Raw genomic sequence first — 56626 nt, forward strand, 5'->3', positions numbered from 1 at the left:
CAACGGCGTAGTGGTGGCCGACAACCGGCCCAGCTTCAGCCTGAGCATGACCCGCGAACGCTCCGGCGACTGGCAGCAAGTGCTCGACGTGATCGTCGAAGTGCTGGAGCTGACGCCCGAGGACCGGGTGATCTTCGAGAAACGCATGCGCCAGGGGCGCCGACCGTTCGAGCCGGTGCCGATCCTGTTCGAGCTGACTGAAGAGCAGATCGCCCGCATCGCGGTGAACCAGTTCCGTCTGCCCGGTGTGGAAGTGGTCGCGCAACTGGTACGGCATTACCCGCAGGGCGCGCACTTTGCGCACTCGGTGGGATATATGGGGCGGATCAACGAGAAAGAGCTCAAGTCTCTGGACCCGGTGAGTTACAGCGGCACCCATCAAATTGGCAAAACCGGCATCGAGCGCTTCTACGAGCCCGAATTGCACGGCCAGGTCGGTTACGAAGAAGTCGAGACCAACGCCCGTGGCCGCGTGCTGCGGGTACTCAAACGTACCGAACCGATTTCCGGCAAGGACATCGTCCTGAGCCTGGACATCAAATTGCAGGAAGCCGCCGAAGCCGCGCTGGGCGGTCGCCGTGGCGCGGTGGTGGCGCTGGACCCGAAGACTGGCGAAGTGCTGGCGATGGTCAGCCAGCCGAGTTTCGACCCGAACCTGTTCGTCACGGGCATCAGTTTCAAGGCCTATTCCGAGCTGCGTGACTCCATCGACCGGCCACTGTTCAACCGCGTGCTGCGCGGTCTGTACCCGCCGGGTTCGACCATCAAGCCGGCGGTGGCGATTGCCGGTCTGGACGCGGGCGTGGTCACGGCGTCGAGCCGTGTGTTCGACCCGGGCTACTACATGCTGCCCAACTACGATCACAAGTACCGCAACTGGAACCGTACCGGTGACGGCTTTGTCGATCTGGACACGGCGATCATGCGTTCCAACGACACCTACTTCTATGATCTGGCGCACAAGCTGGGGATCGATCGGTTGTCGGCCTACATGAGCAAATTCGGCATCGGCCAGAAGGTCTCCCTGGACATGTTCGAAGAGTCGCCGGGGCTGATGCCGACCCGGGAATGGAAGCGCGCGACCCGGCGTCAGGCCTGGTTTCCGGGCGAGACGCTGATTCTGGGGATCGGTCAAGGCTATATGCAGTCCACGCCGTTGCAACTGGCGCAAGCCACGGCGCTGGTGGCCAACAAGGGGGTGTGGAACCGGCCGCACCTGGCCAAGTCCCTCGACGGTGTGAAACCGGTGGATGAGAACCCGATGCCGGACATCATCCTGCGCGACCCGTCGGACTGGGCCAAGGTCAACCACGGCATGCAGCAGGTGATGCACGGTGCCCGTGGTACGGCGCGCAAGGCCTCGATTGGCGCTCAATACCGGATCGCCGGCAAGTCGGGTACGGCCCAGGTGGTCGCGATCAAGCAGGGCGAGAAGTACGACCGCTCCAAGGTTCAGGAGCGCCATCGCGACCACGCCCTGTTCGTCGGCTTCGCGCCGGCCGACAACCCGAAGATCGTGGTGTCGGTGATGGTGGAGAACGGCGAGTCCGGTTCCGGCGTCGCCGCACCGGTGGTGCGTCAAGTCATGGACGCCTGGCTCCTGGACCAGGACGGCCGACTGAAAGCCGAATACGCCAGCCCTATTAGTGCGGAGGCTACGGCCCGTGAAGAATAATTTCGATCGCATGCTCTCCAGCGAGGATGTGATGCGTCGCCGTGCGACGCTGTTGCAACGCCTGCACATCGACGGCCCGTTGCTGATCCTGCTGCTGACCCTCGCCGCCGGCAGCCTGTTCGTGCTGTATTCGGCCAGTGGCAAGAGCTGGGACCTGCTGGCCAAGCAAGCCACTTCCTTCGGCATCGGCCTGGTATCGATGATCGTCATCGCCCAGTTCGAGCCGCGTTTCATGGCGCGCTGGGTGCCGCTCGGTTATGTGGTCGGCGTGATCTTGCTGGTGGTGGTGGACGTCATGGGTCACAACGCTATGGGGGCTACCCGCTGGATCAACATCCCCGGGGTGATCCGCTTCCAGCCCTCGGAATTCATGAAGATCCTGATGCCGGCGACCATCGCCTGGTACCTGGCCAAGCGCTCCTTGCCGCCACAGCTCAAGCATGTCGGGATCAGCCTGGTGCTGATCGGCATCCCGTTCATTCTGATCGTGCGTCAGCCGGACCTTGGCACCTCGCTGCTGATTCTCGCCGGGGGCGCGTTCGTGCTGTTCATGGGCGGCCTGCGCTGGCGCTGGATCATCAGTGTGATCGCCGCCGCCGTGCCGGTGTCCGTGGCGATGTGGTTCTTCATCATGCACGACTATCAAAAGCAGCGAATCCTGACCTTCCTCGACCCGGAGAGCGATCCGCTGGGCACGGGCTGGAACATCATTCAGTCGAAAGCGGCCATCGGCTCCGGCGGTGTGTTCGGCAAAGGCTGGTTGCTCGGTACTCAGTCGCATCTGGATTTCCTGCCGGAAAGCCACACCGACTTCATCATTGCGGTCCTGGGCGAAGAGTTCGGCCTGGTGGGCATCTGCGCACTGTTGCTGATTTACCTGCTGTTAATCGGCCGCGGGCTGGTGATTACCGCCCAGGCCCAGACATTGTTCGGCAAATTGCTCGCGGGCAGCCTGACCATGACGTTTTTTGTTTACGTTTTCGTCAACATCGGTATGGTCAGTGGCCTGTTGCCGGTGGTAGGGGTGCCGTTGCCGTTCATTAGCTACGGAGGAACTTCGCTGGTGACGCTACTGTCAGCGTTTGGGGTTTTGATGTCGATCCATACCCATCGCAAGTGGATTGCACAGGTTTGAATAAGGTGAAGATTTCAATGCAAGTAATGCGTGGCTGGGCGACTCGATGCGCACCATGGGTCGGCCTGGTAAGCATCCTTGGCAGCGTGCAGCAAGCGTTGGCTGGCGATTACGAAGGCTCACCCCAGGTGGCCGAGTTCGTCGGTGAAATGACCCGCGACTACGGCTTTGCCGGTGAACAGCTGATGGGCGTGTTCCGCGAAGCCGAGCGCAAACAGACGATTCTGGACGCGATCTCCAAACCCGCCGAACGGGTCAAGCAGTGGAAAGAATATCGCCCGATGTTCATCACCGATGCGCGCATCGCCCGTGGCGTGGACTTCTGGCGTCAGCACGAGGCAGTACTGGCCCGTGCCGAGCAGGAATATGGCGTGCCAGCGCAAGTGATCGTCTCGATCATCGGCGTCGAGACCTTTTTCGGCCGTAATACCGGAAACTATCGGGTGGTCGACGCCTTGTCGACCCTGGGTTTCGACTATCCTCCCCGTGCCGAATTCTTCCGCAAGGAATTGCGTGAATTCCTGCTGCTGGCCCGTGAAGAGCAGGTCGACCCGTTGACCCTCAAAGGCTCCTACGCCGGGGCGATGGGCTTGCCGCAGTTCATGCCGAGCAGTTTTCGCGCCTATGCGGTGGATTTCGACGGTGATGGCCACATTAATATCTGGACCAACCCGGAGGATGCCATCGGCAGCGTCGCCAGTTATTTCAAGCGTCACGGCTGGGTCGCCGGCGAACCTGTGGTCAGCCGCGCCGATGTGCGTGGCGATCAGGTGGACGAAGGGCTGACCGCAGGCATCGAACCGACGAAAACCGTCGGGGAGTTGCGGGCGCTGGGCTGGTCGAGTCATGATGCGCTGCGCGATGATATGCCGGTCACGGCTTTCCGCCTGGAAGGTGACAATGGCCCCGAATACTGGATGGGCCTGACGAATTTTTACGCGATTACGCGTTATAACCGCAGCGTGATGTACGCCATGGCCGTACATCAGCTGTCTGAACAGCTGGTCCAAGCACGGGGCGTCAAGTAATGCGGGCATTGCCTATGAATAAACCCCTGAAGCTCATGGCATTCGCCGCGCTGGCGGTGCTGGTCGCCAGTTGCTCGACCAGCCGCTCGCCGACTCAAAAGTCTTCCACCGCCGTTCGTTCGACCCCCGGCCTGGATATCAACCGGGCCCACAAGGATGGCGCACCCTGGTGGGACGTCGACGTAACGCGCATCCCGGATGCCACGCCGACCCTGCACAGCGGTCCTTACAAAGCCAACCCGTACACCGTATTGGGCAAGACTTACTTCCCGCTGCAGGAATCCAGGACCTACGTCGCGTCGGGCACGGCGTCCTGGTACGGCACCAAATTCCACGGCCAGAACACCGCCAATGGCGAGGTTTACGACCTGTACGGCATGAGTGCCGCGCACAAGACCTTGCCACTGCCCAGTTACGTTCGGGTGACCAACCTGGACAACAACAAAACCGTGATCCTGCGGGTCAACGACCGCGGACCGTTCTACTCTGACCGCATCATCGACTTGTCCTACGCGGCCGCCAAGAAGCTCGGCTACGCTGAAACCGGCACGGCGCGGGTCAAGGTCGAAGGCATCGACCCGCAGCAATGGTGGGCAGCCAAAGGCCGTCCGGCACCTTTAATGCTTAACGAGCCGAAAATTGCGCAAAATGGCGCCCCGGTGATTACGGCATCGGCCGGCACCGTCGAGCAATGGACGCCACCGCCGCAGCAACATGCCGCGGCCGTTGTGCCCGTGCAGATCGATGCAAAAAAAAACGCTTCTGTACCAGCCTCTGGCCAGTATCTGCAGGTGGGCGCGTTCGCCAACCCGGACGCTGCAGAACTCCTGAGATCGAAGCTCAGCGGGATGGTGAGCGCGCCGGTGTTCATCAGCTCGATCGTGCGTAACCAACAGACACTGCATCGGGTTCGCATGGGGCCGATCGGCTCGCCGGGTGAAATCCAGCAGGTGCAGAACAGCGTGCGACTGGCCAATCTCGGCTCGCCGAGCCTGGTCAGCGCCGAGTAACACGTAGTACTTGATTGACGGTTCGTTTGCGGTTTGGGGGGCGAACCGGGTTGTTGGCTCGTTGAAGAACAAAAGCCCGGCAAGGGTTACAGAGTGAGCAACTGAACACGCGACAGCTTTTGAAAAGCTGTCTGATTAGTTTTGCCCGCGAGGGCAGTTTCCATTAGCGATTTCGAGAGACGGATGAACATCACCACCTTTGCCAAACGCCTGTGCCTGCTAGTCCCGCTGCTCCTCTCGCCCGCGGCTTTCGCGGCCGAGATGATGCCGTCGCCACCGCAATTGGCCGCCAAGGCCTACGTACTCATGGACGCCAGCAGCGGCAACGTGCTGGTAGAGAACAACGGTGACCAGCGTCTGCCTCCGGCCAGCCTGACCAAGCTGATGACCGCGTACATCGCGACCCTGGAAATCCGTCGGGGCCAGATCGGCGAAAACGATCCGGTGACCGTCAGCGAGAACGCCTGGCGCACCGGCGGTTCGCGGATGTTCATCAAGGTCGGCTCGCAAGTCACTGTCAGCGACCTGCTGCACGGCATCATCATTCAGTCGGGCAACGACGCCAGTGTTGCGCTGGCCGAGCACATCGCCGGCAGCGAGGACGCGTTCGCTGACCTGATGAACAAGACCGTTGCTGACCTGGGCATGACCAATACCCACTTCATGAACCCGACCGGCCTGCCGAACCCGGAGCACTACTCCTCGGCTCACGACATGGCCGTGCTGGCTCGCGCGATCATCCACGAAGACCCGGCTCACTACGCGATCTACTCGCAGAAAGAGTTCTTCTGGAACGGGATCAAGCAGCCTAACCGCAACCTGCTGCTGTGGCGCGACAAAACCGTCGACGGTCTGAAAACCGGTCATACCGACGAAGCCGGCTACTGCATGGTGTCTTCGGCCGTGCGTGATGGCATGCGCCTGATCGCCGTGGTGTTCGGCACCAACAGCGAAGTGGCCCGTGCCGCCGAAACCCAGAAGCTGCTGACTTACGGTTTCCGCTTCTTCGAAACCCAGACCTTCTATCAGAAAGGCGCCGAGCTGGCTCAGGCACCTGTCTGGAAAGGCACCACCAATCAAGTCAAGGCCGGCCTGGCTCAAGACCTGACCATGACCCTGCCCAAAGGCCAGCTGAAAAAGCTCGCTGCCAGCATGACCATGAACCCGCAACTGATCGCACCCATCGCCAAGGGCGACGTGATCGGTAAAGTCGAAGTGAAACTGGACGACAAAGTGGTGCACAGCGCCGACCTGATCGCTCTGGACGCCGTCGACGAGGGTGGTATCTTGCGCCGCATGTGGGATAGCATCCGTCTATTCTTCTACGGCTTGTTCAACTGAATTAGTGTGGACCTGCATGGCCCCGCTCCAATCCAGAGCGGGGACATGTCCGTTGCCACGGCTTACGAGGCCGTTACGTCATGACAGACACCGAAGTAAAGGCGCCAACGATCGAATTTCCCTGCGCGGATTACCCGATCAAGGTAATCGGCGATACCGGCGTGGGTTTCAAGGACAAGATCATCGCGATCCTTGAGAAACACGCGACCGTTGACCACAACACCTTTGCCGAACGGCAGAGTACCAACGGCAAGTACACGACTATCCAGTTGCACATCATCGCCACCGGCCAGGAACAGCTGTACGACATCAACAGCGAGTTGCGGGCCACCGGCTTCGTGCACATGGTGCTGTGATGCCTGGCACGCTGGGCTTTCGCGAGCTCGGCCAGATGGCTTACGAGCCGGTCTGGCATGCCATGCAACGCTTCACCAACGAGCGGGGCAGCGATGCCGCCGACGAGATCTGGCTGGTGGAACACCCGCCGGTGTTCACTCAGGGGCAGGCCGGCAAGGCTGAACACCTGCTGCTGCCGGGAGATATTCCGGTGGTGAAGGTCGACCGCGGTGGCCAGGTGACTTACCACGGTCCGGGCCAGTTGGTGGCCTACCTGTTGCTGGATGTCCGCAAGCTGGGGTTCGGCGTGCGTGACCTGGTCAGTCGCATGGAGCAATGCCTGATCGAGCTGCTGGCCAGCTACGGCGTGACCGCGGTGGCCAAGCCGGATGCGCCGGGTGTCTATGTCGACGGCGCGAAAATCGCGTCCCTGGGTCTGCGGATCCGCCACGGTTGTTCCTTTCATGGCCTGGCCCTGAACGTGGACATGAACCTGGAACCGTTTCGACGGATTAATCCCTGCGGCTACGCCGGGCTGGCGATGACCCAGCTGCGCGATCACGCAGGACCGATTGAATTTGCCGAGGTAAGTGCCCGGCTGCGCGCGCAGCTCGTCAAACACCTCGACTATGCTGAGCAGACGACCCTAACGGGCGGAATCGACTGATATGACTACTGATGCAGTGCAAACCATGATCCCGACGCTCGATGTCACCGAGCGTCCGGCCCCGCGTGCCAAGGTTGAAGCCGGCGTCAAGCTGCGCGGCGCCGAGAAGGTTGCACGCATCCCGGTGAAGATCATCCCGACTACCGAACTGCCGAAGAAGCCTGACTGGATTCGCGTGCGCATCCCGGTTTCCCCGGAGGTCGACCGCATCAAGAGCCTGCTGCGCAAACACAAGCTGCACAGCGTTTGCGAAGAAGCGTCCTGCCCGAACCTGGGCGAGTGCTTCTCCGGCGGCACCGCGACCTTCATGATCATGGGCGACATCTGCACCCGTCGCTGCCCGTTCTGCGACGTTGGCCACGGCCGTCCGAAGCCATTGGACGTGAACGAACCGCAAAGCCTGGCCATTGCCATCGCCGACCTGAAACTCAAGTACGTGGTTATCACTTCGGTAGACCGCGACGACCTGCGTGACGGCGGTGCCCAGCACTTTGCCGACTGTATCCGCGAAATCCGCAAGCTGTCGCCGAACGTGCAGCTCGAGACCCTGGTCCCGGACTACCGTGGCCGCATGGACATCGCGCTGCAAATCACCGCCGCCGAGCCGCCGGATGTGTTCAACCACAACCTGGAAACCGTGCCGCGCCTGTACAAGGCTGCGCGTCCGGGGTCGGATTACCAGTGGTCGCTGACCCTGCTGCAACGCTTCAAGCAAATGATGCCGCACATTCCGACCAAGTCCGGCTTGATGCTGGGCCTGGGCGAAACCGACGAAGAAGTCATCGAAGTCATGAAGCGCATGCGCGAACACGACATCGACATGCTGACCCTGGGCCAGTACCTGCAACCGTCCCGCAGCCACTTGCCGGTCCAGCGCTTCGTGCACCCGGACACCTTCGCCTGGTTTGCCGAGGAAGGTTACAAGATGGGCTTCAAGAACGTCGCGTCCGGCCCGCTGGTACGTTCCTCGTACCACGCCGACGAGCAGGCGAAGCTGGTCAAGGCCGAGTTGATGTCGTCCTGATTGCACTGTGAGAAAAAGAACACGCCCGCAAGGCTTTGAAGGCCTTGCGGGCGTTTTCATTGGCGGTGCCCACATCCACTTCAGTCTTTTCCTGCAAGCCGTGGTGCGACTGACCCTCTTTTGTTTATTTCCGTTCCTGACTACTGTGTGCTGAAGCGTTCACAGGGAGAATCATGGATGACTGCTCGACCGACCCACACCCTTTGTCCCCACGCTCCCGTTCCGGCCTTGCCGTCACAAGGGATGATAGGCGTGATTGCGCCTGCAGGCCCCGCAGCCCTGGACACCGATAAAGCCATTGCCTGGATGCGCGCTCGCGGCTATTCGCTGCGTGTGTTTCCCGGTGTTTACGAGAAAGACGGCTACCTGGCTGGCAGCGACGATGTGCGGCTCAATGACTTGCACGCGGCATTCGCCGACAGTGAGGTCGATGCCATCATCTGCCTGCGTGGCGGATACGGTACGCCGCGTTTGCTCGATCGCATCGATTTCGAATTGCTGCGTAACAACGCCAAGCCGTTCATCGGCTACAGCGACGTCACTGCGCTGCATCTGGCCATCAGCCGTTACGCAGGCTTCGTGACGTTTCACGGCCCGATGCTCAATGCCGACCTGCTGGGTGACAAACAAAAACCCACGGAGTCCGCGTTCTTCAACATGCTGCGTGGTCACGTAATGGCGGACAGCGTGCTGGCACATCCGGTAGCCTACCCATTGACGACCCTCTCGCCGGGCATCGCTCACGGGCGTTTGCTGGGGGGCAATCTGTCGATGATCGCCGCGACCATGGGCACGCCTTACGAGATCGATGCCGAGGGCGCCATCCTGTTCATCGAAGACATCAACGAGCCGCTGTATCGCATTGACCGGCTGCTGACTCATCTGCGCCTGGCCGGCACGTTGCACAAGCTGCGTGGGGTTCTGGTGGGGGATGTGGCGGGTGTGGACGCGGTCGCGCTGGAGGGGTTGCTCAAGCAGACCTTCGCGCCGTTGCGGATACCCGTGCTGGCCGGATGGCGCAGTGGGCATTGCGACCCGAACCTGACGCTGCCGATGGGGGCGCTGGTCAGGCTGGATGCGGGGAACAAGGTGTTGGTGTTGGAGCAGGATGTGGTGATCAGGTAACAACAGATCGCAAAAAAAATCGCAGCCTTGGCTGCGATTTTTTTTTTGCTTTTAGCGGTTACGCAAACCTTCGAGTAACTTGTGCGTCGGGTAACCATCCGCTGGCCAGCCAAAGAACTGCTGGGCGGCGCGGATCGCTTTGCGGGTATTGGCGCCAATGATGCCGTCGGCGGTGCCTGCATCGTAGTTCCGGGCGCTCAGCAGGGTTTGCAGCTCGATCCTCTCGGTACGGCTCAGCGGCAAATCATCTTTTGGCCATAGACCGTTGATCAGGCCGCCGCCATTGAAACGCTCGGACAACAGGCTCACGCCCAAGGCGTAGGACGAAGAGTTGTTGTACTTGAGGATCGCCCGGAAGTTATCGAGGACCAGGAACGCCGGGCCGCGATAGCCTGCCGGAAGCAGCAGGGCGGCTGACAGGTGTTCGGAACCGGCCGGAACCCGGCCACCATTGGGTAGGGTGACCCCCAGTTGCTGCCACTCGGCGACGCTCTTGCGAATCGCGCCATCGGCCAGGACGTAATTGAAGCCACTCGGCAGCTGTACTTCAAAGCCCCAGGGCTGGCCTTTCTGCCAGCCCGAGCTTTGCAGGTAGTGCGCCGTCGAGGCCAGCGCGTCAGCGGAGCTACCCCAGATGTCGCGTCGGCCATCGCCGTCAAAATCCACGGCGTGGGTGTTGTAGGTAGTCGGGATGAACTGAGTCTGGCCCATGGCGCCAGCCCAGGAGCCGAGCATTTTTTCCGGTTCGATATCGCCTTGTTGCAGGATTTGCAGGGCGGCGATCAGTTGCGCATGGGCAAAGCCCGGGCGTCGGCCTTCATAAGCCAGGGTCGCCAGGGAGTTGATCACCGATTTGTTGCCCTGGAACTGACCGAAATTACTCTCCATGCCCCATACCGCGACCAGTGCCTGACGGTCGACGCCGTAGCGCTGTTCGATGCTTTGCAGGATGTCGGCGTACTGAATGACCAGCGCCTGACCTTTGCGCACCCGCAGCGGTGACAGCGCGCCATCAAGGTACTCCCACACCGGACGAGTGAATTCCGGCTGGCTGCGGTCGGCACGGATCACGCTGGCGTCCAGGCTGACATTGGCAAAAGCGCGATCGAACAGTTCGGCGCGAATGCCGGCGGCGAGGGCATCTTTGCGAAAACCCGCCTGCCATTCGGCGAAGGTCTGGGTGGGCAGGATGTCGAGATTTTCACCGGACGGAACCACCGGCGCAATGATCGCAGGGGCCGTCGCAACGGTGCGGGTCTGAAGCGGCTGGGCGTCGGCGGCGGTGGGTTTCTCCGCGCAGGCGACAAGCAGAACGAGGCTGGAGGCAGCTATCAATTGGCGAAGGTGCCAACGACGGGAAAGACAAAGGGGCATGCACGGGTCCAGAGGATACGAATCAGGTGCAGACCTTAACATGTTGAGCGATGGCTTGCCTTTCAGGCCGCCAGAAAGTAAGAAGCCTCCCAGCTATTAGACTGGAAGGCTTCGCGGCGGTAGCTGCCTTTGCCCTTGCCGGCTCGTTCCTGACGGCTGCGGAACAGTGGCTGGGCGATGATGGATTTGGCCTTGTTGGGGCCATGCTTCGATGGCTTTTTGCTCATGACGATTTCTCGCAAGTGAGTGGGTTTTTGCGGGGGGAATAATCTGCCGAAGTAGGGATTCTGTCTAGTCCCCACATTGTGTAGGACCTTTCGGACGTCTTCGCGGGCAAGCCTCGCTCCTACAGAGTATCGGAGACCTGTAGGAGCGAGGCTTGCCCGCGAATGGCCGTTATGCGGTCAAAAATACTACTCGGCAGGCAACGACAACCTTTGTCCAGCCATCAACAACGTCAACCGGCTCAAACTCATCCACGGCGAACCCGCCGCCTGGCCCTTGATCTGCGCGTCGATACGCTGTGCTTCGAGCAGCAACTGCGCCCAGCGTTGCGCCGAGTAGCGTTGCAGCGCCTTGCTCATCAGCGGTTTGCGCTTGTCCCAGATCGGCGGCCGGGCCTGGCTGAAGGCTTTGTCCAGCGGCACGCCCTGGCTGTATTGCAGCGACAGGTTGGCCAGCAGGCGCAGTTCACGGGCCAGCGCCCAGAGAATCACCGGCGGTTCGACGCCTTCGCCGCGTAGCCCTTCGAGCATGCGCAGGGCGTGAGCGGCTTCGCCGTTGAGGATCGCGTCAGTCAAGCCGAAGACATCGAAGCGCGCGCTGTCGGCCACCGCCGCTTGCACGGTTTCAACCGTGATCTGGCCACCTTCGGCCATCAGCTTGAGCTTTTCGATTTCCTGGGCGGCCGCCAGCAGGTTGCCTTCGACCCGAGCGGCGATCAATTCAACGGCGTCGTGGCTGGCAGACAGCCCGGCCTGGGACAGTCGTTGACGGATCCAGCTCGGCAACTGGTTAGTGTCCACCGGCCAGATCTGCACGAACTGGGTCTGCGGACCTTCAACCAGCGCCTTACCCCATTTGGTTTTCTGCGCACTGCCATCGAGCTTGGGCAGGCTGATCAACAGCAGCGTGTCTTCTGCCGGGCGCGAGCAGTACTCGATGAGCGCGGCGGCGCCTTTGTCGCCGGGTTTGCCGGAGGGCAGACGCAGTTCCAGAAGGCGTTTTTCAGCGAACAGCGACATGCTGGCACCGGCCTGCAGCAGCGTACCCCAGTCGAAACTGGCGTCGGCGGCGAAGACCTGGCGTTCATCGAAACCTTGTTGGCGGGCTGCCGCGCGAATGGCGTCGGCGGCTTCCTGGCACAGCAGCGGGTCATCGCCACTGATGACGTAGACCGGCGCGAGGGTGCCTTGCAGGTGTTTGCCGAGTTGAGCGGGGGCGAGTTTCATAGGAAGAGGCGAACGGGGCGCCTGAGCGCCCCGTAAGGCTTACTGCTGCGGCAGTTCGACAGGCGACTGACGCGGCGTCTGCGCTTCAGTCTTCTGCGCCGCTTCCAGCGCGGCGGCTTCAGCCTTGGCCCTGGCGTCGGCGGTCTGTTGCAACTGTTCCAGCTGAGTCGGAGTCAGCTGTTGCAGGCGCAGCATCATGCGTTGTACCAGTTCACGACGAATCTCGCGGCGGGCATCGTTGGCTTCCTGGTCGGAACCTACCAGGTTGTTGCCGTCGTGGATGAACACCTTCTGCACTTCAAGCTTGTCGCTCAGCAGTGGCAGGTTACCCTGACCACGGATGTCGTAATTGAGCACGGTGTTCACCTGGTACTCGCCAGTACGGCCGGCACCGGCATAGCTGAGAATGCGCTGATTTTCCTGCTCGTCAGTCAAGTGCAGCTTGTAAGGCGCACCGCTGTAAACCTTGACGCCGCTGCTTTCCAGCACCTGACGCAGTTGCGTCACGGTTTCGCCGTAGGCATTGCGGGCGCTCAGGTCGAGTTCCTTGATCGCCAGTTCAGTGGTGCCGGTGCCGCGCAGCTGGAATCCGCAGGCGCTCAGCAGGACTGCAAGGCCCATCACCAGCAAATTGCGTTTGATCATCTTGTTGCTCCCCTTGAAACCATGTGGGCCGGTCAAGCGGCCCGAAAGGTTTTACTCGGCGCCAGGCTCGTCTGGCGCCCGATCCAATTCAGCTGGCGACGATATTGACCAGTTTCCCGGGCACTACGATCACTTTGCGAATAGTCAGGCCATCGACGAAGCGCAGGACGTTTTCGTTGGCCCGTGCGGCGGCTTCGACTTCTTCGCGGCTGGCGCTGGCCGGCATTTCGATGTGGCCGCGCAGCTTGCCATTCACTTGGATGACCAGTTGCAGGCTGTCCTGTACCAGGGCGCTTTCGTCCAGCACCGGCCAACCGGCGTCGATCACCGGGTCGGCGTGACCCAGGCGATGCCACAGCTCATGGCTGATGTGCGGGGTGATCGGCGCCAGCAGCAAGACCACGGTTTCCAGGCCTTCGTGAATCAGGGCGCGATCCTGCTCGGTGCCTTGCGGGGCTTTTTCCAGCACGTTCATCAGCGTCATCACCTGGGCGATGGCGGTGTTGAATTTGTGGTTCTGGCCGACGTCGTGGCTGGCCTGCTTGATGGCCTGGTGGATCGAACGGCGAATGGCTTTCTGCTCGTCGTTCAGGCTGGCGACATCCAGTTTGCCCGGCAGGCCCTGAGTCACGTGCGCTTGAGCCAGACGCCAGACGCGCTTGAGGAAACGATGCGATCCTTCGACGCCGGAGTCGGACCATTCCGCGCTCATGTCAGGTGGCGAGGCGAACATCATGAACAGGCGGCAGGTGTCTGCGCCGAACTGGTCAATCATCGACTGCGGGTCAACGCCGTTGTTCTTTGACTTGGCCATCTTCTCGGTGCCGCCGATTTCCACCGGCAGGCCGTCGGCGATCAGCTTGGCGCTGATGACCTTGGCCTTGCTGTCGCGTTCGAGTTCGACGTCCGCCGGGTTGAACCAGGTGTAAGCACCGTTGGCTTCGCGACGATAGTAAGTCTCGGCGATCACCATGCCTTGGGTCAGCAGGTTTTTGAACGGCTCGTTGGAGCTCACCAGGCCTTCGTCGCGCATCAGCTTGTGGAAGAAGCGCGCGTAGAGCAGGTGAAGAATGGCGTGTTCGATACCGCCGATGTACTGATCCACCGGCAACCAGTGGTCGGCCGCCGATTTTTCCACCAGGCCGCCTTCATAGTGCGGCGAGGCGTAGCGGGCGTAGTACCACGACGACTCGACGAAGGTGTCCATGGTGTCGGTTTCACGTTTGGCAGGCTGGCCGCATTTCGGGCAGCTGCACTCGTAGAACTCGGGCATGCGCGCCAATGGCGAACCGGCGCCGTCCGGTACGACGTCTTCCGGCAGCACGACAGGCAGTTGATCTTCCGGGACCGGCACATCACCGCAGCTATCGCAGTGGATGATCGGAATCGGGCAGCCCCAGTAGCGCTGACGGCTGATGCCCCAGTCGCGCAGGCGGAACTGGGTGCGCGAGGCGCCGAGGTTTTTCTTGATCAGTGCGACTTCGATGGCGTCGAAAGCGCCTGCGAAGTCGAGGCCGTCGAACTCGCCGGAGTTGATCAGCGTGCCGTACTCGCCGTAAGCGTCCTGCCAGGGGGCCGGATTGGTGTCACCTGCGCTGGTGCGCACCACGGATTTGATCGGCAGGTTGTACTTGGTGGCGAACTCGAAATCGCGCTCGTCGTGGGCCGGAACCGCCATGACCGCGCCATCGCCGTAGTGCATCAGCACATAGTTGGCGACCCATACCGGAAGTTTCTCACCGGTCAGCGGGTGCTCGACGAACAGCGAGGTCGGCAGGCCTTTTTTCTCTTGAGTGGCGACGTCGGCTTCGGCGACGCTGCCGCCCTTGCATTCAGCGATGAACGCTTGCAGCTCAGGGTTGTTCTGCGCGGCCAGGGCAGCCAGAGGGTGTTCGGCGGCCACGGCAACGTAGGTCGCGCCCATCAGGGTGTCCGGACGGGTGGTGAAGACTTTCAATGCGCCAGCTTCGCCGATGGAAGCGACGTCGTATGGGAACTGTACTTCCATGCCACGGGATTTGCCGATCCAGTTGCGCTGCATGGTCTTGACCTGTTCAGGCCAGCCCGTCAGTTCGTCGAGGCTCTCCAGCAGCTCATCCGCGTAAGCGGTGATCTTGAAGTAGTACATCGGGATTTCGCGCTTCTCGATCAGCGCGCCGGAACGCCAGCCGCGACCGTCGATCACTTGCTCGTTGGCCAGAACGGTCTGGTCGACCGGGTCCCAGTTCACGGTGCCGCTTTTCTTGTAAATCACGCCTTTTTCGAACAGGCGAGTGAACAGCCATTGTTCCCAGCGGTAGTAATCGGGCTTGCAGGTGGTCACTTCGCGGGACCAGTCCACCGCCAGGCCCAGGCTGCGCAGCTGGCTTTTCATGTACGCGATGTTTTCGTAGGTCCACTTGGCGGGCGCTACGTTGTTCTTCATCGCGGCGTTTTCCGCCGGCATGCCGAAGGCGTCCCAACCCATGGGTTGCAGGACGTTCTTGCCTTGCATGCGCTGGTAGCGGGAGATCACGTCGCCGATGGTGTAGTTGCGCACGTGCCCCATGTGTAGCTTGCCGCTGGGGTAAGGGAACATCGACAGGCAGTAGTAGGTCTCCTTGCCTGGCTGTTCACTGACTTCAAAGGACTTTTGCTCGTCCCAGAACGACTGGGCGGCGGCTTCGATTTCACGGGGCTGATATTGTTCGTGCATGGCTACTTTTGAACTGAATAGGGGTGGCCTAATCCTCTTCAATGCAACGCTGGACGGTGATGACGCCAAATTGGCGTTTCGCTGCCCAGGCGAGCTGGAAGTGGAGTTACAGGAAGCGCCGTAGCATACATGACCGCGCTCTACCGAGGGAAACCCTGATTACACGCAAGGGCGCGGCCAATACCCACCTCGAGGGCCGTTGGTCGCGGCGCTCAGCCGGTTTTTTCAGCGAAGCTAAGCTCTAAAAGGGGAGTGAGTCTTATCTTCAATGAGGTGATGGATGGTTGATTCACAGCAAAAAGCTACAAAACCGGAGCTGTACGAAAGACTGATCGACCGTCTCGCAATGGCCCTGGACGCGGCCAAAACCGCTGGACGGCTTCGCGACGAGCGTCCCCAGGAGCTGGAACTGCGTGGTTTGACCCCCGCAGAGTTTGAACTGGTCAAGGCCTATCTGGACCGCAGTGAACGTGAAACGCACGGATGCTTATCAGCAGCAGTGAAGCAACTCGAAGCACCACGTACGGCCAAGATCATCTGGCTCAAGGATAAGGCACCCGGCGGAGGCGCGGTAAAGGTCCGGTCTCTGCAGTTCAAGTAAGGACACTTGAAACCATGGCATATGGTTTTTTGAAACAAAGTCCTTCCGCATTTGTTGTCGCATTGCGTTAACCCACTTAGGCTTCGGGCATCTATGGAGATGCCCGATGCCTTTTCGTTATTTCATTAAACAACTTCTATTGCCGCCCGGCGTTCTTTTGCTGTTACTGGTGCTTGCCTGGTGGTGGCGCCGCTCAAGGCCGAGGCTGGCGGGAGTGTGCTTTGCTCTGGGCTTGGGCGGCTTCTGGTTGATGAGCTTGCCAGTCATGGTGGAATGGAGTGCCAGGGCTCTGGAGCGCGAGCCACCGCTCGTACGCGAGGAATGGGCCACCCTGGGCCAGCGCGCCGACGCGATCGTGGTGCTGGGTTCGGGGCGTGAGCGAGGCGACCTGGCTTGGGGCGTTGACCAGCCAACCGGCGTAGGTCTTGGGCGCGAGCGCTATGCCGCGCGTCTGGCCAAGGCGTCCGGTTTGCCGATTCTGACCAGCGGCGGCCTGCATTACGGCACACCGCCGACTGAAGCGCAGCTGATGGCGGACTCGTTGCTCGATGATTTTGGCGTGACGGTGCGCTGGCAGGAAGGACGCAGCCGCACAACCTGGGAAAACGCGCAGTTCAGCGCCCAGGTGTTGTTGCCGCAGGGGGTCAAGCGGGTGGTGGTCGTGACTCAGGCGTGGCACATGCCGCGGGCAGTCTGGAGTTTCCAGCAGGCCGGATTTGAGGTGGTGCCGGCGCCGGTGGGGTTTTTAGGCGTGGACAATGCCCGGCCATTGGGTGGCTGGATGCCGGAATTCAAATCGATCTGGCAATCGGGGCAGTTGATGAATGAAGCGGTGGGGCAGATCGGTTATTGGATGTTCTATCGAGGCGATCCCGTTGACGAGTGATCATTCCCACAGGGAATGATCACTCCGCCGGCTTAAACGGTCTTGGCCATCCGATTGGCCATCAACGCCCAGCCAAACAACAACACGCAAATGATGATCAACGGCCACGAACGCCATTGCAGGTACGGCGTCAGGTCATGCATCGGCACCACTTCGCCGTACAGAATGCCGCGTTCGAACTGCGGAATCTGGACGGTGATCTGGCCGAACGGGTTGATCAGACCGGTCACGCCGTTGTTGGTGGCGCGGATCATCCAGCGCCCAGCCTCAAGTGCGCGCATCTGCGCCATCTGCAAGTGTTGCAGCGGGCCGATCGAGGTGCCGAACCAGGTGTCGTTGCTGATGGTCAGCAGCAAATCGCTGCGGGCGGCGAGGCCGGCGGCGAATTCCGGGTAGACCACTTCATAGCAGATGTACGGCGCAATCTGATAACCCTTGGCCTGCAGCAAGGGTTGATCGGCCGGTCCACGGGCAAAGTCGGACATCGGCAGGTCGAAGAAGGCGATCAGGCCGCGCAAGACTTCCTGCAACGGAACGTATTCGCCGAACGGCACCAGTTTCTGCTTCAGGTAAGTGCCATCGCCTTCACCGACAACGGTAATGCCGTTGAAGTAGCGCTTCTCGTGACGGACTTCCTGGCGAACTGGCACGCCGGTAATCAGCGCGGATTTACGCTCGGCGGCGAAGCTGCCCATCATGTTCAGGTAGCCCTCGGCGGACTCCTTGAGTACCGGGATCGCCGTTTCCGGCCAGATCAGCAGGTCGACAGGTTTGGAGCTGAAACTCATGTCGCGGTACAGCGCCAATTGCGCGTTGAGCTGCGACGGATCCCACTTCATGCTTTGTTCGATGTTGCCCTGAATCGCCGCGACGCTCAGCGGCGCACCCGAAGGGCTGGTCCAGGCGTGGCCCTTGAGTGCCAGGCCGGCCACCCAAGGGCCGGCCAGCAGCAACACGCCCGCGGCGATGAAGCCTTTGCGTCCGGAGCGGATCAGGCGCGGTGCGTTGTAGATCAACGCGGCTGTCAGGGCCAGCGCGAAGGAAATCAGCCACATCCCGCCGACCGGCGCGAGCCCGGCCAATGGGCCGTCGAGCTGGCTGTAACCGGAATAGATCCATGGAAAACCGGTCAGGAACCAGCCGCGAAAGGCTTCCTGACCCACCCATAACGCTGCAAACGCCAAGGCATCGGCCAGTGGCGCTTCGTTACGGCGCAGCCAGCGCGCCCAAATCCAGGCAGGCAGGGCGAAGAACCAGGCAATCGCCGCGGTGAAAATCAGCATCAGGAAACCGGCCAGCAGCACCGAGGCGCCGCCGAAGTGGTGAATGCTGTAGTAGATCCAGCTGGTTCCGCCGGCAAACAGGCCGAAACCGAAACACCAGCCACGGCCCAGGGCCTGGCGGGGGCTCAGTTCGCGCAAGCCGGCATAAAAGAAACCGACCGCCAGCAAGGCCAGCGGCCAGATATCGAACGGCGCCAGGGCCAGGGTGGTGAGTGCACCGGCCGCCACGGCCAGCAGGTTACCGGGCCAGCCGGGGCGGGTCATCCAGCGCATTTCTTTCCTTAGTTCTTACCGGGCAATAGGGGTCAAACGCAGCAGATGAATCCGACGGCTGTCGGCGTTCAGGATGCGGAAGCGATAGGTGCCGATTTCAGTGATTTCGTTGCGTTTTGGCAAGTGGCCGAACGCGCTCATCACCAAGCCGCCGACGGTGTCGAATTCGTCGTCGGAGAATTCGCTGTCGAAGAACTCGTTGAAGTTCTCGATCGGCGTCAAGGCCTTGATCAGGAAGTCACCGCTGGGCAGCGGCTTGATGTAGCTGTCTTCTTCGACGTCGTGCTCGTCTTCGATGTCGCCTACGATCTGTTCCAGCACGTCTTCGATGGTCACCAGGCCAGCCACGCCGCCGTATTCGTCAATGACGATGGCCATGTGGTTATGGTTGGCGCGGAACTCGCGTAGCAGCACATTCAGGCGCTTGGACTCGGGTACGAACGTGGCCGGACGCAGCAGGTCCTTGATGTTGAAGCTGTCGCCGTTCTCCTTGAGGATCAACGGCAGCAAGTCCTTGGCCAGCAGCACGCCCATCACGTCATCGTGGCTTTCGCCGATCACCGGGTAGCGGGAGTGGGCCGAGTCGACCACGGCCGGCAGGAACTCGCGGGGGGTCTGGGTCGCCTTGATGCTGATCATCTGCGAGCGCGGGACCATGATGTCGCGTACTTGCAGGTCCGCAACCTGGATGGCGCCTTCGACGATGGCCAGCGCTTCGCTGTCCAGCAACTTGTTTTGGTGTGCATCGCGCAGCAGCTCCAGCAGCTCCTGGCGGTTCTTCGGCTCGTGGGCAAAAGCCTGGGTGAGCTTACCCAGCCAAGACTTCTGCCCGTTGCTCGATCGATCTTCGCTCATAGCGATTACTCTGAATCCTTTGTTCTAACGATAGGGGATGTGTCTGTTTCGTCGTCCGCATAAGGGTCGGGATGACCCAGTTCTGCAAGCAACGTTCGTTCCAGTGCTTCCATTTCTTCGGCTTCCTCGTCATCTATATGGTCGTAACCAAGCAGATGCAAGCAGCCGTGAATGACCAGATGCGCCCAATGGGCGTTGAGTGCCTTGCCTTGTTCGGCGGCTTCGCGCTCGACCACGGCCACACAGATCACCAGATCCCCCAGCAACGGGATATCCAGCAATTCGTCCGGCACATCGGCCGGAAACGACAGCACGTTAGTCGCGTAATCCTTGTGGCGCCAGGTGTGGTTGAGCTCGCGGCCTTCTTCTTCGTCGACCAGACGAATGGTCAGCTCTGAGTCGGCAGTGCGCTGGCGCAGGGCCAGTTCGCACCATTGGCGGAACTCGGCTTCGCTGGGGGCTGGGGCTTCGGTAGCGAATTGCAGATCAAGCTCAAGCATCGCGCGGGGTGTCCTTTGGCGCTGTATCGGCGGCGCGATTTTCGAAGCGTTCATAAGCCTCGACAATGCGTTGTACCAGCGGATGGCGCACCACGTCCTTGGGCTGGAAGTGGGTGAAGCTGATGCCCGGGACGTCCTTGAGCACTTCGATCACATGATGCAACCCGGACTTGGTGCCGCGTGGCAGGTCGACCTGGGTGATGTCACCGGTGATGACCGCCGTGGAGCCAAAGCCGATTCGGGTCAGGAACATCTTCATCTGTTCGACGGTGGTGTTCTGGCTTTCGTCGAGGATGATGAAGCTGTTGTTCAGCGTACGACCGCGCATGTAGGCCAGCGGCGCGACTTCGATCACCTGACGTTCGATCAGCTTGGCCACGTATTCGAAGCCGAGCATTTCGTAGAGCGCGTCGTAGAGCGGGCGCAGGTATGGGTCGATTTTTTGCGACAGGTCACCGGGCAGGAAGCCGAGTTTTTCACCCGCTTCAACCGCCGGACGAACCAGCAGAATGCGGCGAATCTGCTCGCGTTCCAGGGCATCTACCGCGCAGGCAACGGCCAGATAGGTCTTGCCGGTACCGGCCGGGCCGATGCCGAAGTTGATGTCGTTACCGAGGATTTCCTTCACGTAGCGCAGTTGATTCAAGCCACGCGGGCGAATCATGCCTTTTTTGGTGCGCAAGGCGACGGACGGTTCGGCCGGGGAGTGGTTGTCCAGCTCCTCGACGGCCGATTCCTGCAGGAACAGATGAACCATGTCCGGCGACAGTTCGGTACCCTTGGTTTCCCGGTACAGGCGGCGCAGGAGGTTTTCCGCGGAGGTGGTGTGCTTGGGCTCGCCGATCAGTTCGAACTGGTTTCCGCGGTTGCGGATCTCGATGGTCAGGCGCTGTTCGATCAAGCGCAGATGCTCGTCGAATTGCCCGCACAGATTGGCGAAGCGGCGAGCTTCAAAGGGCTCGAGGATGAAACGATGTGGTTCTATGGGTGCGTTCAAGGTCGTATTTAGCCGCCCTGGGGCAATATTGATGAAATAAAGGATAACGCCAGTCGCCTGGGTGCGAAAGCTCTTAAATAAGCAATGCCAATCACAGTCCTGTAGGAGCGAAGCTTGCTCGCGAAGGCGGCATTACAGACGACTCATACGTTGAATGTCAGTCTGCTTTCGCGGGCAAGCCTCGCTCCTACGGGGTATGCGGTGTTACTGGATCAGCGAGCCCCGCAGCGAGTGCGGTTGTGCGGCATCGATGTGCACATCGGCGAACTGGCCGATCAGGGTCGGATTGTCGCAGCGGAAGTTGACGATACGGTTATTCTCGGTGCGCCCCTGTAGTTCGCCGGGGTCTTTTTTCGAATAATCGGTGACCAGAATCCGCTGAATGGAGCCCACCATTTGTCGGCTGATCTCGAATCCTTGCTGGTTCAGGCGATGTTGCAGGGCATTCAGGCGTTCTTTTTTCAGTTCTTCCGGCGTTTCGTCGGCCAGATCGGCGGCCGGAGTGCCCGGGCGCTGGCTATAGACGAACGAGTAGGAGAAGTCGAAGCCGACGTCTTCGATCAGCTTCATGGTCTGTTCGAAGTCTTTCTCGGTCTCGCCCGGGAAACCGACGATGAAGTCCGAGCTGATGCAGATCCCCGGCACGGCGGCCCGCAGTTTGCGCAGTTTGGACTTGTACTCCAGTGCGGTGTGGTTGCGCTTCATTGCCGCCAGGATCCGGTCCGAACCCGACTGCACCGGCAAGTGCAGGTGTTTCACCAATTCAGGCACGTCGGCATGGGCCTGGATCAGGCTGTCGGAGAACTCCAGCGGGTGCGAGGTGGTGTAGCGAATCCGGTCGATGCCGTCGATGGCAGCGACCACCCGGATCAATTCCGCCAGATCGGCCAGGCGACCATCGTGAGTGGCTCCGCGATAGCCGTTGACGTTCTGCCCCAGCAAGGTCACTTCGCGCACACCGTTTTCGGCCAGATGGATGATCTCGGCAATCACGTCGTCGAACGGCCGGCTGACTTCTTCACCACGGGTATAAGGCACCACGCAGAAGGTGCAGTACTTGCTGCAGCCTTCCATGACCGACACGTAGGCACTCGGCCCGTCGATGCGCGGCTCGGGCAAGTGGTCGAATTTTTCGATTTCCGGGAACGAGACGTCGACTTGCGGCAGTTTGGTCTGACGGGCGGCATCGATCATTTCCGGCAGACGGTGCAGGGTTTGCGGGCCGAACACTACATCCACGTACGGAGCGCGATCACGTATGGCCGCGCCTTCCTGGCTGGCCACGCAACCGCCGACGGCGATCACCATTTCCGGGTTGGCCAGTTTCAGTTCGCGCCAGCGGCCCAGCTGGGAATACACCCGGTCCTGGGCGCGTTCGCGGATCGAGCAGGTGTTGAGCAGGATCACGTCGGCGTCTTCAGCGCGGGCGGTGACTTCCAGGGCCTGATGTTCACCCAGCAGATCGACCATGCGCGAGCTGTCGTACTCGTTCATCTGGCAACCGTGGGTTTCGATGTAAAGCTTCTTGGCCATGGACAGATTCATCACGTGATTCAAAGAACCGCGCATTATAGGGAACATGTCCCAAGGTTCCTACCGTTGCGCGTCCGATGGCTATGCTATAGTTCGCGCCCTCATTTTTATCCCCGATGTGTTACCCGCCCACCATGACCAAACGTGAAGCTCCAATCTACAAGGTGATTTTCCTCAACCAAGGCCAGGTGTTCGAAATGTACGCCAAGCAGATCTATCAAAGTGATCTGTGGGGCTTTCTGGAAGTGGAAGAGTTCGTCTTTGGCGAGCGCACGCAAGTGGTCGTCGACCCGAGCGAAGAAAAGCTCAAGGCTCAGTTCGAGGGGGTTGTGCGCAGTTTCGTGCCGATGCATTCGATCGTGCGCATCGACGAGGTCGAGCGCCTTGGTACACCGAAAATCAGCGAAGCCCGCGGCGCGGTCGGCAATGTCATGCCGTTTCCGATGCCGATGCCTGAGAAGTGAGTAGATTTGATCGTTCCCACGCTCTGCGTGGGAATGCCGCCTTCGACGCTCTGCGTCGGTGACGCGCAGCGTCACGGGATGAATTCCCACCCAGAGCGTGGGAACTATCGGATCCGGCAATTCAGGGCAGTGGCGAGAACGGCGTACGCCCGTCGGCGCTCTGCAATTCCATCAGGTATTTACGGAAAATCTGTCCCAGCACCTGGGTGGCGACTTCCAGGTCTTCGCGGGGCATTTTTTCGGCGACTTCGTCAGCGGTGTCCAGCGCCTCTTCGGCGCCATTGACCGCGGCCATTTTCAGCACGATATAGGCCTGAATGTTATTGGCCGGTACGCCTTCGCCATGGAAGAACATGGTGCCGAGTTTGAATTGCGCCTGGGCATGACCTTGCAGCGAGGCTTTTTCGAAGTAGCTCAGGGCTTTATTGAGGTCGCGCGGCGCGTTTTTGCCTTCGTAGTAGAACTCACCCAACTCGTATTGCGCTTGCGCATCCCCTTCATCCGACGCTTTCTGGCAGGCGGCGAGTGCTTGCGTCAGGTCTTGCGGCTGAGTATTGAGGGTGCAGCGGCCCATCGCCGGGATCAACAACGAGTTGCCGCCTGCTTGTGCGAGCGCGAGCAGGGGCTGAAGGAGCAACAGGCAGCCCAATGCAAGGGTGCGGCCGGTGCGGTTCATGGGAATCGACTTACCTCTGAGGGGCGCGCGGACCCATCGAGGGATCCAATAAGCGCGCATTATGAAATAAGCAGGGCCAACCTTACAAAGTCTTTACTCTTTTTTCTGCTGCGCGGGGACTCTATCACCCACTTTGCGGGGGATTATTGGCAGATGACCAGGAAAAACGGCGCGAATGTAGGTAAAAGCTGACGCTGGCAATCGCCAACGTCAGCGTCGCAGCTTTATTTCAGCGCGGCGAAGGCACGCTCGGCGGCGTCCAGCGTCAGTTTCAACTCGGTTTCGCCGTGGGCGATCGAGGTGAAACCGGCTTCGAAGGCACTCGGCGCCAGGTACACGCCGCCTTCGAGCATCAGGTGGAAGAAGCGCCCGAACAGATTCGCATCGCTGGCCATGACGTCATCAAAGGTGACGATGTCGTCGGCGCCGCTGAAGTACAGACCGAACATGCCGCCGGCCTGAGTGGTCACAAACGGAATACCGGCGGCATCGGCGCGCTGTTGCAGGCCATCGAGCAGGCGGCTGGTGTAGTCGCTCAGTTCAGCGTGGAAACCAGGGCGACTGATCAGGCGCAGCGTGGTCAGGCCGGCCGCCATCGCCAGCGGATTACCCGACAACGTACCGGCCTGGTAGACCGGGCCCAGCGGCGCGATGTGTTCCATGATCTTGCGTTTGCCACCGAAGCAGCCCACCGGCATGCCACCACCGATGATCTTGCCGAAGGTGCTCAGGTCCGGTGTTACACCGTAATAGGCTTGGGCGCCGCCGAGGGCGACCCGGAAACCGGTCATCACTTCGTCGAAAATCAGCACCACGCCGTGCTTGTCGCACAGGGTCCGCAGGCCTTCGAGGAAACCCGGTGCCGGCGGTACGCAGTTCATGTTGCCGGCCACCGGCTCGACGATGATGCAGGCCACGTCCTGGCCGACTTCGGCGAGCATGGTTTCTACCGCGTCGATATCGTTGAATGGCAGGGTCAGGGTGTGCTTGGCGAACGCTGCCGGTACCCCGGCCGAGCTCGGTACGCCTTGGGTCAGCGCGCCGGAACCGGCCTTGACCAGCAGGCTGTCGGAGTGACCGTGGTAGCAGCCTTCGAATTTGATGATGCTGTCGCGACCGGTGAAACCACGGGCCAGACGGATCGCGCTCATGGTCGCTTCGGTGCCGGAGCTGACCATGCGCACCATGTCCATCGATGGCACGATCGAGCAGACCAGATCGGCCATCTCGGTTTCCATCGCGGTCGGGGCGCCGTAGGACAAGCCGTGCTCAAGCTGTTTGCGCACCGCGTCCAGCACGTCCGGGTGGCTGTGGCCAAGAATCATCGGGCCCCAGGAACCGACGTAATCCACATAGCGCTTGTCGTCTTCGTCGGTGACGTAGGCGCCTTCGGCGTGTTTGAAGAACAACGGCGTGCCGCCAACACTCTTGAATGCACGAACAGGCGAGTTCACGCCGCCGGGGATGTGTTTCTGGGCATTGGCAAACAGGGTTTCGGAACGAGACATTATTTGGCTCTCAAAATCAGGATTTGAACAATTCGTTAAAGGCACGGGCGCGACGCGTCACTTCAGCCGTGCTCTCGGCGCCGAACAGGCCATGCACCACCGCCAGCAGATCGACCCCGTGGGCCACCAGCGGGGCGGCGTTGTCCAGGGTGATGCCGCCGATCGCGCAGATCGGCAGGTGCAGCTTGCTGCGGGCCTGGTCGAGCAATTCGAGGCTGCACGCCGGTGCGCCGGGCTTGGTGTTGGAATTGAAGAAGCGGCCGAAAGCGACGTAACTGGCGCCTTCTTTGGCGGCTTGCTCGGCAAGTTCGAGTTGCGCGTGGCAGGTCGAGCCGATGATCGCCTGGCGACCGAGCAGCGCCCGCACCGGCATCAGCGGGCCATCGGTCTGGCCCAGGTGTACGCCGACATTCAGGCGTGCGGCCAGTTCGGCGTCGTCATTGATGATCAGTTGCGTCTTGTAGCGTTCGCACAGATCGCGCAGGGCTTCGGCCTCGCGCAGGCGGCGGGCCTCGTCGCTGCTTTTGTCGCGGTATTGCAGCAGGGTGACGCCGCCTTCGAGCGCCGCTTCCACGTACTCAAGCAATTTACCGGCCAGTAACTGGCTGTCGGTAATGGCGTACAGGCCACGTAGTTTCATCGGACAAGCCTCTGCGCTTTACGCATCAAATGTTACGAACAGAAATCCAGCGGCAGGCGACGCGGCACGAACTGGCCTTTGCCCAGCTGCTCCGCATCACGCAGGGTGCGCCAAGTGTAGTCAAGCGCGCTCTGTACGGCACTGGCGAGGTGTTCACCCTGGGCCAGGCGACCGGCGAGGGCGCTGGCCAACGTGCAACCGGAACCGTGATAGCTGCCGGGCAGGCGCTGGCAGGTAAAGGTTTCGCGGCGGCCGTCGCGGCTGTACAGGCGATTGTGGATTTCGTGTTCGTCGCCATGGCCGCCAGTGATCAGCAGGTGTTTGACGAATGGCAGGAGTTTTTCCGCGCACTCGTCGGCGGTGCCTTCTGGCAGTTCGGCGAGGATGCGAGCTTCAGGAAGGTTAGGGGTGGCGATGATCGACAGCGGCAGCAAGCGTTCGCGCATGGCGTAGCCGACTTCGTCCTTGCCCAGTCGTCCGCCACCGCCGGCGCGCAGCACCGGGTCGCAGACCACCGGCAAATGCGGGTGCGCCGAGAGCAGTTCGACCACGGTGTCGACCATTTCCAGGGAACCGAGCATGCCTAGTTTGACGGCGGCAACGTCGGAGTCGTTGAGCACGGCATTGGCCTGGGCCAGCACCCACTCGCGATCGAGCACGCGAAAGTCAGTGACGTTGACCGTGTCTTGCACGGTCAGGGCAGTGACGGCCGGAGCCGCATGGCAACCCTGAGCGAGCAGGGCTTCGATATCTGCCTGCAAGCCGGCGCCACCACTTGGGTCGTGGCCGGAGAAACAGAGGACAACGGGGCGAGAGCTGTAGATATTCATGGTGCGCGAGCTTACCACCAAACATGTTTTTTCGGGTGTCGACCCGTGAATCGTGACACGGTCCCTGTAGCAGCTGCCGAAGGCTGCGTTCGGCCGCGTAGCGGTCGTCAAGCCTGTGTCCACGGTTCGCCTGATGCATAGCAGTGATTGATTTCGCGACGGCTTCGCCGTCGAACGCAGCCTTCGGCAGCTGCTACAGGGGAGATGTGCCTGGGCGCTCTTGTCACAACCTGACCAAGCCAACAGCTCTAACTCAACACATAGCGCTGGAACGCCCGTTCTAGAGCCTTTGTAGGAAAAATTTCAATGGTGTTCAATGGCCACCAACGGCTATGCTAGAGTGGATCCAAACCAATAACAGGTAATACCGGTTTTACGTCTACTCAAAAGGAATGGGGGGCTTCCTGATACAACCGGACAGGCCACGCTGGGGCTTAAATGCGCTATTTGCTGATGTTGCTGATGTGCTTGCCCCTCCTGGCGAGCGCCGTCGAATTCGACGAGTTCACCCAGAGCCTTCCCCTGGGCCGAACGATGCAGGTTTATGAAGATGCGAGTGGTCAGGCGAGCATTGCCGATGTCCGTGCGCAAGCCGCGGCCGGACACTTCAAGCCCCACGATAAAGCCACCCTTAATGCCGGCTATTCGCATTCGGCGTTCTGGCTGAAAATCGACCTGCAATACCGTCCGACCAACCCGTCGGCGCAACGGAGCTGGCTGCTGGAACTGGCCTATCCGCCCCTCGATCACCTTGATCTCTACTTGCCCAATGCGGGCGGTGACTATCAATTGATCCGACAGACCGGCGATGCCTTGCCGTTCGCCACTCGCGAGATCCGTCAGAACAACTATCTGTTCGATCTGAACTTTGCGCCCGGGCAGGCGCAAACCGTGTACCTGCGTCTGCAAAGCGAAGGCTCGATTCAGGCGCCGGTCACTTTGTGGTCGAGCACGGCTTACCTTGAAGAGCAGCCGGTGCGGCTCTATGTGCTGGGGCTGATTTATGGCGTGTTGCTGGGGATGCTGGTCTACAACCTGTTCATCTTCCTCAGCGTGCGCGACACCAGCTACCTCTATTACATCGTCTATATCGCCTCGTTCGGCTTGTATCAGCTGTCAGTGAACGGCGCGGCGGTGGAGTATTTCTGGCCGAACAATCCGTGGTGGGCCAACGCCGCGACGCCGTTTTTCATCGGCTGCTCGGGGTTGTTCGGCAGCCAGTTCGCCCGCAGCTTCTTGCAGACGGCCACCCACAGTCGCTGGGTGGACCGTGTGCTGCTGGCGCTGATTGCGTTCAGTGTCGTGGTGATCGGGTTGTCATTGATGACCCGCTACGCCCTGGCCTTGCGCCTGGCGACCGCATTGGCACTGATCTTTACCGTGGTGATTTTCGCCGCCGGGATTTTCGCCTGGTGGCGCGGCTTGCGAGTGGCGCGGTATTTCATCATTGCCTGGTCGGCATTCCTGCTCGGTGGCATCGTCAATACCCTGATGGTGCTGGGTTATTTGCCCAACGTATTCCTGACCATGTACGCCAGCCAGATCGGCTCGGCGATCGAAGTGGCGCTGCTGTCCCTGGCCCTGGCCGATCGCATCAACGCCATGCGTGAGCAACAGGCCCAGACGTTGTTTGATGCCGGTCAAAAGCTCGAAGTGCTGAACCAGCAACTGGCTCGCAGTAACAAGCTCAAGGACGAATTCCTCGCCACCCTGACCCACGAACTGCGCACGCCCATGAACGGTGTGATCGGTTCATTGGAGTTGATGCAGACCGTCGAGATGAACCCTGAGCTGGAGCAATATCAGCAAACGGCCGCCGGTTCGGCGCGGGACATGATGCGCATGGTCAACGGCATCCTCACCCTGACCGAGTTGCAGGCCGGCAAGCTCAAGGTCTATCCGGACACGTTCAGTTTGCGCGGTGTGGTCGAGGCTTTGCGCCTGCAGTTCGATGGCAATGCGTCGAGCAAGTCGCTGGACTTCAAGGTCGAGGTGACATCCGGGCTGCCGGATCGCTTGCACGGCGACAGCGGCAAGCTGACGCAATGCCTGGAATGCCTGCTGGATAACGCGATCAAATTCACCCGGATCGGCGGATTGGCGCTGCGGGTGACGGGCAAACCAGTGGCGCCCGATCGGCTGGCACTGTCCTTTGCGGTGATCGACACCGGCATTGGCTTTACCGATTTGGGGGAGGCAACGCTGTATCAACGCTTCTTCCAGCTCGACGGCTCGATGACCCGGGAATACGGTGGTTTGGGCGTTGGCCTGGCCATTTGTCGGCAACTGGTCGAATTGCTCGGCGGGCGCCTGAGCCACCGCTCGGAACCAGGTCGCGGCAGTCGCTTCCAGCTGGACGTCGAATTCGAGCTGCCGATGGTGGAATCGGCGCCTTCGATTATCCGGCAAACCTCCCACCTGCGTTTGCCTCAGGACTGCACGGTGTTGCTGGTTGATGACAACAGCATCAATCAACTGGTGATGCGTGGCATGTTGCTCAAGCTTGGGTTCCGCGTGCGTACCGCCGACAGTGGCGTCGCCGCGCTCGATCACTTGCAGCGTGAAGCCGTTGACGCGGTGCTGCTCGATTGTCAGCTGCCGCCACTGGATGGCGCTTCGATCTGCGGCCGAATCCGCGCCTTGCCGGGTTGCGCCGAATTACCCGTGTTCATGATTGCCCTGAGTGCGGACCGGGCTTATTGCCCGAGCGACACCTTGGTCGATTACCTGAGCAAACCGGTGAAATTTGAAGACTTGCAGGCGGCGCTTTATCGGCGGGTGCTCTGTCCAGGGCAAGGCGAAAGCGCCGACAGTTAGGCAGATATGCCACTTTGTTCAACCTCGGGGCGGTGCTTAACTGAAAGTCCCTTGGCTGACCAAAGGAGCCCTGTCATGAACCTGCATCAGTTCGCCGAAACCCACGAAGTCACCAACCAGCCACCGTCGCTGGACGGTACCAACCTCTATCGCATCGACCTGCCTTTGCAGGAGTGGTCGCGGCGGTTCGATGCCGGTTGGGCCGAGTCGCGGATCGACGCGTATGGCTCATTGGCCGGCGGGCCGCTGATGGAGGCGGGGTTTGCGGCCAATCAGAACAAACCGGTGTTCGTCAGCCATGACCGTTACGGCCATCGCATCGACCTGGTGGAATTTCACCCGGCTTACCACGAGTTGATGCGCACGGCGGTGGAGCATGGCCTGACAGGCTTGCCCTGGACCGACCCGCAACCGGGCGCCCACGTGGCCCGCGCCTCCATGACGTATTTGCACAGTCAGGCAGAGGCCGGCAGCGGTTGCCCGTTGACCATGACCTTCGCCAGCGTCCCGGCGATGCGCCTGCAGCCGGATCTGGCCGAACAATGGCTGCCGAAAATCCTCGCCACCGAATACGACCCGCGTAATGTCGGCATGGCCCACAAGGCCGGGGTTACCATCGGCATGGCGATGACCGAGAAACAGGGCGGCACCGATGTGCGGGCCAATACCACCAAGGCGTATCCGGTCGGCGCCAGCGGTCCGGGCCAGGCGTATGAACTGGTGGGCCACAAGTGGTTCTGTTCGGCGCCAATGTGCGATGCCTTCCTGACCCTGGCCCAGACCGACAAGGGTTTGACCTGTTTCCTGCTGCCGCGTCATCGCCCGGACGACACGCGCAATCAGTTCTACATACAGCGGCTGAAGAACAAACTCGGCAACTGGTCCAACGCCTCCAGCGAGGTGGAGTTCCGTGGCGCCCTGGCCTGGATGGTCGGTGAAGAGGGACGGGGCGTTCCGACCATCATCGAAATGGTCGCCATGACCCGCTTCGATTGCATGGTCGGTTCCAGCGCGCTGATGCGCCAGGCGCTGACCCAGGCCAGCCATCACTGCGCCCATCGCAAGGTCGGTGGCAAGTTGCTCAGCGAACAACCCTTGATGCAAAACGTACTGGCCGACCTGGCCCTGGAGAGCGAAGCCGCGTTGGCCTTGAGCCTGCGCATGGGCCGGGCGCTGGATCATCTGGCAGACGAGCACGAAGCGAAATTCGCCCGGCTGGTGACGGCGGTGGGCAAGTACTGGATCTGCAAGCGTGCGCCCGCGATGATCAACGAAGCGGCCGAATGCATGGGCGGCGCCGGTTATGTCGAAGAAAGCATCCTGGCGCGGCTGTACCGTGAGGCACCGGTCAACTCGACGTGGGAAGGCTCCGGCAACGTGCAATGCCTCGACGTATTGCGCGCACTGTCGAAAGAACCGGGTGTGCTCGATGTGCTGTTCAGCGAGTTGGGTGATGGTCATGGCGACAAACGTCTGGCCGCGCACATCAGCCAGTTACAGGCGGCGTTCAAGGACACCGATGACATTCAATACCGCGCCCGCCAGCTCACCGAAGACATCGCCTTGGGGCTGCAGGCCAAGCTGTTGCTGGAGGCTGGCAATGCGGCGGTCAGTGATGCGTTCATCGCCAGCCGCCTCGGTTCGGCCGGGCGGGTGTATGGAACGTTGCCGCGCGGGCTGGATGTGGAAGCGATTGTGGCTCGGTCGACTCCGCAAGGGTTTTGACGGTTGCGATCTTTTTTCACTGTTCCCGTGAAGCGATGATGCAGGCAAGATGAAGGTCTGCAAGTCAGAACACAGGAAGCTGATCGTGACCGAAGCGTTTATTGTCGTTCAAACCGCCGAGCAAGCCGTGGACCGGCTTGCTGTCTTGCACGAGCGTGCAACCACAGCGCTGAATCAGGCGCTCAAGCGTTATCTCAAGGATCGCGTCGAGCCGGACGCTGAACAGCGTGCTCTGTTTCGTTATCCCGAGTTGCGTCTGACCTACCTTTGCCAGGGCGAAGTCCCACAGACCACTCGCGCCTATGCCAAGGTTCAGTTGCCGGGGACCTACAGCGTCACCGTCACTCATCCGGCAGCCTTTCGCAAATACCTGCTGGAACAACTCGTTCCGTTGATGCACGACTTCACCGTGACCGTGGAAGTCGGCGTCAGCCAACAAAACATTCCTTATCCGTACGTGGTCGAGCAGGGCGATGAACTGGCCGGCTCCGGCGTCACCGCGGCGGTGTTGGCGCGGGTGTTCCCGAGTACCGATTTGTCGGCCGCCACCGATGGCATCGCCGATGGCTTGTACGATTGGGAAAACACCGATCCGTTGCCACTGGCCCTGTTCGATGCCGCGCGGGTGGACTTCTCCCTGCGCCGGCTGGTGCATTACACCGGCAGCGACTGGCGCCATGTGCAACCGTGGATTCTGCTGACCAACTACCACCGCTACGTCGACCAGTTCATCGTTCATGGCCTGGAGCAGCTGCGCAAAGACCCGCGTTTCGTGCGCATGGTGTTACCGGGCAACGTGATCATCGAAAAGGGCATGGACCACGGTGAAGCGTCGGCGATTGCCGCGGGCGTGGTCTGGCATCGTTATCAGATGCCGGCCTATCACCTGATCGCCAGCGACGGCCATGGCGTGACCCTGGTGAACATCGGCGTCGGCCCGTCCAACGCCAAGAACATCACTGATCACCTGGCGGTGCTGCGTCCACATTGCTGGCTGATGATCGGTCACTGCGGCGGCTTGCGGCAGTCGCAGACCATTGGCGATTACGTGCTGGCCCACGCTTACATGCGCCGCGACGGGATTCTCGACCGGGTGGTGCCGCCCAACATTCCGATTCCGGCCCTGGCCGAAGTGCAGTTGGCGTTGCAGCAAGCGGCGGCCAACATCACCGGGGAGAAGGGCGACGAACTGAAGAAACGCCTGCGTACCGGCACTGTGCTGACCTACGACGACCGTAACTGGGAACTGCGCTGGGCGCAGGAGCGTCCGCTGATCAACCTGTCCCGCGCCGTGGCGGTGGACATGGAAAGCGGCACCATCGCCGCCCAGGGTTACCGCTTGCGGGTGCCGTACGGCACGTTGCTGTGTGTGTCGGATAAACCGTTGCACAGTGAAATCAAACTGCCGGGTTCGGCCAACGCCTTCTATGAACGCGCGGTCAGCCAGCACTTGAAGATCGGCATCGAAGCGGTGGATCTGTTGCGCACCGAACTCAACTCGCTGCACTCGCGCAAACTGCGCAGCTTCGACGAGCCGCCGTTCCGCTAACGGTTTGTCATGGTCATTTGGCGGTCGGGGCACTAGCATGGTGAGCCCTGACCGTTAGATGTTCCTTTGCTCATGTCTCGTCCACAACGTCCCGTCTCTCGCCGCCCTGGCGCGAACAACCCGCAATCAGCCCCCCGCCGTGTCGCCAAAGCGCCGCCGGCCGAGCCGAAGCTGATCCTGTTCAACAAGCCTTTCGATGTGCTGACGCAATTCAGCGATGGCGAAGGGCGGGCGACGCTCAAGGACTTTATCGAGATTCCGGGGATTTACCCGGCAGGACGGCTGGACCGTGACAGTGAAGGCTTGTTGCTGCTGACCAACGACGGCCAGCTTCAGGCGCGGATTGCCGACCCGAAACACAAACTGGCCAAGACCTACTGGGTGCAAGTGGAAGGCGAGCCAACCGCTGAGCAGTTGCAGCGTTTGCGCGATGGCGTTGAGTTGAACGACGGCATGACCTTGCCCGCCGAGGCGCGGCAGCTTGATGAGCCTGAGCTGTGGCCACGCAACCCGCCAGTACGCTTTCGCAAAAGCGTGCCGACCAGTTGGCTGGAGCTGGTGATTCGCGAAGGCCGTAACCGTCAGGTGCGGCGCATGACCGCGGCGGTCGGCTTGCCGACGTTACGCCTGGTGCGGGTCAGAATCGGTGACTGGTCGATCGAAGGGCTCGATCAGGGCCAGTGGAAGGAAGTGCCGGCGCGTTTATAGCGTGCCGGTTTCGATCAGGCCGATGACCACGCTTTTGATCACGAACGCGGCCACGCCCAGCCCCAGTACAAAGAACAGAATGAACGAGCCGAAACGCCCGGCCTTGGATTTCTTTGCCAGATCCCAGACGATGAAACCCATGAAAATGATCAGAATGCTGACCAGACCGGTCATCATCCACTCTTCGAAAACGGCAGGATCCATCGAACATCTCCAGCGCGGGCGGGGCTAAAAAGGCGGGGGGAGTATACGCCAAGGGGGAATGGCGGGGTATGGACCTGCGTCGGTGTGCCGCAGTCATTCGTCGCCTTGGGCAGTGATCGTTCCCACGCTCTGCGTGGGAATGCCGCCATGGACGCTCCGCGTCCGCTGTAGATCGTTACGCAGAGCGTCACAGGATGCATTCCCACGCGGAGCGTGGGAACGATCAGGTCAGAAGGGGCGTCTCAGCTGCGCAAATGAGTTAAAGGCAACTCAGTGCTGTTGAGCACCTGGTTCAACACAAAACTCGACCGCACACTGGTCACCCCTTCAATCCGGGTCAGATGCCCCAGCAGCAGTTTCTGATAGTGATCCATGTCCGGTACCACTACCTTGAGCTGATAATCCGCATCCATCCCCGTCACCAGGCTGCATTCCAGCACCTGCGGCAAAGTGCGAATGGCGGCTTCGAAGTTCTCGAAGCGTTCGGGTGTATGGCGGTCCATGCCGATCAGCACGTAGGCTGTCAGGCTCAGGCCGAGCATCTTGCGGTCGAGCAAGGCGACCTGGCGGGAGATGTAGCCGTCGTCTTCCAGTTGCTTGACCCGCCGCGAACAAGGCGAAGGCGACAGGCCGATGCGTTCGGCCAGCTCCTGATTGGAGATGCGTGCGTCGCGCTGCAATTCCGCCAAAATGCTCAGGTCGTATCGGTCGAGTTTGCTCATCAAACAGGCCTTTGTCATAACTATTGCGACAGATTATCTATCCTGAGTTAAAAATTGCGCAAGTGATGTTTATTTAAGCAATCTTCGCAATCCTCTGTCGGTGCTCCGGGCCTATGCTTATCACCAGAATCACTGCTCGGACAAACAGTCCAGTGCGGCTCGCCCAATCAGGCCAGCTGCGGTCGCCACCCCCACCGGGGCTGTGTCGACCCCCGAGCTACACACTGTCCAGAAGACGGCGTGAGGTGAGCCGACGTCATAAGCGTCGAGCACGGACGAAGTTCTCAAAGGGAGGCCGACGGGTCTCCCTTTTTTCTTGCCCGCCATTTGGCATGCCCTTAATAAAGAGCCGCTCAATAAATAAGTGGAGGACTGATAACCTGTTGCAGAACCGGCCTGCGCTTTCCCAGTCTTACGTACAGGCCCTAACCCGCAGCGAGGAAAAGCATGAAGTCGCGCATCTGGCGTATGGCCGGTGTTGGTTTGCTGTGTGTGAGTATCACTACGCAATCGCTGGCCGATGAACCGCAAAACCGTGGCCCCGATGGCGGGCAACGTGGGCCGGATCATCAGGGCAACGAGCAGGGCCAGGGCCGTGGCGGCAGCAAACAGCCACGCCCGCAGAACACCGAAATCATTCGTGGCGACAACAGCCGTCAGTTCGAGCGCCACGACCCGAATCAGGGCGGTCAGTGGCAGAACCGTGCGCCGCACGAGTCCAAGAATCAGGGCGATCAGTGGCAGAGCCGTCCCCTGCACGATGCCAACGTTCAGGAGCGAGCGGCGCAACAACCGAGTAACAATCTGCCGATCCAGGGCCGACCCGATACCGTGCGCCAGACCCAGGAACCCCGGCGTGGCTACTATCAGGACGAACCGCGGCGTAACAATTACAACCAGCAATGGCAGACCGTGGGGCGGGACTCGCGTCACGATGACCGTCGCTGGCCTGGTCGCCCGGATGGGCGCGGCACTGGCTGGGGCCCCGGCCCGCAGTATCGCCCGGGGTACGTGATCGACCGTTTCCCGGACCGTCACTTCCGTGTGCCGTATCGTGGCCAGGATTATTACTATTCCGGCGGTTACTGGTATCGCCCGCAAGGTCCGCGTTATGTAGTGGTTCTGCCACCTCGCGGGATTCGTGTCAGTTACCTGCCCGATTACGCCCGTGAAGTGTGGATCGGCGGTGCGCTGTTGTTCCTGGCGGCTGGCGCGTATTACGCCTATCAGGAGAGCACTCGGGATTACGTCGTGGTCGAACCGCCCGTACAGCCGCAACCGGTCGGCAGTGGCTATGACGTGGTGGCGTATCCGGCCAACGGCCAGTCGCCGGAGGAGGTCAGTCGGGACGGTTACGAGTGCTATCGCTGGGCGGTGGAGCAGAGCGGTTTCGATCCGCGCACCGTGACCTATCAACCGGCTCCGTCGGTGGTGCAAGCCTATCGCCAGGCCCAGGGCAACTGCCTGAGCAGTCGCGGTTATCAGGTGAGTTACTGAGCCCTGGCAGCCTTGACCACTTCCTTTGGGTCGGCGTGCACCAGCACTTCGGCTCGCGGGTAAGCGGCGTGAATCGCGTCGGCGGCTTGATCGCTGATGCCGTGGGCGACTGACAGGGTCAACTCCCCCGGCAACTCCAGATGCAACTGCACAAACCACTGGTTGCCGGAAATCCGCGTGCGCAAGTCATGGGCGCCCAACACCCCCGGTACGCCGCAGGCCAGTTCCAGCATGTGCTGGCTGACCTCCGGTGGCAGTTCTTCATCCATCAGCACCGCAAAGCTTTCCCGGGCGATCTGAATTGCGCTCCAGAGAATGTAGGCGGCGATCCCCAGGCCGAACCAGGGATCGACTTGCTGCCAGCCAAACCCGGCCAGCACCAGCGCTACCAGAATGCTGCCGTTGAGCAGCAGGTCCGAGCGGTAATGCAAGGAGTCGGCACTCACGGCGTTGGAACCGGTTGCCTTGATCACCCGATGCTGCAACATCAACAGGGCCACGGTCAGGGCGAGGGAGAACACAATCACCCCGATGCTGAGCCACGCTGCGCTTATCGGCTCCGGATGTTTCAATCGTTCGATCGCCTGCAAGGCAATCAGTACCGCACTGCCGGCAATGAACAGCGCCTGAGCCATGCCTGCCAATGATTCGGCCTTGCCGTGCCCATAACGATGATCGCTGTCGGCCGGACGCAAGGCGTAATGCACGGCCAGCAAGTTGAGCAACGAGCTGACGCCGTCGAGTGTCGAGTCAGTCAGCCCGGCGAGCATGCTCACCGAACCGCTCAGCCACCAGGCGATGGCTTTGGCGATGATCAATATGCACGCGACCGCCACCGAGGCGCGCGTCGCCAGCCGCAGCAGGCGGGCGTGGTCGGTAGGGGTGGTCATCAGTGCTGTCATTCCTTTAAATGCACCTTATGCGGCCGGTTGCAGGCCGAACATGGCCAATTGCTGGGCGCTGCCCTTGTGCTGGATCAGGCGTGGATCGTCCAGCGGGAAGCTGCGGCCCAGTTCACGTTCCAGAATAGTCTGTAACTTGTGGGTATCGACCTTGCCGTCGGCGCCGATGGCTTCCTTGAGTTTTTCCGGCGCCACCTGGACGGTCTCGCCCGGTGCGTAGTAAATCGCGCCGGTGGCGAAGTCCACCGCAAAGGCGATCAGGCCCGGGATGATGTAGAACAGAAGGCCCACGGCATCTAGCGCGACAATGACCGGGTCGATCTTGCCGTCGATCTGGCCACGACGATCCGGATAGAAAATCGTACCGCAGGCCGTCATCTGGGTGAGCAATGTCGCGACCAGTACACCGCCGATCAAGCGAAAGGGAGCACGCATATTAAATCTCCTGAGTCATCTGGAAACGAAGGGGCGTCTGTATGAATTAGGACCGTGATAAACGCCGGGCAGTTCGCCGTTATACTCGCGCCTCTGTTTGGGAGCCAGCATGATTTCTTTGCCGATTGATGAAGTTTTACCCGCCCTGCGTGAAGCCCTCGCTACACGCCACGAAGCCGTGCTCGAAGCACCGCCCGGTGCCGGTAAAACCACCCGGGTGCCGTTGGCCTTGCTCGATGAGCCGTGGCTGGCCGGGCAGACCATCCTGATGCTCGAACCGCGCCGGTTGGCGGCGCGGGCGGCGGCGGAGCGGTTAGCCAGTGAGCTGGGTGAGAAGGTCGGCGAAACCGTGGGCTATCGCATTCGTCTCGACAGCAAGGTCGGCCCCAATACCCGCATCGAAGTGGTCACCGAAGGCATCCTCACCCGACGTTTGCAGGATGACCCGGCGCTCGAAGGCGTCGGCTTGCTGATCTTCGACGAGTTCCACGAACGCAGCCTCGACGCTGACCTGGCGTTGGCCCTGAGCCTGAATGGCCGGGAGCTGTTTCGTGACGATCAACCGCTGAAAATCCTTTTGATGTCGGCCACCCTGGAAGGTGAACGCCTGGCCGGGTTGCTGGATGACGCGCCGATCCTGCGCAGCGAAGGTCGCATGTACCCGGTAGCGATGCGCTGGGGCCGGCCGTTTCAGCCCGGTGAGTTCATCGAGCCAAAGGTGGTGCAGACCATCCTCGACGCGCTGAACGATGAAACCGGCAGCCTGCTGGTGTTCCTGCCGGGGCAGGCGGAGATTCGTCGGGTGCATCAACAATTGGCCGATGCGCTGGGCGAGGGCACGCCGGTGTTGCTGTGCCCATTGCACGGCGAACTGGACCTGGCGGCGCAGCGGGCGGCGATTGATCCGGCACCCGCGGGCAAGCGCAAAGTGGTGCTGGCCACCAACATCGCCGAAACCAGCCTGACCATCAACGGCGTGCGGGTGGTGATCGATGCCGGGCTGGCGCGGGTGCCGCGTTTCGACCCCGGCAGCGGCATGACTCGCCTGGACACTCAACGCATTTCCAAAGCCAGTGCCACGCAGCGTGCGGGCCGGGCCGGGCGTTTGGAGCCCGGCGTGTGTTATCGCTTGTGGTCGCAGGATCAGCACGAGCAACTGGCGGCTTACGCCAGCGCGGAAATTCTCTCGGCGGACCTTGCCGGGCTGGCCTTGCAACTCGGTCGTTGGGGCGTGACGCCGGGGCAGTTGGTCTGGCTCGATGTGCCTCCGGCGGCGGCTTATGCACAGGCCCAGGATCTGCTTGAACGTTTGGGCGCGCTGGAGGGCGAAGCGTTGACCCGTCACGGTCAGGCCATGGCCGAACTGCCGGCCCATCCACGGATCGCCCATTTGCTGTTGCGTGGTCAGGCGCTCGGCTTGGCCGACATGGCCTGCGATGTCGCGGCATTGCTCGGTGAGCGGGATATCTTGCGTGGCGCCGGTGCTGACTTGCACAGCCGGCTGGTGCTGCTGTCCGGCGAAGAACGGGCCGCTCGCGGTGCTCAGGGCGGCGTTCAGCGTGCCCGTCAACTGGCGCGCCAGTACCGCGGCTATTTGCGGGGCAAAGCGTCGGAGCCGGTCAGCGATCCCGAACATCCGCGCTGGCTCGGCGCGTTGCTGGCGTTGGCTTATCCCGATCGCGTCGCCCAACAGCGGCGGGCCGGTGGCGCTGAATATCGACTGGCGAATGGTCGTGCAGCGCTGTTCGCCGAGGCGGACAGCCTGATGAAACAACCCTGGCTGGTGATCGCCGATCTGGGCAGTCGTCAGGGCCAGCGTGAGGAGCGGATTTATCTGGCGACGGATTTCGATCCGGCGTTGTTCGATTCAGTGCTGGCCGAACAGGTGCGTTGCATCGATCAACTGGATTGGGATGAGCGTGAAGGCGTGTTGCGGGCCGAGCGTCAGCGCAAGGTCGGCGAGTTGATCCTCAGCCGCGAACCGTTGACCGGGCTCGACGAGAACGCTCGCAGTCAGGCGCTGGTGAACCTGGTGCGGCGCAAAGGCCTCGAGCTGTTGCCGTGGACCCCGGAGCTGCGTCAGTGGCAGGCGCGGGTGGCGTTGTTGCGTCAGTTGGATCTCGCGGGTAAAGGCGAGAGCGAATGGCCGGATGTCAGCGACGCCGCCCTGCTCAAAAGTCTCGAACACTGGTTGATGCCGTATCTGGGCAAAGTCTCGCGCCTCAGTCACTTCGCCAATCTGGACCTGTCGAGCATCGTGCACAACCTGCTGCCGTGGCCATTGCCGCAACGGCTCGAAGAGCTGGCGCCGCATCATCTGAGCGTGCCGTCGGGCTCTTCGATTCGTCTGGACTACAGTGAACAGCCACCGATTCTCGCGGTGCGGTTGCAAGAGTTGTTCGGCCTGGCCGAAACCCCGCGCATTGCCGGTGGCCGGCAAGTGGTGAAACTGCACCTATTGTCCCCGGCGCGGCGACCGGTGCAGGTGACGCAGGATCTGGCGAACTTCTGGCGTAGCACCTATGCCGAGGTGAAGAAGGATTTGAAGGGCCGTTATCCGAAACACTACTGGCCGGACGATCCGCTGGTGGCCGAGGCGACGGCGCGGGCGAAGCCCCGGGGAACCTAGGCAAAGGGCTACGCTTTACCCGCTCGTATACCTTGAAACTCCCTTCCCGAAGCTGTCGAGTGAAATGCAGGGCGACTTTTCAAGCGCCCACTGCTTCGACGGGAGTATGCCCTCGGGCAAAGCGGGTCGCCGATGTCTGCAACAACAGAGCGACGGTCAATGTGACGAGCAGGAATGGAAGCAGCCAGGCGTTCTCAATCATTGCCAATTGCAGGCTGAGTATCAACAGCAGCACCGGCGTGGCCAAGGCATTCGCCCGGCTGACATACGAGCCCACAGCGGCCTCGCTGTAGCGGCAGGCGATGGCGACACGGATATGCACCCGCGCACCGCCGAAAGCCATACCGAGAATCAACAGGCTCAGTGCTTTCAGTATCAGAGTGTCTGGCATCAGCAACCACATTGACGTGGAAATCACCGCCAGCGCGATCAGGGCTGACAGATAAGCCAACAGGTTACGACCGGTATTGGCAATGATGACCAGCACCCCGATCAGCGCCATACCCATGCCGAACACCGCATCGAGCACACCCAGTTCAAACAGCGCCCAGCCGTGGCTCGACACATAGACGGGCAGCATAAAGTTGAACGCCCCGAGGATTGGCCAGATAAGTACCATCGGCACAAACAGCGTCAGCGGAAGCCTGGCTGGAGCCGCTACTTCGCCAGCCTCCTGCACTGCCTCCGGTAGACTGTCACGCGTGTAGCAAATGGCTGCGACCAACAAGAAGCCGGCGCACAGCAAAATGGAGAACCCAATACCGGTCAGAATCGGCATCAATCCCGCCGCCAGCAAAGGGCCGATCATCAGGGCTGCCTGGCTGGTGGCAGTGGTTGCCCCGCTGATCCGGCGCACCTTGGTTTCATCCATGCCACGTTGAATCTGGGTGAACCACATATCCAGGCTGGCTTCGAGCGACATGATCATCAGCCAGACAAACAGATTGGTGATCAGCAGGCCGACGGTGAAGTCTCTGGACACTCCCGATACCAGGCTGAGGCCGGTCAGGCACAGCAGAAACCAGCTGCTCATCTGGCGGCCGTTCATTCGGCTCGACAGGCGCTTGATCATCACGGGTGTGACGAAGGCCGGTATGAACGAGCAGAAAATTGCCAGCGCCAACGGCAGGTAACCGCCTTCGTTCTGATTGAGTATGGTCCACGTCAACGAGACCAGCAGCGCGCCGGAAAACAGCCGATAAACCGTCGAGCAGACCAGGAACATGGCCAGCTCTTTTGAAGTGTTTTTCGTGACGATTGATTGTTCAGTCATGTAAACGATCCTTGCCCTTGAGTACGCGGCGATTCTTCAATGAATGGCTGACGCCAGCGACTGCACCCGCGTTGTGCAAGTGCATCGGGCTGACGTCGATCCGGGCTGGGTGTCAGACCAGAGTGCGCATCACCTTGAGGGTCTTTTCGATGTCTTCCGGCGTGTTGGTGATCCCGGCCGAGAACCGTACCGTCGAATGGCGGTAGGGCGTGGCACTGGCAATGATCTTCTGCGCCTTGAGCCCGGCCACCACATCTTTGGGAGCCCGGCCTTCTACATCACAGCAGACGATTCCGGCAGAGAACTGCGCAGAACGGGGCGTATGCAGGCGCACATTGGGCAGCTTCGACAAGCCTTCCTTCAGCTGTCCATTGAGCTCGGCGACGCGATCAGCGATGCGCTTGCGGCCGATTTTCCTGACGAACTCGAACGCCTCGATCACGCCCCACTGGTTTTCGAACGCCAGGAAGCCTCCGGGACTGACCCAGGCAGCCTGTGTATCGCCCTGCGGGTCGCGCTGTTGGCGCCAGGCATTGGCGGGCTCGGCTGCCATGATGGTGGGAATGGTCGGCGTGATCTGTGCCCACTGACCTTCACGGGCCCAGACCAGCCCCGTACCGTGCGGGCCAAGGATCCACTTGTGCGTCCCTGCGCTGAAAAAGTCGCAGCCCAGGCTGGCGACCTGGGCCTCGGAACAGCCGAAGCCGTGCACACCGTCGATCACATAGATGATTCTGTCGGCCTCGGAGCGATCCTGATTGACCCGCGCAACCAGTGCACCGATCTCCCGCACGGGTAATCGCACGCCGGTACCCGAGTGCACCCAGGTCATTGCCAGGATCCGGGTCGAGGGTTTGATGGCGGCTTCAATGCGGCCGACGATAGTGTCGACGCTGACGTCCTCGGGGCCGTCGTAAAGATCAATCCGTCGCACACTCCCGCCCCATTTGACGACCGCCAGACGCATGGCCTCGTCGTGGGTGTACCACTCGTGGTTAGTCGTCAGGATTTCCTGATGGGGTTGCAGTTTGAGACCGTTGTAGACCATCGCCAGGCCCTGCGTGGTGCTGGTCGTCAGTGCGATGTCTTCGGGCCGTCCGCCGGTATAGTCTGCCGCGGCTGCGCAGACCTTGCGCCAGACCATGTCCTCGGGCCTGGCGAACATATTGTCTTCGAGGTAGGTGTAGGGGTTTTCATCGAATGCCTGCCGATGGCGGGCCATTGCGTCGCGCACGGGCCTGGGGTTGGAGGCCAGGAAGAAGTTGGAAATGTGCACGAACTCCGGCGACAGCTTGAACTGCGCCCGCACGGATGCCCAATCGTTGGGATCCAGCGCTATTACCAAGTCATCCTGAACAGGTTCGTTGCCCACCTGTGCTCCCGCCACGCCTGCGATCATGCTGCCTCCAATCAGGGTCGCTCCAACAGCGGCACCCACGAATTCACGTCTTCCCAGACTCATGCCAACTCCCTGTCGACTCATACTGAAGTGCGCGCAGGACGCGCAAACATAGCATTGAAAATACGCTGCCCATAGAGGCCGACGGCCAGGCCGAGGACGATCAGAACCACCGCCAGCACTTTGCTCGGCGGCACACTTTCGTGGAAGATGAAAACCGAGCCGAGCATGCCGAAGATCGGCACCAGCAACGACAGTGGCGCTACCGTCGATACCGGATAGGTCTTGAGCAGCGAGTTCCAGATCCAGTAGGCGAACAGCGTGTTGGGGTAGACCTGAAACAGAATCGACAGCACGGCGGTCGTGTCGACCTGATTGACAAACGTGGTATAGCCGGCGCTGCCGTTGACCACGTAGTCGAGGGCGAACAGCGGAATCGGCGCGAAGGCGCTGGACCAGACCAGAAAACCGAAGACATCCTTGGTGCTGGCCTTCTTGTTGATGATATTGGCGACGCTCCATGAGGCCGCGCCAACCAGCACCAGAAGCACGCCTGGCAGACTGACCGAGCCATCGCTGATCATGATGATGCACAAGAGCCCGGCGAGTGCGATCAGCATGCCAAGCACCTGAAAGCGGGTCAGTGCTTCCTTGAACACCCACCCGCCCAGCAGGATGGTGAAGAACGCGCTGAATTGCAGTACCAGCGAGGCGATGCCTGCCGAGAGTCCGGCCTTGATGCCCAGGTTTACCACGCCCCACAGACCGATGCCGAACACCAGTCCGTAACCGATGATGTAGCGCCAGGGCACATTGGGCTTGCGGATGAAGAAGATCGCCGGTAACGCACAGAGACTGAAGCGGATGCCCGCCAGGATGAACGGGTCTACGGTTGCCAGCCCCAGTTTGATCACTGAGAAATTGACACCCCAGATTGCCGTGATCAGTACAGCCAACACTACGTGCAATGGTTTCATTGATGAGTCGCCTTGATAAGGGTGGGCAGTGTCATGCTACGGACGTCAGGTTTTCGGTGAGGCTCACTCGGGAAAACAGCGCTTGCATCCAGGCCTGGGTCTGTTGCGGGTCTGCTGTCTTGACGATGCCTGCCAGCGGTGCCTCGAAGGCCGAATAAGTCACGTGCCCTGGCAGGAGCGCGCCCGGTTGCAGTTCGTTCCACTGCACGACGAATGGGCTTGCACGCAGTTCGTCCGCGCCGTCCAGGCCTTGATAGATCCGCTCGCGGTGGGTGTGCCCGGGGAATACAAACCAGCCGAAGCCCAGGTTTGGCGGCTGCCCGGTCAGGTGCGCGATATCCAGTTCGCCCTCAATGTGGATGCGCAACTCCAGCGACGGCATGTGGATGCCGGTGGCTAACTCGTAGGTTGCCACCACATCGGCGCCACCCACCCGGTTACCTACCTCGAGGAACACCGGTTCGTCACCCTCCATGATTGCTTCCAGATGGAACGCGCCGTTGCGGATCTGCACCGCTTCCAGTGCGGCGCCGACCCATGCCTGCATCTGCGCGGTGGTCTCCAGGTGCCAGGAGCCCAGAGGGCGGCCGCGCTCCATGTAGTCCAGGCAGGTTCCTACGTATTGGCTGGAAAGCATGGTGATGATCCGGCCATTCAGTACCAGGCCGTCGAAATGGCGGATGGGGCCACTGATGTATTCTTCGACCTGAAAATCTTCGATGCACAAGGACAGATCGCTGATCTTGCGACTGATCTCATCAAAGGTGCGAGACGGCTGCTGGTGAATGCTGACATCCATGCTCGATGCACCACTGTGTGGCTTGAGCACTGTTGCCCCGTGCCACGGCACGTGCCCTTCAAGTGCCAGATAACGCTCAAGCGACATGAAGCGCGGTACTCGCAGCTGGCGGGCCTGGACAGCCGCCTTCATGTCCAGCTTGTTGCGCGCCAGGGTCACGGCCTCCAGCGAAGCACCTTCGATATTCAGCGCTTCGCGCAGGCGCGCCGCGTCGAGCAATTCGTATTCGGACATCGAGATGACCCGATCAAAGCGTTGTGGGAACTGTGCCAGCCACTCCAGTGCTTCATCGTAGGCGCTGGCCAACCCCGGCCGAACTACGCTTTTGCAGCGCAGTTCTGGCGGCAGCGTATCGATCGCGGATTGTTTTCCCAGGTAGGTGACATCGTGCTGTTCATGGTCGATGCCACGGTGATACTCGATACGCGGGTAGGGGACCCGGTGAAGAATGAGAATTTTCATGCCAATGGCCTCGAAGCGTAAAAGATAGGGGTCAGGACGCGACCTTGAACTGGCGCTCGGATGCCAGGTTCCGGTCCAGAACCTTGAGCCATTGCTCGCGCAACACCGTCACCAGATCGCGGACGTCTACGCTCTCGTCATGCAGCGCAACGCACGCGTGGGCCACGAAGTCGCTATTGTCTCGGGGGATTGCATGGATCAGCCGTGATTCGCCAGCGATCCACGCGCACTCGAGGAGGGCGATATCTTCTTTCGCCAGCTCCAGAGCCTGCGCTGCCAGGGCCAGCGTCTCGTGGACCAGTGCCTGTAGATCGCCCAGTTCGGCCACATCCAGCGTCACGTCTCGGGGTACTCCGAACATCACCGTAGCGGCGCTGCAGGTAGCGGGTGGCAGCTCATCCGGCACAAGCCCGGAAAATACCGAGTCAACCCAGGCCGCATACAGGTCAAGCCCGTGAACGGCATGCGCCAGCGTCCAGATCTTCATGCCGCCGGGACGACGGTTCGGCTCGATCACGGCGGTGTTGTAGCCGTCATCGCTGAGCTTGATCTCGTTGTGGAATGGCCCCTTACGCTGGCCGACCAGTCGATTGACCTGCTCGCCAGCCACTCGAACGGCAAGCCGCTCTTGCTCGGTGAGGCGGGCAGGCAGGATCTGCGCCACTTCTACGGGATAGCGCCCGGTAGCGCTGACTTTCTCGGTGACGAACCACAGATTCCCCAGTCCGTCATAGGAGTACTCGCGGGTGAACGTGATGAACGCTTCTGCCAGCACGCCCTTGTCCAGATAAGGCGCCACTTCCGAAAAGGCCTGCTCACAGTCCCCCCCCGGCGCTACCATCACCACGCCACGGTTGTTGCCTTCGCAAGCGGGTTTGATCACGAAACCGCGCTCCTGGCGGACTGCAAAATTGCGTACATCGTTCACGCAGTCGATCCGCCCGAAGTCCGGCAGCATGACCCCCAGCTGGTTCAGTAGAGGGCGGATGCGATTTTCGGCGATGCGGTACGCCAGCTTGTCAAACGCTCCCAGCGCGAGTTGGGCATCGTCCACCGGCAGCCCGAGCCGTTCGAGCAGCGCTGCACCACTGGCCACCGCGTTGTCGGAAAAAACCATCCCGGCAGTGATCCTGGCCGCGTCATCGCCCAACTGACTCAGCGCATGACGGATGAAGTCGGTATCCAGAGGATCGGCATCGATCACCCTGTCGCTGATGTCCTTGTCATGGTCCTGGGGGTTGGCCCTGACCAGCCAGGTCTGCGCGCCCCAATGCTTGCGCGCATAGTCGCGCATGTGCAGGACATCGCCGATCCGGCTCAGGTTGTAGTCCACTATTAGCAATACAGGCGCACGCAGCGGCATGTTCGTCATCCTCAATGCATGGGGTTGGTCATGGACAGCAGTGATGTTCCAGGCGATTGCTCACCGAATGTTCAATCGCTTTCGGCCTGGTACTGGATATCCAGCGCTGTGGCGGAAATGCTGACCAGGCGCTCAAGCTCCGATGCCTGCCCGGCGCGGTCGAACGTCCACAACAATTGACCAAGGAACACTTCACGGGCGTGTGCGGGAATCACATCGCCTTCTTTCAAAAGGATGTGTTTGACGACCGGGGCCAGCGGCAACTCGTTCAGCGTCACTGAACGCAGCGTTCCCGGCCTGGCGAAATAGACCCGAAAGAATGTCGCCAGCGACTGTGCGCTCGTGCCATCCGCACGCCAGCCGTACTGAGCCAGACGCTGCACGAAATCTTCGCGTTGCCGGGCATCGTCCTGGCTGGCCAGCAGCAGGTCCAGCCACAGTGAAAGCATGCTGTGACCGTGGGTAACGGCCTCGACACTGTGCGAGATCAAGCTGCCGCCGACTCGCGGGTTGATTTCGATCAGGTCCCAGTGCTGCCCGGTGAAGCGCGCTTCGACGTGATAGCAGCCCCACTTGAGCTCCATGCAACCCAGTACATCGTCGAGCCAGTGCAGACCTGCAGCGATCTGGGCCTGGTCGAGGCTTACCGGGGGCGTGGTGCAACTGTCTTCGAGCACCGTGTCAGCGGTCTCGGTCACTTCGTATTTTTCATGGATGGCCACGACATGAACCTGACCATCCACCAGCAGAGTCTCGAAACTGAATTCGTGGCCGGGGATGTAATTCTCCGCCATGAACTCCAGTCCATCGTTGAACGCCGAGGCATACACCGTGTCCTCGCCTGAGGCCAGACGCAGCGCCTCGAGTGCGTCCCAGGTGGTGTCTTCGCGCATGGGAAATGCTGCGTAGGAAGCGATCCCATGAATCGGCTTGATGAAATAGCGCTGATCCTGCGCCTTCAGCAATTGCAGCACAGGTGCAGTCAGGGCATGGGCGCTGGCCTGCGACAAACCCGCTTCGGCCAGTCGATTGCGCACGTTGAGCTTGTTACGCAGTGCCAGTGCCTGCCGGGCGTCAATGTCATAAGTACCCAGCGAAGCGTTGGCCGATGCCATCAGGTGGCGATAGCCTTCCCACACGCTGATGCAGCACGTGACCTGCTCACCCGACTTGCGCAGGGTCTGCAGTGCATTGTGTATATCCTCCAGCTTCAGCTGGTGGGAGTCGGTGGTGTAAAGCCGGTCCGCCCAGGCCTGAATCTGCTCCAGCCGAGCCGGCACATGTTCTGGGAGCGGCAATGAGGACAGCACGAAACACCGGAGCTGCCGTCGGTGGAGCTCCTCCTTCAGGTCCTCCAGGAAAGAAAAGCCGCAGTGGCTCAGGATCAAAACACCGGGTCGGTTCGAATTCATTGCCTGCTCCATGGCTTAAGCTGCCTTGTCTTCTTGCGGCTTGGCCAGGGTGTCGATGTACAGCTCGCTGAAGTACATCGCGAGGATCTTCTGATGCTCGGCCAGGTAGCGTTTCAGCGCCGCGATGTCCTGCTCGCCTTTGATCAGGAAGCGCAGTGCCGCCCAGACTTCACCCGGGTGGTCATCGTTGATGTCGGTATGCGAGTGGGAAATCTGGCCGACAATCTTGGTCTCGCCGACCGAAGCCTTGAGCGCTTCGAGTTTGCGCGGCTCGAGCTTCACGTTCACGTACTCGACCAGGTAGGAATAAGCGACCACGCCAAGCGGTCCCTCATGGTCCAGCAGGTACGAAAAGAAGCCGGCCAGCAGCTTGGTGGACAGGTAGGGTTCGGTGGCGAGAAATTCCTCGCGGCTGACGCCGATACGCTCAAGATCCTGAATGAACAGGTCATCGTGGAGCATCTCTTCCTGTTCGTAGTGGGCCCAGATCTGCGCAGCCTCCGGGCTGACCTTGGCCACGTCGACCAGCGCCTTTGCTTCGGCAACCCGCAGCAGTCGGATGCGCCATGCTGTTTCGATCAGATGGCGCTTGTAATACAGACTGTTCACGTCCTTGCCTTCCAGGTGAGCGGCCTCCGGTACGGTTTCGTACCACTGCTCTACCTGACGGTCGATTATCTGGTCGATTTCCCCGCGCAGATTCACCGAAGCGGCGGCGTTGAGAAAAGGAGTGCGATCACCATAGCCAACATTCTTTACACGGTTAAGCATAATCAAGCCTCTTTTTAGTTTAATTGAAACGCTTTAATTAATGATCGGACTTCAATAGCAACAGCAACTATCAGCCAATGATATCAATGGCTACTTCACCTCTTATCCGGCATTGACAGGCCAGCCGGTATTCTTCACCGCTGTAACCCAGTACCTCGATAAAAGCCTCTTCGTCGTCATCCCGAGGATTCAAAGCCTCGAGACCCGATGTAACCCTGATCAGGCAGGCCCCGCACGCCCCTACGCGGCACCCCAGAGGAATCACGTTCTTGCCTTCGGCCTCGTACTCTATATCCGTGAAAGGGGCATTGACCGGTAGCTGAAATTCAAGTTGATGCGAGGCAATAGTTAATGTGTGCAGTGCCATACATACCTCATGTTTATATTCAAGTTTGTGTGGCGGGCACACAGTTTCACGCCAGAGTTCGCAAACAATGGAAGGGAGTTTTAAAGGGTCAAGAAGTTATCGGGCCGTCAGCTCCAGATACAACCAGTACAACAGGGCTATCCCACTGATGGCGGCACCCAACAGGCAAACGCTCACCCAGCCAAAGTGCGCATAAGTGTAAGTGGCAGCTATTGCGCCCAAACCGCTACCCACGGAGTAAAAACACATATAGGCGCCCACCAGACGGCTTTGCGCATCGGGCCGCGCGGCGAAGATCAGGCTCTGATTGGTCACATGCACCGCTTGCACGGCAAAGTCCAGCAGGACGACGCCCGCCACCATCGCCAGCAATGAGCTTTCAACATACGCGGTTGGCAGCCAGGACAGGGTCAATAGCGCCAGAGCAATGCCTGTCGTGCGATTGCCGAGCCCTTGGTCGGCCAGTCGTCCGGCCCGTGCGGCGGCCAGCGCGCCCGCCACGCCGGCCAGGCCGAACAGGCCGATCTGGGTATGTGACAGCGACAGTGGGGGCGCGCTTAGCGGTAGGACCATTGCGGTCCACAACACACTGAACGCAGCGAATATGAGCAGGGCAAAGGTGCCTCTGACGCGCAGCATGCGTTCTGTCAGATACAACTGGAAGACCGAACGCAGTAACTGCCAGTAGCTGCCTTTGGCTGGCGGCGTTATCGACGCCGGCATGGTTCGGTATAGCACCAACGCCATGCCAACCATCAAGGCTGCCGACACGAAGTAGACACCTCGCCATCCGGCGAGGTCGGCCACCGCGCCAGAGACGAAGCGGGCGAGCAGAATGCCCAGCACCACGCCACTGGTCACCGTTCCTATGGCTTGGCCGCGCTGGTCCGGGCTCGCCAGTGTGGCCGCGTAGGCGACCACCACTTGAACCACGACCGCCATCAGACCGACCAGCACCATCGCGCCGAGCAGCATGCCCCAACCTTGGGCCAGTCCTACTGCGCACAAGGCCACTGCCGACATCAGCATTTGAGTCAGGATGAGTTTCTTGCGGTTCAGCAGATCGCCCAGAGGGACGATGAAAAGCAGCCCCACCGCATATCCGGCCTGAGTAGCCGTGACCACCACTCCGATAGTGCTGGGCGGAACCGACAGGCTGTCTGCCATGGACTCCAGCAGTGGTTGTGCGAAATAGACATTGGCCACGGCCATGGCGCAGGTGATTGCGAAGAGAAGTGTCTGGTAACGGGTGAGGGGGGTGGCTGCACGCCCCTGAGGGGATAGGGTGGTGATTCCGCCAGCTGATTTTTCGGCCTCGACATCCATTTTCAAAGGCTTTTGAGGGTTCAGCGTCATCACTCCATCCTTGGAATTATGTGGTTTCGAAAGAAAACCGATGCGTTGATTATGATCAAATCAAGTTTTAATATACAACTAGTTTTACAAAATGTTTTTGTCTGACGTTAGAACTTTTTCTTAAACAATCTGTTCCCGAAAGGGTGGAGAGTCATGGCCAGACAAAAGCTACTGGCACAGAGCGAATGCCCTGTGGCCCGGACGCTTGAAGCTATCGGAGATCGTTGGGTGTTGATGATTATCCGCGATGCTTTCGATGACGTTCGCCGCTTCAGTGAATTCCAGAAGCGTCTTGGTCTTGCCAGAAACATCCTTACGGTAAAACTCAAAATGTTGGTCGAGTTGGGTGTATTCGAAGTCCAGCCGGCATCCGACGGCAGTGCCTACAAGGAATATGTTCTGACCGAGATGGGGCGCTCCGTGTTTCCCATAGTGGTCAGCATGCGCCAGTGGGGAGAACGCTTCCTCTTCAGCAAGGGCGAGAGTCATTCGATACTGCTGGACAACGACCTGTCGGAGCCGGTCGAGACCATCACGGTCCGTTCCGGAGCGGGCAAGGTATTGACCCCGGCAGATTGTCACCGGCGCGTGGTCAAGCGCGATGCCTGATGGTGTAGTCGGTGATAACTCGAACGACTGGCCGGACGATCTGCTGGTGGCTAAGGCGCTGCCGGCAACAGAAAACGTGCAATCACCGGCAAATGATCGGAAATGCGCAACGTATCGTCCTGCCGCACCCGCGCTTCGACCCGTTTGATGCGCGGGCTGTAAAACAGGTAGTCGACGGTCCGGTCCGGGCCATTCAAGCCTGGGTCATTCGGGTAATGAGTCAGCCATTGCGCCCGGTCGATGCCGCTGGCTTCGTTGTTGGTGGGGATCATCGGGTATTTGTCCCACAGCACATGCAGCGGGGTATCGGCGGAGTAGGGCGTGCGTTGCTCGGCGGGCAGGCGTTGATACTGGCCCAGTGGCAACAGATTGAAATCACCACCGATCAACCACGGCGTGCCGCGGCTTTCGAACTTGTCGAGCACCTTGGCCACGGCGGTCACCTGGGTTTGCAAGGTATCGTCGAGCTGGGTGGCACGGTCCAGATGGGTGTTGAGCACGGCCATCTGGCCGCCGTCGCTTACTGGCAGGTAAGTGACGAGCAAGGCGTTTTTCGGTTTGAACTGACGGCTGATGAGGTTGGCCGGCGCGACCGGCAACTGCAGGCGTTCGGCGTGTTCGATCCGGTAGCGGCTCAGGGTCGCCAGTTGCCGGCCGACGCTGCCATAGATGTGCGGTTCAGGCACGAAGTCGGCTTTCCAGTCGAAGGCCTGGGCGGTGCAGGGATACAGGTCGGTGACCCGATCCTGAAGCAATTTGAACTGGTTCTGATAATCGCTGGCCTTGGCGCCGTCATCGAGTTCCTGCAACAGCACGATGTCCGGTTGCTCGTCGCGAATCACCCGCGCCACTTCGTCGAGGCTGAAGGCCATGTCTTCAGGGGTAGGGCGTTCGTCATCTCCCGCAGCCAGGTCATTCCAGAACACATAGCGCTTGCCGGCCAGGTACTGGACGTTCCAGGTCATCACCTTCAGCGCCTGGCCGGGCACCAGCGACGGCGCCGGGGTGTTGCAACTGACCGGCAACGCTTCCTTGGCTCCGGGGCGCCAGGTCAGGCTGTAGATCAGCAAGGCAATCAGGCCGATGGCAATCAGCAGGCCCAGCAGGGTGTAGCGCAGTAGACGGGGCATGGCTCGGCTTATAGCGTTACAAAGTTGACCTCGAGCATAACCGAGAGCCGCGTTAAAGCCCAAGGGTAGAGCAGTCAGAGCCGCTCATCAGATTTTTCGGGCACTTCGACGATCAGCATGAATAAGCGGAACAGCACCACACTGGTGAACAGTTGCAGGAAGCTGTGAGCGCTGTCGATCAGCAGCGAAATCACCGGGTTCTGCGGTTCAGGGTAAACCGCCAGCGTCGCCCCCTTGAGCGCCCACAGCGGGCCCATCACGCACAGAATGCACACCAGAATGCGCAGGAAATGCCCACGGGTCAGGCGCAGGCTTTCCTTCATCGCCGCCAGGGGCGCCAGGCCGCGCAGCACCAGCAGGTACTCGCCGAACGCCAGCGTCACCATCAGCCAGATGCCCGGCAGGAAATACAGCGACAGGCCGATCAGGATCAGCAGCGTATTGAGGGCGGTCAGCAGCGCAAAGCGCGGCCACAAGGTTGCGGAAGCCGCCAGCAGGTTGCGGGTGCGCGGTGATTCGCCGCGGCTGCGGGCATCGAGAAACAGGATCAGTGCGGCGGTATACAGCGGGTACACCAGCAAGCCGACGATCACACTGATGCCGGCGAAACTGTCCGGCCCGGTCGAGTGGTCGACCACTTGTTGCAGCAGCGCCTCGACAATCACCAGCGGCAGACACAGCTGCACGATCTGGCTCAGATTGCGTTTGAAGAAATACAGAGAGTCACGCAGTACATCGAACGAATTCATCAGTCGGTATCGCAGGTTGAAAGCAGTGCCTCACTTTAACCGATCAAACCCTTCGGGGCGCAAACGTAAACGTTCGGTAAAGGTCATTGAAACATCCTGTATCAGCCCCATTACTGGTGAGCACCTTATCCACGGTGGGTGAGGGCAACGATATTCCCGGCAATCTACGAGGTCGCCATGAACAGCGAAGAACAAACCCTGATCGATGGACTGTTTTCCCGGCTGCAACAGGCCGAAACGGACTCAGCCCCGCGTGACGCCCAGGCCGAAGCGCGGATCAAGGAGCATCTGACTCGCCAGCCAGCGGCGGGCTATTTCATGACCCAGGCGATTCTGGTGCAAGAGGCAGCCATCAAGAGCCTCGACGAACAGAACAAGCAACTCAGCGGGCAAGTGCAGCAATTGCAGGCCGAACTGCAACAGGCCAGGGCGCAGACAGCGGCGCCGGCACCCAGCGGCGGTGGCTTTTTGTCGAGCATCTTCGGCGGCGCTTCCCGTGATCCGCAGCCTGCGCCGACGCAAAGCGCAGCCCCGTCGAATGGCGGCTGGCGTGAACCGGGGCGGCCATCGTTCAACTCGCAGCCGCCGCAAAACTTCGGTGCGCCGCCTGCCCAGCAGAATTTCGGCGCGCCACCTCAGCAGAATTACGCACCGCAACAGTCTGCCGGCAGCGGTTTCCTCGGTGGTGCGTTGAAAACGGCAGCGGGCGTGGCCGGTGGCGTGATGCTGGCGCAAGGCATCAGCAGCCTGTTCCATCACAATCAGCAGCCGGAAGTGGTTGAAGTCATCAAGGAAGAACCCGCCCAGGTCAACAATCAGAGCGACAGTGGCAATGGCTGGGGCGACGATCAGCGCGTGGCTGACAACGCCAGCGATCAAGGTGGTTTCGCCGACGCGGATTACGATGACGGTTCATCGTTCTTCGGCGGCGACGACGATTCTTTCATCTGACACACCATTCGTCCGGAGCGCCATGGTGCTCCGGGCCGATAATTCGCGGAACAATCCTTGGGGCTGGCATACTGGGCGACTTTTCGGGCCTGATGCCTGATCAAGCCCGCGCGCCCGCGCGCTGAGAGGATGTGCGGTGAAAAAAATCGCAGTGTTCGTCGATGTCCAGAACCTCTATTACACCGTGCGTCAGGCCTATGGTTGCCACTTCAACTACGCCGCGTTGTGGGCTGACATCAGCAAACAGGGGCAGATCGTCGAGGCCTACGCCTATGCGATCGATCGTGGTGACAGCAAACAGCAGCAGTTCCAGCAGATCCTGCGCAACCTCGGCTTCATCGTGAAGCTCAAACCCTACATCCAGCGCAGCGACGGTTCGGCCAAAGGCGACTGGGACGTGGGCATCACCCTCGACATCATGGACGCCGCCGACCATGTCGACGAAGTGGTGCTGGCCTCCGGCGACGGTGATTTCGACATGCTGCTGGAGCGCATCATCGCCAAACACGGTGTGCAAGCGGTGGCCTACGGCGTACCGGGCCTGACGGCCAATTCGCTGATCCGCGCCGCCAGTCGTTACGTGCCGATCGAAGGCGCGTTGCTGCTCAAGAATTGATTTTTACGGAGTTGAAACAGGTTTGGAACGCATAGCAGTCATCGACTTTGAAACCACCGGGATCTCCCCGAGCAGCAGTTGCCGGGCCACGGAAATTGCCGTGGTGATTCTTGAACAGGGGCGCATCGTCGAGCGTTACCAAAGCCTGATGAATGCCGGTGTGCGGGTGCCGGCCTTCATTGAACAACTGACCGGCATCAGCAACGCCATGCTGCGCACCGCGCCTTCGGCCGAGCAGGTGATGAACGAGGTCAACGAATTCGTCGGCATTACGCCGTTGTTGGCGCACAACGCTGCGTTCGACCAGAAGTTCTGGGACTACGAGCTTGGGCGAATCAAACGCACACGCTTGCAGAACTTTGCCTGCTCGCTGCTGCTCGCCCGCCGCTTGATGCCCGCCGCGCCGAACCACAAACTCGGCACCCTCACCACCTTCGCCAGCCTGCCCGATACCGGCAAGGCTCACCGGGCCATGGCCGATGCGGAAATGGCCGCCAACCTGACGGCGCATCTGGCCCAGGAGCTGCGGCAAAAGCATGGGTTGCGCGAGTTGTCCCATGACCTGCTGTGCAGTTTGCAGAAAGTGCCGGCGGCGAAGATCAATGAGCATTTGAAGCGGTATCGCGGGTTCTAGAAACACCGCTGAACTACTTTCCATTCCCCTCCAGTTGACCCAACGGCACCCGCTTCTCGATAGCACTGGACAGCACAATCGAGGTCTTGCTGAACCCGAATGTGGCAATCCGGTTGATCAGCTCTTCCAGCTCCGGCATCGAGCCCACCGCCGCTTGCATGATCACGCAGGGGTCGCCGGTGACACGATGGCACTCGGTGAGTTGTGGGATCTTGATCAGTTCGTCGTAGGTTTTCTGGTTGCCGTGCTGGTTCAGGCGCAGTTCGATGACGCACTGGATCGGCAGGCCGATTTTGGACATGTCGATTTTTGCCTGGTAACCGGTGATCACCCCGCAGGCTTCAAGTTTGGCCACGCGCTCGGCCACCGCCGGGGCGGACAGGTTCACCTTGCGCGCCAGGTCGGCGTAGGACGCACGACCGTTTTCCAACAGGGCGCTGAGGAGCATGCGGTCGTATTTGTCCATCGTGGCTGTCCTGAAAAATGACTGACTTTCGAAAGCACGGTTAATAGCGCTGAACTCCGTGTTTTGAAAAGTGTACCGGCGCTATAAACAGGTTTTGTAGCTTATTTTTCGCCATTGGCCTTTCTAGAATAGCGGCTCTCTTTGTTTTTGTTCTCGAGCTGCCCATGTCTGGCCTACGCCGTTTTTCCTTACCGCTGATCGCTGCTTTTTTCGCGCTGTACGTGATTTGGGGATCGACCTACCTGGTGATTCGCATCGGCGTGCAGTACTGGCCGCCGTTGTTGCTCGCCGGTATCCGCTTCGTGATCGCCGGGACGTTGATGTACGCGTTCCTGCGCTGGCGCGGGGCACCGGCGCCGACCTGGGCGCAGTGGAAAGCGGCGGGGATCATCGGGATTTTGCTGCTGACGTGCGGTAACGGTGCGGTGAGCGTTGCCGAGCATACGGGCGTGGCGTCTGGTGTGGCCGCGTTGGCGGTGGCGACGGTGCCGCTGTTTACCTTGCTGTGCGGATATTTCTGGGGGGCGCGTAATACCCGTCTCGAATGGGCCGGGATTGTGCTCGGGCTAATCGGCATCGCCATGCTCAACCTCGGTTCCAACCTGCAATCGAGTCCGCTGGGCGCGGCGTTGCTGGTGTTCGCGGCAGCGGCCTGGGCTTTCGGTTCGGTGTGGAGCAAACACTTGCCGTTGCCCCAGGGCGCGATGGCCAGTGCCGTGGAAATGCTGGTGGGCGGCGTGGTGTTGCTGATCGGCAGCGCGGTGAGTGGCGAGCATCTGGAGAGCATGCCGCCGATCGAAGGCTGGGCGGCGCTGGCGTACTTGACCATTTTCGGTTCGATCATTGCCTTCAACGCTTATATGTACCTGTTGAAACACGTGCGTCCGGCAGCGGCCACCAGCTATGCCTACGTCAACCCGGCGGTGGCGGTGTTGCTGGGGATCGTGTTTGTCGGCGAGACCATCGGCGTCGAGGAAGCGCTGGCCATGGCGGTGATCATCAGTGCCGTGGTGTTGATCGGGTTGCCGCAGTGGCGTCGTGGCACAGATCGGCCTGCCGTAGTGGTGCCGACAGAATCCCGCGCGAATTAGGGTAAACTGCGCGCCATTGCACACTTGTTTCACACAATCGCGCTGAATTTTCCTACGGTACTCCCATGACTTTCGCCACCCTTGGCCTGATCGAACCCTTGCTGCGCGCCCTTGAGACGCTCGGCTACCAGACCCCGACGCCGGTTCAGACGCAAGCGATCCCGGCGGTGCTGGCCGGTCGCGACCTGATGGCCGCGGCCCAGACCGGCACCGGCAAAACCGCCGGTTTCGCCCTGCCGCTGCTGCAATTGCTGACCATGGAAGGGCCGAAAGTCAGCGCCAACTCGGTGCGCGCGCTGATCCTGGTACCGACTCGCGAACTGGCCGAGCAGGTTCACGAAGCCGTGCGCCAGTACGCCGAGAACCTGCCGTTGCGCACCTACGCGGTGTACGGCGGCGTCAGTATCAATCCGCAAATGATGAAGCTGCGCAGCGGCGTGGATCTGTTGGTGGCGACGCCG

The 56626-nt window shown here is 60.7% G+C and carries 54 protein-coding genes (2 of these 54 only partly in view); 24 read left to right on the plus strand and 30 right to left on the minus strand.

Annotated elements, in window-relative coordinates:
• From mrdA to HCU66_RS00630, 9 genes are all read left to right on the plus strand, one after another.
• Positions 1-1675: the 3' portion of a penicillin-binding protein 2 gene (gene mrdA, locus HCU66_RS00590; protein ID WP_205886541.1), read on the plus strand. Its footprint begins 221 nt before the window's first position; the window shows 1675 of its 1896 coding nt (coding positions 222-1896); its start codon lies off the left edge, out of view; it ends in the stop codon at positions 1673-1675.
• 31 nt (positions 1676-1706) lie between these two features.
• Positions 1707-2810 carry a rod shape-determining protein RodA gene (gene rodA, locus HCU66_RS00595; RefSeq protein WP_205886701.1) on the plus strand — a complete coding sequence of 368 codons (1104 nt, stop codon included), beginning with the start codon at positions 1707-1709 and terminating at the stop codon, positions 2808-2810.
• Between the two features lie 17 nt (positions 2811-2827).
• Entirely contained in the window at positions 2828-3838 is a 1011-nt protein-coding gene (mltB, locus tag HCU66_RS00600; RefSeq protein WP_205886542.1) for a lytic murein transglycosylase B, read from the plus strand.
• Complete coding sequence (locus HCU66_RS00605; protein ID WP_205886543.1) at positions 3838-4848, plus strand: septal ring lytic transglycosylase RlpA family protein; 1011 nt, start codon at positions 3838-3840, stop codon at positions 4846-4848. Before mltB ends, HCU66_RS00605 begins: the two co-directional genes overlap by 1 nt.
• 183 nt (positions 4849-5031) lie before the next feature.
• Positions 5032-6189 (plus strand): D-alanyl-D-alanine carboxypeptidase family protein, encoded by a 1158-nt coding sequence (locus tag HCU66_RS00610; RefSeq protein WP_205886544.1) that lies wholly within the window; start codon positions 5032-5034, stop codon positions 6187-6189.
• An 80-nt stretch (positions 6190-6269) separates the two neighbouring features.
• Complete coding sequence (locus HCU66_RS00615; RefSeq protein ID WP_205886545.1) at positions 6270-6545, plus strand: DUF493 domain-containing protein; 276 nt, start codon at positions 6270-6272, stop codon at positions 6543-6545.
• Complete coding sequence (lipB, locus tag HCU66_RS00620; protein WP_205886546.1) at positions 6545-7192, plus strand: lipoyl(octanoyl) transferase LipB; 648 nt, start codon at positions 6545-6547, stop codon at positions 7190-7192. The genes HCU66_RS00615 and lipB overlap by 1 nt, the downstream gene beginning before the upstream one ends.
• 1 nt (position 7193) lies before the next feature.
• Positions 7194-8216 carry a lipoyl synthase gene (gene lipA, locus HCU66_RS00625; RefSeq protein WP_420908032.1) on the plus strand — a complete coding sequence of 341 codons (1023 nt, stop codon included), beginning with the start codon at positions 7194-7196 and terminating at the stop codon, positions 8214-8216.
• 177 nt (positions 8217-8393) lie between these two features.
• The gene (locus HCU66_RS00630) at positions 8394-9341 is read left to right on the plus strand and encodes a S66 peptidase family protein (protein WP_205886547.1); all 948 of its coding nucleotides are present in this window, start codon (positions 8394-8396) and stop codon (positions 9339-9341) included.
• A gap of 51 nt (positions 9342-9392) precedes the next feature.
• Here the strand turns inward: HCU66_RS00630 and HCU66_RS00635 are convergent, their stop codons facing one another.
• The 5 genes from HCU66_RS00635 to leuS all read right to left on the minus strand — a co-directional run bounded on the left by HCU66_RS00635 (position 9393) and on the right by leuS (position 15506).
• Entirely contained in the window at positions 9393-10715 is a 1323-nt protein-coding gene (locus HCU66_RS00635; RefSeq protein ID WP_205886548.1) for a lytic murein transglycosylase, read from the minus strand.
• Positions 10716-10777: 62 nt separating this feature from the next.
• Positions 10778-10942, minus strand: coding sequence for an alternative ribosome rescue factor ArfA (gene arfA / locus HCU66_RS00640; RefSeq protein ID WP_003176285.1), 165 nt, complete (start codon positions 10940-10942; stop codon positions 10778-10780).
• 186 nt (positions 10943-11128) lie between these two features.
• The gene (holA, locus tag HCU66_RS00645; protein WP_205886549.1) at positions 11129-12166 is read right to left on the minus strand and encodes a DNA polymerase III subunit delta; all 1038 of its coding nucleotides are present in this window, start codon (positions 12164-12166) and stop codon (positions 11129-11131) included.
• Positions 12167-12205: 39 nt separating this feature from the next.
• Positions 12206-12811 (minus strand): LPS-assembly lipoprotein LptE, encoded by a 606-nt coding sequence (locus HCU66_RS00650; RefSeq protein ID WP_205886550.1) that lies wholly within the window; start codon positions 12809-12811, stop codon positions 12206-12208.
• Positions 12812-12899: 88 nt separating this feature from the next.
• Positions 12900-15506 (minus strand): leucine--tRNA ligase, encoded by a 2607-nt coding sequence (leuS, locus tag HCU66_RS00655; RefSeq protein WP_205886551.1) that lies wholly within the window; start codon positions 15504-15506, stop codon positions 12900-12902.
• 280 nt (positions 15507-15786) lie between these two features.
• Here leuS and HCU66_RS00660 point away from each other — a divergent pair, with 280 nt between their 5' ends.
• The gene (locus HCU66_RS00660; RefSeq protein WP_205886552.1) at positions 15787-16107 is read left to right on the plus strand and encodes a hypothetical protein; all 321 of its coding nucleotides are present in this window, start codon (positions 15787-15789) and stop codon (positions 16105-16107) included.
• Positions 16108-16213: 106 nt separating this feature from the next.
• On the plus strand, positions 16214-16993 hold the full coding sequence (locus HCU66_RS00665) for a YdcF family protein (protein ID WP_205886553.1): 780 nt from the start codon (positions 16214-16216) through the stop codon (positions 16991-16993).
• Positions 16994-17025: 32 nt separating this feature from the next.
• Here HCU66_RS00665 and lnt read toward each other — a convergent pair whose 3' ends face one another.
• The 5 genes from lnt to miaB form a co-directional block, all read right to left on the minus strand.
• Positions 17026-18549, minus strand: coding sequence for an apolipoprotein N-acyltransferase (lnt, locus tag HCU66_RS00670; protein ID WP_205886554.1), 1524 nt, complete (start codon positions 18547-18549; stop codon positions 17026-17028).
• Between the two features lie 15 nt (positions 18550-18564).
• Positions 18565-19404, minus strand: coding sequence for an HlyC/CorC family transporter (locus HCU66_RS00675; RefSeq protein ID WP_128606005.1), 840 nt, complete (start codon positions 19402-19404; stop codon positions 18565-18567).
• A gap of 5 nt (positions 19405-19409) precedes the next feature.
• Positions 19410-19904 (minus strand): rRNA maturation RNase YbeY, encoded by a 495-nt coding sequence (gene ybeY / locus HCU66_RS00680; RefSeq protein ID WP_205886555.1) that lies wholly within the window; start codon positions 19902-19904, stop codon positions 19410-19412.
• Positions 19897-20901, minus strand: coding sequence for a PhoH family protein (locus HCU66_RS00685; protein ID WP_205886556.1), 1005 nt, complete (start codon positions 20899-20901; stop codon positions 19897-19899). The genes ybeY and HCU66_RS00685 overlap by 8 nt, the downstream gene beginning before the upstream one ends.
• Before the next feature lie 204 nt (positions 20902-21105).
• Positions 21106-22434 carry a tRNA (N6-isopentenyl adenosine(37)-C2)-methylthiotransferase MiaB gene (gene miaB, locus HCU66_RS00690; protein WP_205886557.1) on the minus strand — a complete coding sequence of 443 codons (1329 nt, stop codon included), beginning with the start codon at positions 22432-22434 and terminating at the stop codon, positions 21106-21108.
• A gap of 134 nt (positions 22435-22568) precedes the next feature.
• Here miaB and HCU66_RS00695 point away from each other — a divergent pair, with 134 nt between their 5' ends.
• Complete coding sequence (locus tag HCU66_RS00695; RefSeq protein WP_003185742.1) at positions 22569-22898, plus strand: DUF1820 family protein; 330 nt, start codon at positions 22569-22571, stop codon at positions 22896-22898.
• A 121-nt stretch (positions 22899-23019) separates the two neighbouring features.
• Here the strand turns inward: HCU66_RS00695 and HCU66_RS00700 are convergent, their stop codons facing one another.
• From HCU66_RS00700 to HCU66_RS00715, 4 genes are all read right to left on the minus strand, one after another.
• Positions 23020-23574, minus strand: a complete 555-nt coding sequence (locus HCU66_RS00700; RefSeq protein WP_205886558.1) for a tetratricopeptide repeat protein — start codon at positions 23572-23574, stop codon at positions 23020-23022.
• Between the two features lie 224 nt (positions 23575-23798).
• A complete protein-coding gene (gene hemL, locus HCU66_RS00705) occupies positions 23799-25082 on the minus strand; it encodes a glutamate-1-semialdehyde 2,1-aminomutase (RefSeq protein WP_205886559.1) in 1284 nt (427 codons plus the stop codon).
• Positions 25083-25098: 16 nt separating this feature from the next.
• Positions 25099-25722, minus strand: a complete 624-nt coding sequence (gene thiE, locus HCU66_RS00710; protein ID WP_205886560.1) for a thiamine phosphate synthase — start codon at positions 25720-25722, stop codon at positions 25099-25101.
• A gap of 32 nt (positions 25723-25754) precedes the next feature.
• Positions 25755-26552: a hydroxymethylpyrimidine/phosphomethylpyrimidine kinase gene (locus tag HCU66_RS00715; RefSeq protein ID WP_205886561.1), complete on the minus strand. Its 798-nt coding sequence runs from the start codon at positions 26550-26552 to the stop codon at positions 25755-25757.
• A gap of 438 nt (positions 26553-26990) precedes the next feature.
• Between HCU66_RS00715 and HCU66_RS00720 the strand changes: the two genes are divergently transcribed.
• The 4 genes from HCU66_RS00720 to HCU66_RS00735 all read left to right on the plus strand — a co-directional run bounded on the left by HCU66_RS00720 (position 26991) and on the right by HCU66_RS00735 (position 33351).
• Entirely contained in the window at positions 26991-29369 is a 2379-nt protein-coding gene (locus HCU66_RS00720) for a hybrid sensor histidine kinase/response regulator (protein WP_205886562.1), read from the plus strand.
• 75 nt (positions 29370-29444) lie between these two features.
• Entirely contained in the window at positions 29445-31094 is a 1650-nt protein-coding gene (locus HCU66_RS00725; protein ID WP_205886563.1) for an acyl-CoA dehydrogenase family protein, read from the plus strand.
• A 49-nt stretch (positions 31095-31143) separates the two neighbouring features.
• Positions 31144-32643, plus strand: a complete 1500-nt coding sequence (gene amn, locus HCU66_RS00730; RefSeq protein ID WP_018925774.1) for an AMP nucleosidase — start codon at positions 31144-31146, stop codon at positions 32641-32643.
• A gap of 72 nt (positions 32644-32715) precedes the next feature.
• Positions 32716-33351, plus strand: a complete 636-nt coding sequence (locus tag HCU66_RS00735; RefSeq protein ID WP_123720516.1) for a pseudouridine synthase — start codon at positions 32716-32718, stop codon at positions 33349-33351.
• Here the strand turns inward: HCU66_RS00735 and HCU66_RS00740 are convergent.
• The gene (locus tag HCU66_RS00740; RefSeq protein ID WP_046815823.1) at positions 33346-33555 is read right to left on the minus strand and encodes a DUF2788 domain-containing protein; all 210 of its coding nucleotides are present in this window, start codon (positions 33553-33555) and stop codon (positions 33346-33348) included. The genes HCU66_RS00735 and HCU66_RS00740 overlap by 6 nt on opposite strands.
• A gap of 242 nt (positions 33556-33797) precedes the next feature.
• Complete coding sequence (locus tag HCU66_RS00745) at positions 33798-34277, minus strand: Lrp/AsnC family transcriptional regulator (RefSeq protein WP_007937367.1); 480 nt, start codon at positions 34275-34277, stop codon at positions 33798-33800.
• A 447-nt stretch (positions 34278-34724) separates the two neighbouring features.
• Here HCU66_RS00745 and HCU66_RS00750 point away from each other — a divergent pair, with 447 nt between their 5' ends.
• A complete protein-coding gene (locus tag HCU66_RS00750) occupies positions 34725-35774 on the plus strand; it encodes a DUF6515 family protein (protein WP_205886564.1) in 1050 nt (349 codons plus the stop codon).
• Here the strand turns inward: HCU66_RS00750 and HCU66_RS00755 are convergent.
• Together HCU66_RS00755 and HCU66_RS00760 are read right to left on the minus strand one after the other, a co-directional pair.
• Complete coding sequence (locus HCU66_RS00755; protein WP_205886565.1) at positions 35768-36664, minus strand: cation diffusion facilitator family transporter; 897 nt, start codon at positions 36662-36664, stop codon at positions 35768-35770. The genes HCU66_RS00750 and HCU66_RS00755 overlap by 7 nt on opposite strands.
• A gap of 27 nt (positions 36665-36691) precedes the next feature.
• A complete protein-coding gene (locus tag HCU66_RS00760) occupies positions 36692-37111 on the minus strand; it encodes a polyribonucleotide nucleotidyltransferase (RefSeq protein ID WP_205886566.1) in 420 nt (139 codons plus the stop codon).
• Between the two features lie 109 nt (positions 37112-37220).
• Here HCU66_RS00760 and hrpB point away from each other — a divergent pair, with 109 nt between their 5' ends.
• The gene (gene hrpB / locus HCU66_RS00765; protein WP_205886567.1) at positions 37221-39740 is read left to right on the plus strand and encodes an ATP-dependent helicase HrpB; all 2520 of its coding nucleotides are present in this window, start codon (positions 37221-37223) and stop codon (positions 39738-39740) included.
• Positions 39741-39819: 79 nt separating this feature from the next.
• Here hrpB and HCU66_RS00770 read toward each other — a convergent pair whose 3' ends face one another.
• From HCU66_RS00770 to HCU66_RS00810, 9 genes are all read right to left on the minus strand, one after another.
• Positions 39820-41013, minus strand: a complete 1194-nt coding sequence (locus tag HCU66_RS00770) for an MFS transporter (protein WP_205886568.1) — start codon at positions 41011-41013, stop codon at positions 39820-39822.
• 112 nt (positions 41014-41125) lie between these two features.
• Complete coding sequence (locus tag HCU66_RS00775; RefSeq protein WP_241015313.1) at positions 41126-42475, minus strand: aminotransferase class V-fold PLP-dependent enzyme; 1350 nt, start codon at positions 42473-42475, stop codon at positions 41126-41128.
• A gap of 17 nt (positions 42476-42492) precedes the next feature.
• Positions 42493-43389: an EamA family transporter gene (locus HCU66_RS00780; RefSeq protein ID WP_205886569.1), complete on the minus strand. Its 897-nt coding sequence runs from the start codon at positions 43387-43389 to the stop codon at positions 42493-42495.
• Positions 43390-43420: 31 nt separating this feature from the next.
• Entirely contained in the window at positions 43421-44650 is a 1230-nt protein-coding gene (locus HCU66_RS00785) for an ATP-grasp domain-containing protein (protein WP_205886570.1), read from the minus strand.
• Positions 44651-44681: 31 nt separating this feature from the next.
• Positions 44682-46013 carry an ATP-grasp domain-containing protein gene (locus HCU66_RS00790; RefSeq protein ID WP_205886571.1) on the minus strand — a complete coding sequence of 444 codons (1332 nt, stop codon included), beginning with the start codon at positions 46011-46013 and terminating at the stop codon, positions 44682-44684.
• A gap of 71 nt (positions 46014-46084) precedes the next feature.
• On the minus strand, positions 46085-47425 hold the full coding sequence (locus tag HCU66_RS00795) for an ATP-grasp domain-containing protein (protein WP_205886572.1): 1341 nt from the start codon (positions 47423-47425) through the stop codon (positions 46085-46087).
• A gap of 15 nt (positions 47426-47440) precedes the next feature.
• Positions 47441-48196, minus strand: coding sequence for a hypothetical protein (locus HCU66_RS00800; protein ID WP_205886573.1), 756 nt, complete (start codon positions 48194-48196; stop codon positions 47441-47443).
• Positions 48197-48266: 70 nt separating this feature from the next.
• The gene (locus HCU66_RS00805) at positions 48267-48563 is read right to left on the minus strand and encodes a 2Fe-2S iron-sulfur cluster-binding protein (protein WP_205886574.1); all 297 of its coding nucleotides are present in this window, start codon (positions 48561-48563) and stop codon (positions 48267-48269) included.
• A gap of 96 nt (positions 48564-48659) precedes the next feature.
• Entirely contained in the window at positions 48660-49919 is a 1260-nt protein-coding gene (locus HCU66_RS00810; protein WP_205886575.1) for an MFS transporter, read from the minus strand.
• 153 nt (positions 49920-50072) lie between these two features.
• Between HCU66_RS00810 and HCU66_RS00815 the strand changes: the two genes are divergently transcribed.
• A complete protein-coding gene (locus tag HCU66_RS00815) occupies positions 50073-50528 on the plus strand; it encodes a winged helix-turn-helix transcriptional regulator (protein WP_205886576.1) in 456 nt (151 codons plus the stop codon).
• Positions 50529-50578: 50 nt separating this feature from the next.
• On the opposite strand, the gene HCU66_RS00820 is transcribed toward HCU66_RS00815, so the two are convergent.
• Together HCU66_RS00820 and HCU66_RS00825 are read right to left on the minus strand one after the other, a co-directional pair.
• Positions 50579-51658 (minus strand): endonuclease/exonuclease/phosphatase family protein, encoded by a 1080-nt coding sequence (locus tag HCU66_RS00820; protein ID WP_205886577.1) that lies wholly within the window; start codon positions 51656-51658, stop codon positions 50579-50581.
• 74 nt (positions 51659-51732) lie between these two features.
• A complete protein-coding gene (locus HCU66_RS00825; RefSeq protein WP_205886578.1) occupies positions 51733-52407 on the minus strand; it encodes a YciC family protein in 675 nt (224 codons plus the stop codon).
• Between the two features lie 177 nt (positions 52408-52584).
• Between HCU66_RS00825 and HCU66_RS00830 the strand changes: the two genes are divergently transcribed.
• The 3 genes from HCU66_RS00830 to HCU66_RS00840 all read left to right on the plus strand — a co-directional run bounded on the left by HCU66_RS00830 (position 52585) and on the right by HCU66_RS00840 (position 54608).
• The gene (locus HCU66_RS00830; RefSeq protein WP_205886579.1) at positions 52585-53358 is read left to right on the plus strand and encodes a DUF2076 domain-containing protein; all 774 of its coding nucleotides are present in this window, start codon (positions 52585-52587) and stop codon (positions 53356-53358) included.
• Between the two features lie 136 nt (positions 53359-53494).
• Entirely contained in the window at positions 53495-53974 is a 480-nt protein-coding gene (locus tag HCU66_RS00835; protein WP_205886580.1) for an NYN domain-containing protein, read from the plus strand.
• A 22-nt stretch (positions 53975-53996) separates the two neighbouring features.
• Positions 53997-54608, plus strand: coding sequence for a 3'-5' exonuclease (locus tag HCU66_RS00840; protein ID WP_205886581.1), 612 nt, complete (start codon positions 53997-53999; stop codon positions 54606-54608).
• Between the two features lie 13 nt (positions 54609-54621).
• On the opposite strand, the gene HCU66_RS00845 is transcribed toward HCU66_RS00840, so the two are convergent.
• Positions 54622-55074 (minus strand): Lrp/AsnC family transcriptional regulator, encoded by a 453-nt coding sequence (locus HCU66_RS00845; protein WP_205886582.1) that lies wholly within the window; start codon positions 55072-55074, stop codon positions 54622-54624.
• Positions 55075-55238: 164 nt separating this feature from the next.
• Here HCU66_RS00845 and yedA point away from each other — a divergent pair, with 164 nt between their 5' ends.
• Both yedA and HCU66_RS00855 read left to right on the plus strand, forming a co-directional pair.
• On the plus strand, positions 55239-56165 hold the full coding sequence (yedA, locus tag HCU66_RS00850; RefSeq protein ID WP_205886583.1) for a drug/metabolite exporter YedA: 927 nt from the start codon (positions 55239-55241) through the stop codon (positions 56163-56165).
• A 65-nt stretch (positions 56166-56230) separates the two neighbouring features.
• Positions 56231-56626 carry the beginning of an RNA helicase RhlE1 gene (locus tag HCU66_RS00855; RefSeq protein WP_205886584.1) on the plus strand. Its footprint extends 939 nt past the window's final position, so 396 of the gene's 1335 nt are visible here — the first part of the coding sequence; its start codon is at positions 56231-56233; its stop codon lies off the right edge, out of view.

Source organism: Pseudomonas frederiksbergensis (genome assembly GCF_017114915.1).
Lineage (GTDB): Bacteria > Pseudomonadota > Gammaproteobacteria > Pseudomonadales > Pseudomonadaceae > Aquipseudomonas > Aquipseudomonas frederiksbergensis_I.

Bases quoted from the DNA above. Each gene is read 5' to 3' on its own strand.
- HCU66_RS00745 (WP_007937367.1), bottom strand. From the start codon at position 34,277: ATGAGCAAACTCGACCGATACGACCTGAGCATTTTGGCGGAATTGCAG.
- lipB (WP_205886546.1), top strand. From the start codon at position 6,545: ATGCCTGGCACGCTGGGCTTTCGCGAGCTCGGCCAGATGGCTTACGAG.
- HCU66_RS00780 (WP_205886569.1), bottom strand. From the start codon at position 43,389: ATGAAACCATTGCACGTAGTGTTGGCTGTACTGATCACGGCAATCTGG.
- HCU66_RS00755 (WP_205886565.1), bottom strand. From the start codon at position 36,664: ATGACCACCCCTACCGACCACGCCCGCCTGCTGCGGCTGGCGACGCGC.
- HCU66_RS00770 (WP_205886568.1), bottom strand. From the start codon at position 41,013: ATGACTGAACAATCAATCGTCACGAAAAACACTTCAAAAGAGCTGGCC.
- HCU66_RS00800 (WP_205886573.1), bottom strand. From the start codon at position 48,196: ATGCTTAACCGTGTAAAGAATGTTGGCTATGGTGATCGCACTCCTTTT.
- HCU66_RS00845 (WP_205886582.1), bottom strand. From the start codon at position 55,074: ATGGACAAATACGACCGCATGCTCCTCAGCGCCCTGTTGGAAAACGGT.
- HCU66_RS00790 (WP_205886571.1), bottom strand. From the start codon at position 46,013: ATGCCGCTGCGTGCGCCTGTATTGCTAATAGTGGACTACAACCTGAGC.
- HCU66_RS00615 (WP_205886545.1), top strand. From the start codon at position 6,270: ATGACAGACACCGAAGTAAAGGCGCCAACGATCGAATTTCCCTGCGCG.
- HCU66_RS00830 (WP_205886579.1), top strand. From the start codon at position 52,585: ATGAACAGCGAAGAACAAACCCTGATCGATGGACTGTTTTCCCGGCTG.
- HCU66_RS00760 (WP_205886566.1), bottom strand. From the start codon at position 37,111: ATGCGTGCTCCCTTTCGCTTGATCGGCGGTGTACTGGTCGCGACATTG.
- HCU66_RS00785 (WP_205886570.1), bottom strand. From the start codon at position 44,650: ATGAAAATTCTCATTCTTCACCGGGTCCCCTACCCGCGTATCGAGTAT.
- holA (WP_205886549.1), bottom strand. From the start codon at position 12,166: ATGAAACTCGCCCCCGCTCAACTCGGCAAACACCTGCAAGGCACCCTC.
- HCU66_RS00630 (WP_205886547.1), top strand. From the start codon at position 8,394: ATGACTGCTCGACCGACCCACACCCTTTGTCCCCACGCTCCCGTTCCG.
- thiE (WP_205886560.1), bottom strand. From the start codon at position 25,722: ATGAAACTACGTGGCCTGTACGCCATTACCGACAGCCAGTTACTGGCC.
- leuS (WP_205886551.1), bottom strand. From the start codon at position 15,506: ATGCACGAACAATATCAGCCCCGTGAAATCGAAGCCGCCGCCCAGTCG.
- HCU66_RS00805 (WP_205886574.1), bottom strand. From the start codon at position 48,563: ATGGCACTGCACACATTAACTATTGCCTCGCATCAACTTGAATTTCAG.
- yedA (WP_205886583.1), top strand. From the start codon at position 55,239: ATGTCTGGCCTACGCCGTTTTTCCTTACCGCTGATCGCTGCTTTTTTC.
- arfA (WP_003176285.1), bottom strand. From the start codon at position 10,942: ATGAGCAAAAAGCCATCGAAGCATGGCCCCAACAAGGCCAAATCCATC.
- HCU66_RS00750 (WP_205886564.1), top strand. From the start codon at position 34,725: ATGAAGTCGCGCATCTGGCGTATGGCCGGTGTTGGTTTGCTGTGTGTG.
- HCU66_RS00775 (WP_241015313.1), bottom strand. From the start codon at position 42,475: ATGAGTCTGGGAAGACGTGAATTCGTGGGTGCCGCTGTTGGAGCGACC.
- lipA (WP_420908032.1), top strand. From the start codon at position 7,194: ATGACTACTGATGCAGTGCAAACCATGATCCCGACGCTCGATGTCACC.
- HCU66_RS00815 (WP_205886576.1), top strand. From the start codon at position 50,073: ATGGCCAGACAAAAGCTACTGGCACAGAGCGAATGCCCTGTGGCCCGG.
- HCU66_RS00795 (WP_205886572.1), bottom strand. From the start codon at position 47,425: ATGAATTCGAACCGACCCGGTGTTTTGATCCTGAGCCACTGCGGCTTT.
- HCU66_RS00735 (WP_123720516.1), top strand. From the start codon at position 32,716: ATGTCTCGTCCACAACGTCCCGTCTCTCGCCGCCCTGGCGCGAACAAC.
- hrpB (WP_205886567.1), top strand. From the start codon at position 37,221: ATGATTTCTTTGCCGATTGATGAAGTTTTACCCGCCCTGCGTGAAGCC.
- HCU66_RS00665 (WP_205886553.1), top strand. From the start codon at position 16,214: ATGCCTTTTCGTTATTTCATTAAACAACTTCTATTGCCGCCCGGCGTT.
- HCU66_RS00810 (WP_205886575.1), bottom strand. From the start codon at position 49,919: ATGACGCTGAACCCTCAAAAGCCTTTGAAAATGGATGTCGAGGCCGAA.
- HCU66_RS00700 (WP_205886558.1), bottom strand. From the start codon at position 23,574: ATGAACCGCACCGGCCGCACCCTTGCATTGGGCTGCCTGTTGCTCCTT.
- HCU66_RS00650 (WP_205886550.1), bottom strand. From the start codon at position 12,811: ATGATCAAACGCAATTTGCTGGTGATGGGCCTTGCAGTCCTGCTGAGC.
- HCU66_RS00820 (WP_205886577.1), bottom strand. From the start codon at position 51,658: ATGCCCCGTCTACTGCGCTACACCCTGCTGGGCCTGCTGATTGCCATC.
- HCU66_RS00825 (WP_205886578.1), bottom strand. From the start codon at position 52,407: ATGAATTCGTTCGATGTACTGCGTGACTCTCTGTATTTCTTCAAACGC.
- HCU66_RS00740 (WP_046815823.1), bottom strand. From the start codon at position 33,555: ATGGATCCTGCCGTTTTCGAAGAGTGGATGATGACCGGTCTGGTCAGC.
- HCU66_RS00675 (WP_128606005.1), bottom strand. From the start codon at position 19,404: ATGAGCGAAGATCGATCGAGCAACGGGCAGAAGTCTTGGCTGGGTAAG.
- amn (WP_018925774.1), top strand. From the start codon at position 31,144: ATGAAGGTCTGCAAGTCAGAACACAGGAAGCTGATCGTGACCGAAGCG.
- HCU66_RS00715 (WP_205886561.1), bottom strand. From the start codon at position 26,552: ATGAATATCTACAGCTCTCGCCCCGTTGTCCTCTGTTTCTCCGGCCAC.
- HCU66_RS00720 (WP_205886562.1), top strand. From the start codon at position 26,991: ATGCGCTATTTGCTGATGTTGCTGATGTGCTTGCCCCTCCTGGCGAGC.
- hemL (WP_205886559.1), bottom strand. From the start codon at position 25,082: ATGTCTCGTTCCGAAACCCTGTTTGCCAATGCCCAGAAACACATCCCC.
- miaB (WP_205886557.1), bottom strand. From the start codon at position 22,434: ATGGCCAAGAAGCTTTACATCGAAACCCACGGTTGCCAGATGAACGAG.
- rodA (WP_205886701.1), top strand. From the start codon at position 1,707: ATGCGTCGCCGTGCGACGCTGTTGCAACGCCTGCACATCGACGGCCCG.
- lnt (WP_205886554.1), bottom strand. From the start codon at position 18,549: ATGCGCTGGATGACCCGCCCCGGCTGGCCCGGTAACCTGCTGGCCGTG.
- HCU66_RS00605 (WP_205886543.1), top strand. From the start codon at position 3,838: ATGCGGGCATTGCCTATGAATAAACCCCTGAAGCTCATGGCATTCGCC.
- HCU66_RS00635 (WP_205886548.1), bottom strand. From the start codon at position 10,715: ATGCCCCTTTGTCTTTCCCGTCGTTGGCACCTTCGCCAATTGATAGCT.
- HCU66_RS00695 (WP_003185742.1), top strand. From the start codon at position 22,569: ATGACCAAACGTGAAGCTCCAATCTACAAGGTGATTTTCCTCAACCAA.
- HCU66_RS00725 (WP_205886563.1), top strand. From the start codon at position 29,445: ATGAACCTGCATCAGTTCGCCGAAACCCACGAAGTCACCAACCAGCCA.
- mltB (WP_205886542.1), top strand. From the start codon at position 2,828: ATGCAAGTAATGCGTGGCTGGGCGACTCGATGCGCACCATGGGTCGGC.
- HCU66_RS00610 (WP_205886544.1), top strand. From the start codon at position 5,032: ATGAACATCACCACCTTTGCCAAACGCCTGTGCCTGCTAGTCCCGCTG.
- HCU66_RS00660 (WP_205886552.1), top strand. From the start codon at position 15,787: ATGGTTGATTCACAGCAAAAAGCTACAAAACCGGAGCTGTACGAAAGA.
- ybeY (WP_205886555.1), bottom strand. From the start codon at position 19,904: ATGCTTGAGCTTGATCTGCAATTCGCTACCGAAGCCCCAGCCCCCAGC.